Genomic DNA, 57671 nt, shown 5'->3' on the forward strand with positions numbered 1-57671 from the left:
GACTTTTCTTAAACTAAGGAAAATTAGATAAAAGAACTCCCCTATCTTGTCGGAGTTCTTTTTGCCTGTTCTTTTACCCTTCTCCCTTGCATTTTCTCTCATTTTTTGCCAAAATAGAGGGGTAGAAAGAAGGTAGCATATGTCTAAATTACAACAAATCGTAACATATCTTGAATCAGAAAAAATAGACGTCGCTGTCGTATCTGACCCCGTCACTATTAATTACCTCACTGGCTTTTACAGTGATCCCCATGAACGCCAAATGTTCCTCTTTGTTCTTGCAGATCAGGAACCTCTCCTCTTTGTCCCAGCTCTCGAAGTAGAACGTGCAAGTAGCACCGTTTCCTTCCCAGTTGTGGGCTATGTGGATTCTGAAAATCCATGGCAAAAAATCAAAAACGCTTTGCCTCAACTTGACTTCAAACGTGTGACAGTCGAGTTTGACAACCTCATCTTGACCAAATACCATGGTCTGAAAACTGTCTTTGAAACTGCTGAGTTTGAAAACCTCACTCCTCGCATCCAACGCATGCGCCTCATCAAATCAGCTGATGAAGTCCAAAAAATGATGCTTGCAGGTCTCTATGCTGATAAGGCTGTAAAAGTTGGTTTTGACAACATTTCTCTTGACAAGACTGAGACAGATATCATTGCCCAAATCGACTTTGCCATGAAACGTGAAGGCTATGAAATGAGCTTTGATACCATGGTCTTGACTGGCGATAATGCTGCAAATCCGCACGGTATCCCAGCAGCAAACAAAGTTGAAAAGGACGCCCTTCTCCTCTTTGACCTTGGTGTCATGGTTAATGGCTACGCCTCAGATATGACTCGTACGGTCGCTGTCGGTAAGCCTGACCAATTCAAGAAAGACATTTACAACTTGACCCTTGAAGCCCAACAAGCTGCCCTTGACTTTATCAAGCCAGGTGTGACTGCACATGAAGTTGACCGCGCTGCCCGTGAAGTCATTGAAAAAGCTGGTTACGGTGAGTACTTCAACCACCGTCTCGGTCACGGTATCGGTATGGATGTCCACGAATACCCTTCTATCATGGAAGGAAACGACATGGTCATCGAAGAAGGCATGTGTTTCTCTGTTGAACCTGGTATCTATATCCCGGGCAAAGTCGGTGTTCGTATCGAAGACTGCGGTGTTGTCACTAAGGATGGATTTGACCTCTTTACCAGCACCAGCAAAGATTTGCTTTATTTTGATTAAACATAGAGACAAGCAAAAAGTCAGCTCAAATAGCTGACTTTTTTATTTTATCTTCTTAACACTCTGAAAAATTACAAACCCTACAATCATTCCCAAGGTATTTTGCAGGAAGTTTGGAAGGATTTCTGGCAAGGCTGCTGACCAGCCATTCATTAGGGTAGAACCTAGGGCGTAGCCACTTACCATGACGATAGTAGCCAAGACAAGGCCTAGCCATTGCCACTTCCCTTTAAAACCTGCAAAAAATCCTTGCAAGCCATGGTTCACTAAACTAAAGAACATCCACTGTGGATAGCCTGATAAAAGGTCAATTAGGAATCCTGCTAGTCCTCCAACGACAGCTCCTTCTTTACTGCCAAAGTAAAAGGCAGTAAAGAAAATACCTGCATCCAAGAGAGTCAATATTCCTGTTGGCGTTCCAATTTTCAAGTAATAACCTAGAACCACAGAAAGGGCGGTTAGAAGGGATACAAGGGCGATTTTAGTTGTTTTTGTTTGCTTCATATTGTCTTACTCCATATTGATCTGCTTGTGCAATGGCACGGTAAACGAAAGCTTTAGAGCTCTCCACTGCTGTTAAAAGTTCATCACCTTTAACCAAGTGACTGGCAATGCTTGAGGCAAAGGTACAACCTGCCCCAGCATTCTGTCCTTGGATAACGGGATTTTCTAGGATAGTAAAAGTTTGTCCATCATAAAAGACATCCACAGCCTTGTCTTGTCTGAGACGATTGCCTCCCTTGATAATAACTGCTGGCACTCCTAAATCATGCAATTTCTGCGCTGCAGCTTTCATATCTTCCAAAGTTTTGATTTCTTGACCCGCCAACAATTCTGCTTCAGGAAGATTTGGCGTAATCACACTGACATGAGGAAAAAAGCGAATCAACTCTTGACAGAGTTGGCTGACTGCCACATCATGGGTTTCCTTGCAGACCAAGACGGGGTCCAATACCACCGGCACTCCAGGACGTTGCTTGATAAAGTCCAGTGCCTTCTCAGCCACACTGACAGTAGGGAGAAGACCAATCTTGATCCCTGCAAAGTCCACGTCACGCAAACTATCCAACTCATGTTGAAAAATAGTATCGTCCGTAGGAAAGACTTCAAACCCCTTTTCTGTCAAGGATGTCAAACAAGTTACAGCTACAAAGCCATGCAAGCCGTTCAATGTATAGGTAGCCAAATCAGCTGACAAACCACCACCACTAAAAATATCATTCCCAGAAAGAGCTAAAATACGATTATTCTTCATAACGAATCTCCTTTAAATACAAGCCATTTGGTGCTGCAGTAGGACCAGCAAGCTGCCTGTCCTTCTTCTCCAAGATGAGATCAATCTGCTCAACTGGCATGCGGTTGTTGCCGATTTTGAGAAGAGTTCCCACCATATTGCGAATCTGTTTATATAAGAATCCATTTCCTGAAAAGGTAAAGGTCAAAAACTGGCCTGTATCATCCACCCCAAGACTCGCTTCTGTGATGGTGCGAACCTTATCCTCCACACTAGTCCCAGAGGCTGTAAAACCAGTGAAATCATGGGTTCCTTCTAGCTTTTTGATTGCTATCTGCATCCGTTCCACATCGAGCGGATAAGGAAAGTGAGTAGCATAGTGACGGCGCATAGGATTTTTGGGACGCCCTCTATCCACGATAAACTCATAGGTCTTGCTATGTTTTGCATAACGGCAATGAAAATCATCCGCCACATGCTCCATCGAGATTACATCAATATCTTCAGGAGATTGGGTATCCAGGGCAAAACGAAGCTTCTCCTCATCCATCTGATAGGGAAGATCAAAATGAATGACCTGACCAAGAGCATGAACCCCACTATCCGTCCGACCAGCACCGTGGACAGTGATGGTCTGTCCTTTATTGAGTCTCGTTAAGGTTTTTTCGATTTCCTCTTGAACGCTCCGCGCATGAGGCTGGCGCTGAAAACCAGCAAAGGCATAACCGTCATAGGAAATGATTGCTTTATATCTTGTCATAACTTCTATTTTATCAGGAAATAAAAGTGTAAACAAGTTTAAAAACTAATAATTGTCTGGGTACAAAAACTCCGAAAAGAAAAACTTAGGAAATCAAGCCTAAGCTCTCTTTTGAAGTGCGTACATAACAAAGATAGAAGTGACAATCAACCAGCATCCTAGAATGGTGAAGACCAACATACCGTTTTGAGTCACAAAGCCAATCGCCCCAAGAATGAAAGGTGTCGTAAAGGCTCCAAAGCTGCATCCTAGCACTGCAAAAGATGTTGCCTGATTAAGGAGCTTGGCTGGGATTCTTTCAGAAAGAAGCTGAAAGACAGTGGTCAAGGCTACGCTGTAGGCAAAACCTGCCACAACACTTCCAACTACCATCACACCCAATGACGGAGACAAGGCAATCACAATCTGACCCAATCCAAAGGTGATACCTGACCAAAGAAGCAACCTTTCTTTAAACAGAGAGATAAAGAAAGAAAAACTCACACCTGCCAAGATACCAATCAACTGCATGATACTTAAAACCAAACTCGATAACTGGGCATCCCCTAGACCTCTTTCTACCATCAGACTAGGAATACGAATGGTGATAGCTGTGTTGGTACAGACAACGACTGCTGCTTCAACAGCCAAAAGGAAAATCAAGCCTTTCATCTGTCCTGTCAGACGAGCGCTTTCAACCTCTTTTTTCTTAGTCTCTTTCTTTTCTTTTCCATAAGGGACAAATAGCAGATAAAGGATCAACACTAAAAATCCAGCACTATAAGCTAAAAAGGTCGCTGTCCATCCAAAGGAAAGGAGTTGACCTACCATTAGAGTTAAAATCGAAGCACCAACCACCTCTGCTGATCCCCTTAGACCTAGCATCTGGATCCGTGTCTTTCCGTGATAGCGTTCACTGATAATGGAAATGGCCTTGGCATTGATCATCCCCACACCCAAACCAAATAAAATCCGCATAGCAAAGACAAAGTTATAATCCTGATACCAGAAGGGAGCTGTTCCACCGATAGAGAGGATGACAAGGCCCAGACTAATCTGAAGACGTTCAGGCAACAAACGTTCCAAAACCCCATTTAAGACTAGCATAATCATAATCCCAAAAGAAGGGAGGCTAACGAGAAGCTCGATTTGTTCTTTGGGATAGCCCTGATAGTAGTCAAACATAGCTGGTAGAGCACTTGAAATGGAAAAGGAAGTAATCAAAACGAGGGAGAGGGCTAGAATGCTAGCCCGTTCTAAATATTGTTTCATGGATTCTCTTTCTGTTTTTTTCTCTCACTATCATATCTTTTTTTAAAGGATATGGCAAGAAAAGAAGGAGCCCAACTGACATAGGGACTCCGTCCTAATTTCCCTTATAGGAAGACTATTTTCGCTTGATTTGCTTGATCAGGTAGAAGATAAATCCTGCAACCATATAGGCCACAAAGATAGTCAAACACCATTTAATAACCACGTCCCAACCCTTGGCCACATCTAAAAAGAAATAAGGGAAAGGACTAACCTTGGAATTTGGTACAGGTAGTTTCAATACTAAGCCATTAAAAAGGGCAAAAAGCATGTAAACCAAGGGCAAGATGGTCCACAATACTGGATCCCAGATCTTGTATTGACCTTGCTTATCAAATAATAAGGTATCAGCTAGAAACCAAAGAGGAACGATATAGTGACAGAGGAAATTTTCCAAACGGTAAAAATCAGTCGCTATCGGCGCTAGCATAAAATGGTAAATGACACAAGTAATCATGATACTCATGGTAACTCCGCCCTTGAGACGGAGTAGATGCCGACTTTGCCATTTTTCACCAGATTGTCTCATCACATAAAGCAGATAAGCTGTAAAAAGTGTTACCAAGAGATTGGATAGCACTGTATAGTAGAGGAGCATGCCAAAACCACCACGCTTGGTAATCTCTAGGTAAACTCCTGTGAAAGCCGCTAAGAACAAGAGCACACGGCTATAAAAGATAAATTTCAGGTTCATTTTCATGGCTAGATTTTCTTAACAAATTCTGATTTGAGTTTCATAGCTCCAAAACCATCAATCTTACAATCGATGTTGTGGTCGCCTTCTACGATACGGATATTTTTGACACGAGTTCCTTGTTTCAAATCCTTAGGTGCACCTTTTACTTTCAAGTCCTTGATGAGGGTTACAGTATCACCGTCAGCCAATTTATTTCCATTAGCATCGATAGCAACAACACCTTCTTCTACTTCTGCAACTTCAGCAGGATTCCATTCATAGGCACACTCTGGGCAAACCAAGAGACTTCCGTCTTCATAGATATATTCTGAATGACATTTTGGGCAATTTGGTAAGTTGTTCATGGGTTCTCCTTATAACGTTTCACTATTCTTTGAAAATCAAAATTTCTTGAACAGCAACTATTATACCGTAAAATCCTACATTTGACAATGATTCCTAAGGGCTAGCAAATAAAAAAGTCATGCACCTTTTTACAGTTACATGACTTTTAAAAGATGATTGGTCATGGGCACTTATCAAGCACCTCATGATAAAAGGGGTAGCAACTATATCTTACAAACCAGGAGCTTGTCCAAGTTCTGCTGTAAGCATCCAAACTGTTTTCTCAAGTTCAGCCTTAGCCCCAACAAAGATATCGTTTGTAACATCATCACCTTCTTCATCAGTTACATCCAAAGCTTTTTGGAAAAGAGTGATGAGGTAGCGATAAATTGCTAGAACACGTTCCAAGCTTTCTTCAACGTTACGGAATTCTCCTTCTTCTTCTTCGATTTCACTGTGTTGAAGGAACTCTGTCAAAGTTGAGTAAGGTTTGCCACCAAGGGTGATCAAACGTTCGCTGATTTCGTCAAGATAACCATCAAGACTGTCCATGTATTCATCCATTTTTGGATGCCATACGAGGAAACCACGACCACGCATATACCAGTGAACTTGGTGAAGGGCAACGTGAGCCACATACAAGTCCGCTACTGCTTGGTTCAATACTTCCTTTGTTTTTGCCAATGCTACTGGCGCTGTTTTAGATAATGTTGTAACGTCTTTTACTGCTTCTTTTTTCAATTCAACCATATTTCTTACCTCTTTTCATTTTTTTATAACCACTTCACAGTAGCTATAATACAAGTATACTACTACCAGAAAATGATATCAAGGAAAGTGTACTATCTGAGAAAAGTTGCAATAGACTGATAATTTAAGAAAAATATACAGTCTTTTTTTTAAAAAAAGACAGTCTTAGAAGACTGTCTGGAATAATCTAGATTATTTTACAAAGTCAAGCAATGCCAAGAAGCTTTCAGCTTCAAGTGATGCTCCACCAACAAGGGCACCGTCCACATCTGGGCAAGCCATGTATTCTGCAACGTTTTCAGGTTTAACTGAACCACCGTATTGAACACGAACTTTGTCAGCAACTTCTTGACCAAAGTCAGCAGCTACAACGTCACGAACAACTTTACACATTTTTTGTGCGTCGTCTTGTGAAGCTGATTTACCAGTACCGATAGCCCAGATTGGCTCATAAGCGATAACTGATGCAGCAACTTGTTCAGCTGTCAATCCAGCCAATGCAGCAGATACTTGAGCACCTACGAATTCAGCAGCTTTACCAGCTTCGTAAGTTTCAAGTGACTCACCACAACAGATGATTGGAAGCATACCGTTTGCAAAGATTGCTTTTGCTTTTTTGTTGATATCTTCGTCAGTTTCATGGAAGTAGTCACGACGCTCTGAGTGACCGATAACAACGTAGTCAGTACCGATTTCTTTCAAAACTTGTGGGCTAGTTTCACCAGTGAAAGCACCTGCATTTTCAAAGTAGCAGTTTTGAGCAGCAACTTTAAGGTTTGAACCTTTAGCAGCAGCAAGAACAGCTGTCAAATCAACTGCAGGAGCTGCGATACCTGCTTCAACAAGGTCTGATGAAGGAAGTTTTGATGCAACGGCTTCAACGAAAGCTTTTGCTTCTTCTGGATTTTTGTTCATTTTCCAGTTACCAGCGATAAATGGTTTACGTGACATTTCACATACCTCTTTTTTCATTTTATTCACTAATATTCTATCATATTTATAAGGAGCTTGCAAACCTTACTCTAATTTTCAAGATTTTTCAAGCGACTAATTTTGCCACAAATTCATAGCATCGAGGAAATCAGCCGAAGCCTGAACTTGTTTGGGATTGTTAGCCTCTCGCTCTGCTCGTTTGGCCTCTACCTGAGCCACAGACTGGATGCCTTCATGCCGCCAATTCCGAAGGATGGCTTGAATATATTTCCAGTTTGGTTTGCCATTGAGAACGGCTTCTCGAAGAGCTTCCTTGATCAAATCCGCCTTAACCCCGTCTTCTTTGACAGTCTTAGAAAGATCTTCGATTTCAAATGGTGTTAATAAGCGTCCCAATTCCTGCTGAAAAGTTTCAACCAGAGCCTTCAACTGATTCTGCGGATTTGGAGCAGTTGTAGCTGGAGTTTGGCTGTCTAGCAAGCTATCCAAGCGTTCAAAAGCCAAACTAGCATCAAAAATGAGCTCAATTTCCCCATTTAGTTCAATGGTCTGATATTGTAGCAAACCATTTTCAGTCAAGTTTGAAATGGATTGGTTGACATCTGCTACCTCTTTGCCAATAATTTCAGCAATCTGGCTAGGCGAAACATCTCCTAGGGCTGTGGTATTTTGTAAATAGAAAAATTGCCAGACGAGAAAATCTTCGCTGGAAGGAAAGAGTTCCTTAAAATGCAAGAGCAGGGCACTTGGCAAAACCAAGTTCCCTGATTTAAAAGCGTCAAAATATGTCATAATTCCTCTTATAAATATCCAAATGAAGCCGCATCGTCCTCTACCTTTTTCCAGTCAAAGGGAGTTTCCTGATAAACAGCATAGTTAACCCAGTTACTGAAAAAGAGGGCAGCTGATGAAGACCAACAGAGACAGGGCGTCTCATTCACATCATCATTTTTGAAGTAATTTTCCGGAATATGAGGATTAAGTCCTGCCTCATAATCACGAAAATACTCTCTTGCCAAAGTGTCACGATCATACTCCAAATGACCAAAACTATAAATCTCACGCAAATCTCGACTAGCTAGGATAGAAACCCCAACTTCAGGACCTTCTGACAGAATCTCCAGATTGGTCTTATTTAAGATTTCTTCTTTTAAAATCTCAGTATGACGAGAATGAGGAGCTACATAGCGATCATCAAACCCTCTAAAAAGAAGGTGCCCCTCTTTCAAGGTATCTTGTGGATAAATGCCTGATAGTTTCCGATCCATCTGGTGCTTTTCAACGCCATAGCGAACATAAAGACCTGCTTGTGCTCCCCAACAGATATGGAGGGTTGAAAAAACATGCGTCTTGGACCATTCGATTACCTGCTTGAATTCCTCCCAGTAATCTACCTCCTCAAAAGGCAAATGCTCCACTGGTGCTCCTGTGATAATCATTCCATCAAAAAAGTCATCCTTGACCTCTGGAAAGGTCTTATAGAAGGTTTCCATATGTTCGGCACGAGTTGTCTTGGAACGATGTGTTTCCATATATAAGAAATCAATATCTAATTGCAAAGGGGTATTAGCCAAATGCCGTAAGAGTTGCGTTTCTGTTACCATTTTTTGAGGCATGAGATTTAAAATCAAAATCTTCAAGGGGCGAATATCCTGATGAGCAGCCCGTTGGTCGTCCATAACAAAGATATTTTCTGTCCTTAAAATCTCCACAGCTGGTAATTTTTTATCAATTCGAATCGGCATAATACCCTCCTAACAGTTCTCTATTTCGGGAATGATCTTGTCTGTTTGAAAGTAAAAACCTCCAAATACTTCTTCCTTTTATTATACTGTATGAAGATATAGTTTTCAATTATAGTTTTTCTCTAACTAGCTATAGTTAATTTATATAGCAGATGAAGAGAAAACAGCCCCAAGGACTGTTTTTCATTAATAATGCATAAGTACCTTGTAATCGTAGTCTCCGATTTTTTCACGGCCTTTAAGCTCATCCAACTCAATCAAGAAAGCACAACCGGCTACAACTCCACCAAGCCTTTCAATCATCTCAATCGTTGCCTTGACAGTTCCACCTGTTGCCAAGAGATCATCTACGATGAGAACACGTTGGCCTGGCTTGATCGCATCAGCATGCATGGTCAAGGTATCAATACCGTACTCTTTCTCATAGTCAGCAGAAATGACTTCACGTGGCAATTTCCCTGGTTTACGAACAGGAGCAAAGCCAATTCCCAACTCAAAAGCAACAGGACAGCCCACGATAAAGCCGCGAGCCTCTGGGCCCACGATCATGTCGATCTTCTTATCGGTTGCATACTGAACAATTTCACGAACAGCGTAGCTATAAGCATTTCCATCTGCCATCAAAGGGCTGATATCACGGAAGGTAATACCTTCCTTAGGATAATTTTCAATCGTTGCGATATAATCTTTTAAATTCATCTTTTTCTTTCTTTCAAAGTTTTTTACTCTCTATTATAGCATATTTTTTAAGAAAGAAAAAAGGAAAAGTTAACTTCAATAATTATCTAACGATTTGACGATTTATAACTAGCCATAGCAATAAAGCCCAATTTCTGTTTATTCTTAGCAAACATTTTATACATAGTTAAAAACTGCTTTCTATTCTCCTTTTTACAAGCATTTACGCAAATTTTCAAAGTTCCTAGCCAACCTTCGTCATAAATCATACCTGATAATTTCATTAATGTCATTTCACCAGTCAATATTTTCACATCACGATAACCTGATTCTATCATCACCTGTTCCCAACCATCTTGAGTTAAAGGACCTACATTTACATGAATTGCTTGTGACAATTCCTGTCTGACAGACTCTTTAGCTTCCTTAAGAAGCACATCATGTGTCAAAAGAAGACCTTCAGGTTTTAAAACCCTTAGATACTCCATTACACATTTTTTCTTAGCTTGATCGGCTTGCATAGTCAGCATAGCTTCATTTATAACAATATCAAAACTAGCATCTTCATAAGGAAGTTTCATTGCGTTTGCTCTTTCAAATCTGATCAAATGACCAACACCTGCCGTTTCAGCAGATTTTTTAGCCACTTCTAAGGCTTGTCCATCCATATCAACAGCAGTTATCTTACAACCAAAACGCTGTGCCAACTCAATTGCTGTAGTTCCCCTATTGCACGCAACTTCTAGTATTCTCTTTTCTTTTGAAAATCCTCCTTCCGCAATTAACCAATCTGTAGCACGTTTTCCACCTGGACGTAAGCGTTTTTTTCCCAGTTTTGCTAAAAACTTATGACCTGCTTCTGACATTTGAACACCTCTATTTTTTCTTCATTATAACATAAAATTATATTATCTGACAATTCTAATCTATTATTTGATAAACTAGAATCAAAAGTATACAAACTGCCATGACTATAGCATAAATCTATTAATCACCTCTCTAGTTCGAATTCAATTGCTCACGTAGTTTACGCATATAGGTTACGACTACATATTTGTACTTTAGAGTTGCTGGCCTCCTTATCCGCTATATACGCTTTACTATCACGTGCCTATTCGTATAGCCAAGATTTCTCTATCTCTTTCTCTGCCGATTCTTGTTTCCAACGTCAGACTTAAACAGTCTATCCTAATGCCGTTCGATCAGCTACTCACAATAGTCAGGCTTGGGAATCACTTTTGGGTTTACTAGTATATGGTACCCACAGAGGACTTACACCTCAGATGAACGGAATGCCCGTTGTACCTAAAAAACGAGCACTTTTGTACTCGTTTTTTATATATTTATTGATTAAAGTGAGTTCACGTCAACCTTGATACCAACACCTTGAGTAGTTGTGATTGTCAAGCTTGTTACGTAAGTTCCTTTAGCAGTAGCTGGTTTCGCTTTTTGGATTGTTTCGTTGAATGCTTTGAAGTTTTCAACCAACTTGTCAGCTTCAAATGAAACTTTACCGATGATAGCTTGTACGATACCTGCACGGTCTGCACGGTAAGTGATTTTACCACCTTTAGACTCTTCAACTGCTTTAGCAACATCCATTGTTACAGTACCAGTTTTAGGGTTTGGCATCAAGTTACGTGGTCCAAGGACACGTCCAAGACGTCCAACAAGAGCCATCATATCAGGTGTTGCGATAACTACGTCGAAGTCCAACCAACCGTCGTTGATTTTAGCAACAAGGTCATCTTCACCAACGAAGTCTGCACCAGCAGCTTTTGCTTCTTCAGCTTTTGCACCACGTGCAAATACAAGAACGCGAGCTGTTTTACCAGTACCGTTTGGCAATACCATTGCTCCACGGATTTGTTGGTCAGCTTTTTTAACGTCAATGTTCAAGTTGTAAGCAACTTCTACAGTTGCATCAAATTTTGCAAAGTTAGTTTCTTTTGCAAGAGCTACAGCTTCTTCTACGCTGTACGCTTTTGTGCTGTCGATTTTCTCAAGAGCAGCACGAAGTTGTTTGCTTTTTTTAGCCATTTTCTATTCTCCTTGTAAGTGGTTCAATCGATTTTCATCTCCCACGTCACTTCTCGAAATGATGAAGTCTTGCGGGTTATATTGGGATGTTATTGATTAGTCAACAACGTTGAATCCCATAGAACGAGCAGTACCTTCGATCATACGCATTGCAGACTCAAGGTTTGCAGCGTTCAAATCTGGCATCTTAGTTTCTGCAATTTCTTGTACTTGCGCACGAGTAACTGAAGCAACTTTTGTTTTGTTAGGTGTACCTGATCCTTTTTCAACACCTGCAGCTTTCTTCAAAAGAACAGCAGCTGGTGGTGTCTTAGTGATGAAAGTAAATGATTTATCTTCGTATACTGAGATAACAACTGGAATAATCATTCCAGCTTGATCAGCTGTACGAGCGTTGAACTCTTTTGTGAATCCCATGATGTTGATACCAGCTTGACCAAGAGCAGGTCCAACCGGTGGAGCTGGTGTAGCTTTACCAGCAGGGATTTGCAATTTTACAAGTTTTTCGACTTTTTTAGCCATTTTTAAATCCTCCTTTGTGGTTTTGGCGGTAATGTAAGATTTTTACCTCCCACAAGTATGCTTTACACATACTTTTCCATTATACACTATTTATCTAAAAATGCAAGAGAAAACTTTCATTTTTAATCGACATAATCGCCGCCTTCAAAGCCATAGTACTCTTCCAAACTGAGACCACTTGCAGCAATTTCTTTGGCTTCTTTTCCAACGTAGCGGAGATGCCATTCTTCTGCCATGTAGCCGGTCTCCTTTTCCTTGTCTTTGAGATAGCGGACAACAAAGCCATAGTCAGCCGCATGGTCCAAGAGCCACTGGGCTGCCTTTTCTTCAGTAACTAAATCACCATCTGTCCCAATAAGATCAAAAGCAAGACCAGTCTGGTGTTCACTGTAACCTGGTCGTGCTGAGTAGCGATCCGCCGCTTCCTTCCCGTCTTGATTGACATAGTCTTGGTAGAGCTTAGCCTGAGTTTCATAACTCCTAAACCCACTGTAGTGGTCACTAATTGGATAGCCAGCTGCTTGCATTGCTGCAATGAGTTTGAGCAACTCCGCTTTAGCTGTTGGATTTTCTCCTGGATTGTAGTCTTTTGACAAAGGATAACGTTTATTAGCTAGGATAATTTCATCGTATTTCCCTTGAATACTATAGTAGTCTCCCTTATTGACAACTTCTGCCTTCTTCTGACTAGAAGCTTGGGATTTGCTCCCTACAGTTCCTTCAGGTTGTCTAGTTTGTTCTGTTTTTTGAGTATTTTCTTCAACTTTCGTTTTTTCTTGCGAACAAGCTGCAAGAGTCAATGCTAGTAAACCAGATAAAATGACATATCTTTTTTTCATTTCTTTCTTCCTCTCTCTTAGGCCAAATGCTTCTCCAATTCATGAGATAAGATTTTAATCATCTCTTCCAGCTCTGGCGATTGTACTTGGCAATCTTCTGCTGCCATTTCTTCCCAGGGTACCCACCAGACTGGGCCACGGCCATTAAGTCCGTGCCCCTTCATATCACCTGCTCTTCGCGGAAAAAGATGCCAATGAGCGTGGGCATCGCCATTTCCTAGGAGTTCAATATTCATCTTTTCAGCCTCAAATGCTTTGGCGACTGCTTCTTGGACCAAACTCATTTCCTTTAAAAAGCGAAGTTTTACAGAAGTTTCCATATGATGGAGTTCTGTGACATGTTCTTTTGCTAAAAATAAGGTATAGCCCTTAAAGTATTGGTGGTCTCCAATAACAACATAGCCTGTTTCTAGTTCTTTGACAAAGTAGGGATTTTCTCCAGCTTTGATGAGTTCGATTCTCTGACAGATTAAGCACATTCTATGATACCGCCTCGCTCTTGAGATAGGCATCTACCATACGCTCAGTCGCTACTACTGAATCGATGTGGGTACGCTCATAAGAGTGACTGGACTCGATTCCCGCACCAAGGAGGGCATGCTTGACCTCTGCTCCTGCAGACATAGCTGCTGAAGCGTCCGATCCATAAAATGGATAGATATCCAGCTTAAATGGAATATCTTGCTCTTTCGCCAAAGCTACTAAGTGTTGACGGAAGTCATAGTGATAAGGACCGGAAGCATCCTTGACACAGATAGATAATGTGTACTCATCCGTCTGTTGGTCATCGCCCATAGCTCCCATATCCACAGCTAGATATTCTACTACCTGATCAGGAATATTGGAGTTTGCACCATGACCCACTTCTTCAAACACTGAAAAAGCAAAGTGTGTCGTCATCGGCAAGTCAATTCCTTCTTCTTTATAAACTCGAAGGAGATTGAGTAAAATTGCTGCGCTGACCTTGTCATCCAAGTGGCGAGACTTGATAAAACCAGTTTCCGTCACAACTGTTCGCGGATCAAAGCTAATGAAGTCACCAACTTCAATGCCCAAGGCGCGGGTTTCTTTTTCATTGGTCACTTTTTCGTCCAAACGCACTTCCATATTGTCCTGCGTACGTTCTGCAGTTCCTGCATCTTTGTAGACATGGCAAGATGTCTGGTGGATGAGGATCGTTCCAGATACCGTTTTACCTGTACTAGCCACATGAACGGTACAGTTTTCTCCCTCAATCATGTTCCAAGGAAAACCACCGATACGGTCCAATTTGAGACGACCATCTGGCTTGACTGCACGCACAATGGCTCCAAGTGTGTCCACATGGGCAGTTACATAGCGATGTTCTTCGTCGTTTTGACCTTTGATGGTCACATTGACACCGCCCTTGGCTGTACGAACCGGCTGGTAACCAAGCTCTTCTAAAGTATGGACTAGGTAGTCTGAAATCTCACGAGTAAAGCCCGTTGGAGATGCAATAGCGGTTAATTCTTTGATATAGTTTACAGTTTGATTCATTTCTTCACCTCTTCCTACCATTATATCACTTTTCTAGCTGGATCCCTTTGGAAAAGGGTCTTATCCTTCTAGTTGATTTCACTATAGATCCATGTTATAATACAAATACTTTGATTATGAAAGGAAAGTAAAAAATATGAAATCATACTTTAAAGTATCGCTAGCCCTTGTGGCTTCACTTGTCCTCCTACTCGGATGTTCCAAACAAGCATCAACACCTACCAACCGCAGTAGCAAAGAAGACAAAACAACTCAGTCAAGTGAGAGCAAACAAAGCACTGAACAATCATCTGAAAAGAAAGAAACAACTAAAACACATACCTTTGTAAACAAAAGCAATTCTGGAATCACTTCTACCTTGGTTTATACTGTAGACGGCGACAATGTTATCAAGCAATCAGCTCATAACATTGCTGATCCTGAAATCCTTGGTGCAACTCCAGAAGATGTCAAGAGTTTTATCGAAGAAAAGTACAAAGGTTATAATGGACTCAAAGGTGTTAAACAAACGATTGAAATCAAAGATGGAAAAGTTGTTCAAGATCTCGAAGTAGACTTTTCAGTTGCAAGCATTAGCGAACTTAGAAAAGCACTTCCTGAAGAATATTCTGGTATCGGCAATCGTGTCAGCTTCTCAAACTCTAAAAAAGCACTAGAAGGAATGGGATTCACTGAAGAAAGCAACTAATCTTTCATCCTCAAAACAGACAAAAACCTGACCTTATAATGGCCACCCCATACGATAGTCACCAAGCTATCTTTGGGGTGTTTTCTTATATCACGAGGGAATCAATCAAAATGAAATCCTTGATCAAATGAAATAGAGATTAAGAGCTAGAAGCTAGCCAAGAAGGCAAATCCAAGCATATCTTTTTACTGTCAGTGGGATTGTTTACTAGCTTCTTCTGATTGCTTGCATCCTCCATTCGTGTTATAATACAAATACTTTGATTATGAAAGGAAAGCAATGGATATGAAATCTTACTTTAAAACATCTCTTGTCCTTGCGGCTGCTCTCGTCCTTCTAATGGGATGCTCTAAACAAGCATCAACTCCTACCAATAGTAGTGGCAAAGAAGACAAAACTGCTCAGTCAAGCGAAACCAAGCAGAGCAGCCAACAATCATCTGAAAAGAAAGAGGAAACGACAACTCACACCTTTGTTCACAACAGCAAGCCTGGTATTGAGTCTACCTTAGCTTATACTGTAAAAGAAGACAACATTCTAAAACAAACAGTTTATAATGTTTTTGATCCTGCTAAACTTGATAATACAGCAGAAGGCATTAAAGAAATTGTTGAGGATACTTATAAAGGTTATGAGGGTGTCAAAGGGGTAACACAAAAAATTGAAATCAAAGACGAAAAAGTTATTCTAAGCATGGAAGTTGACATGACTGTTGCAACTCTTGCTGACCTAAAAAAAGCAATGCCAAACGAATTTTCTGGCTTTGGAAACCGTATAAGTTATGCAGCTTCGAAGAAAATGCTTGAAGAATCTGGTTACACTGAAAAAACCAACTAAGATTAATAGAAAAAACTTGGCCAAGGCCAAGTTTTTTTATTCCATTTCAAAAACATCGCTTTCTTGCTTGTTAGGAAGGACCAAGGAAAGCAAGATTCCAATGATAGCAGGGACCAACCAAGGGAGGGACGCCTTAGCAAAAGGCAAAGCATTCACAAGATTTGCTAGAAACTCAATCTTAAAGGAGCTTCCAAGAACACTTGCAACAGCGATTGCTGTGACAACTCCTATTGTTAACTGCATACCCGGTTTTGATAGAGGTACAAACTTATTAACAATCACAATCATCACAATGGCAATAGTGATTGGATACAAGATAACCAGTACTGGAATTGAGTACTTGATGATTGCGTCCAGACCGAGGTTGGCAATAGCAAATCCAATCAAGGTAAAGGCAGTTGCATAGACCTTGTAGCTGATTTGTGGGAAACGTCCGTTAAAGAACTCTGCTGTCGAGACGATCAAGCCAACTGTCGTTGTGAAGCAGGTTACAGTTACCATAACAGCAAGGAAGAGTTGAGCCGTTGAACCAAAGATTTCCTGAGTTGCTTGTGACAAGATATAAACACCTGGAGTTCCACCCTTCATGACTTCTGCAGGAACTGGGAAGTGATTTCCAAGGAATCCTAGACCAATATAGAGAGCACTGAAGGCAAGAGCTACCACAATACCAACAACCCAAATAGTTGAGATGTATTCTTTCTTACTTGAAAATCCAAGTTGTTTCAAGGTTTGAACAGCGATGACACTGAAGGCCACTGAGGCTAGGGCATCCAGGGTATTATAGCCTTCTAGGAATCCTGTTCCGAAAGCAGATGCTTGATAGGTTTCTGAAGCTACTTGGGGACTTGTTCCACCATATTTAAAAGCACCAAGTACTACTAAGATAACGATAAGCAAAGCAAAGACTGGCGTCAAGATTCGTCCGATACGATCCAAAATCTTTGATGGATTGAGTGAAATCAGATAGGCTGCGGCAAAGTAAAGCACGGTAAAGATAATCAATCCTAGGCCTTTATTTGCTTCAGACAAGAGAGGGCTGATACCGACCTCGTAAGCTGTTGTTGCTGTACGTGGAATGGCAAAGAAGGGACCAATCGATAGATAGAGGACTGCAAGATAAAGAGTCGCAAACCAAGGTGAGATTTTCTTAGAAATCTCATAAATGTATCCTTTAGGATTGAGTGTTCCGATGATAAGTGTCAAGACGGCAATACCGACACCTGAAAAGACAAAACCTGCGATGGCAGGAAGAAACTGTTCTCCAGATAGGGCACCTAGAGAAGGTGGAAAAATCAAGTTTCCCGCACCAAAAAATATTCCAAACAGGAGCAAGCCTGTTAGGGCACCTTTTTTAGCCATAAAAATCTCCTTCATATTTCTAAAATACTGACCTAGTATACCATGATTAGGACTTTGAAAAAAGCATCTCTGATTAAATATTGAATGTTTTCAATATTTTTAAAAATAAGAATTATCTAAAAATAAATTTCTCCTACCTAGTCCACACCAAGTAAGAGAAATGCAAATTTTAAAGATTTTCAAAGGCCGTCATGCCACCTTGAACATTGATGGCCTTATATCCATGCTCCTCCAAGAACTGGTAAGCACAAGCTGATCTCATCCCTGATTTACAAATGACATAATGCAACTGCTCATTGTCCAACTCTTCTACTCCTCTCACATCTAATACAGAAAGGGATTCTTTCTGGTAAAGTTGGTAGAATTTGTCAAAAACAATTTCTTTCATCATTTCTTCTTTTTGATGCCTTTAACGCAAAGTTAAAAACTTATAAGTAAATCCAATCGACTCTAAAAATCGGAACAAGTCTTTGCTTTTGATAAAGATGGTCTTTTCATTAGTATTGGGATGGAAAGCCATAATATCTTCTGATACAATGTCCTTATCAAAATATACTAGAATGTCTTTTTCATCATTATTTAACAAACCAAAAGGTGATACCGTTCCTGCTGGCAGGTTCATTTTCTCAGCCAAGGAGTCCAATGAGGCCATTCGAATCCGATCGGCTCCCACTTGAACTTTAAAGTCATCCATATCCAATCGTTTCTTGTCATCCATGATGAGTAGATAGTACTGAGTTTTCTTCCTATTGGTCAAAAACATGGACTTAGTCCGGACTCCTTCCCTTCCTTCAATATAGCTATCTGCCTGCTCTGTCGTAAATACAGGTGGGTGCTCCACCACATCAAAGGTGATTCCCAACTCTTGCAACTTATTAGCTACTTGTTGATAAGCGTCCATAGTTTTTCTCCTTTATTGATGAATAATCTTTTGTACCAATGTTTGCAATTCTGGCACCACTTCTGACTCAAACCAAGGATTCTTAGCCATCCAGATTTGATTACGGGGAGAAGGGTGAACCAGAGGGAAAAATTCTGGCAAATAATCCTGATAGTGTCGAACTCTCTCTGTTACCTTACCACTGATTTTCTCATGAAGATAGTAGGCCTGAGCATATTGTCCAATCAAAAGGGTCAATTCAATATTTGGACATTCCTTGAGGAGTTGTGGGTGCCATTTTTCGGCAAAGCCTTTACGGGGTGGAAGGTCGCCTGATTTTCCATGTCCTGGGAAATAAAAGTCCATGGGAATAACTGCAAACAACCCTGAATTGTAAAAGGTGTCTTCATCAACACCTAACCAGTCCCGCAAGCGATCCCCGCTTTTATCCTTCCAGTAAAGACCTGCTTCTTGGGTTTTAAGTCCAGGTGCCTGACCGATGATATTGATACGAGCTGTCTTTGGCGCTGCAAAGAGGGGCTCTATCCCCTGATCTGTATAGCTTTTGTTTTGCGAATCTGCCATGATGGCTTGTTTGATCTTTTCGATTTGAGACATCTAGTTTCCCTCCAAAAAGAAGTCTAAGAATCAAATCTCAGACTTCTAAAGACTTATTTAATCAATTCATAGATAGCTTCGGCATAGATTGCTGCTGCTCTGAAGAGGTCGTCCAAGGCGATAAATTCATTGGCTTGGTGCATGGTGTCAATAGAGTCTGGGAACATGGCACCGTAGGCAACTCCACGTTCCAGCAAGCGACCAAAGGTACCACCACCGATGACTTGCTCGTGACCTTGGAGACCAGTTTGTTTTTCATAAACATTCAACAAGGTTTGAACGAGTGGATCTTCCATTGGTACATAGTGAGGGGTATGACCGTGTTCAGAAAGGCTAACAGAAGCAACTGGCAAGTTTTCAAGGATTGACTGGATCTGCTCTGGACTTGTTCCTTTTGGATAACGGAAGTTAAGAGCAATGGTATTATCAGCACTTGTTTCATCAAAGCGGAAGACACCGGCATTCATAGAAAGGGCACCCATCTTTTCATCTACATGAGCAACCTTGAGATTTGTACCCTCATGGTCGTTCAAAAGAATCTTACCAGCGATGTCGAGGTAGTCTTTTGCAGGTCCTGCAAAGTCAAACTGACTGAGGAAGAGGGCCAGATAGGTCGCACCATTGACACCTGAAGCAGGCATAGCACCATGGGCTGATTTACCAATTACAGTCACCTTGAACTGGCCGTTTTCTTCTTGGATTTCTCCTCTGAGTTTGTGTTCTGCAACAAAGGCATCTAGTTTCCCTTGCAAGTCAGCCAGGTCACCTGAAACAACTGCTGTTGCTGATTCAGGTACCATGTTTTCACGCAATCCACCTCTTAAGCTGTGAAGACGGGCTGCACCAGTATTTTCACCTGCAAAGTGGAGGTATTCCGTGATGTTTCCTTTTTCACCATTGATGATAGGGAATTCAGCATCTGGAGAGAAACCAAAGTCTGGTTTCGCAAGGCCTACATGTTCAAAATAGTAGTCCATGTCTGCCCAGCCTGATTCTTCATCAGTTCCCACGATAAAGCGAACTTTCTTAGAAATTGGAAGACCCAATTCTTTGATGATTTTCAAACCATAGTAACAAGCTGTTGTAGGCCCCTTGTCGTCTGAAGCTCCACGTGCATAAAGGCGACCATCTTTGATAGTTGGTGTATAAGGGTCCGTGTCCCAACCGCTACCAGCTGGCACCACGTCCATGTGAGCAAAGATTCCGAGAACTTCTTCTCCATCACCAAATTCGAAATGTCCAGCATAGTTGTCGACATTTTTAGTTGGATAGCCATCGCGGTCTGCGATTTCAAGGAATTTCTCCAAGGCTTTTACCGGACCAGGTCCAAATGGATGCTGGGCATCAGCCTTGCTATCGTCACGTTCAGAGTTAATTTCCAAAAGGCTAAACAAGTCAGCCAAGAGGCCTTCTTTGCGTTTTTCTACTTCTGCTGTAAAATCAATTGCTGTCATATTATCTTCCTTCTATCTTTTCTCGATGATTTCATCTACTGGCAAGCGGTAGCTTGGTTCCAGTTTCTCGTCCGTATAACCCACTGTAATCAAGAGTTCTGGGCGGAAACGGTCTTCGATGTCCAAAACTTCGTTGGTTTTTGATTTGTCAAAACCAAGAATAATGTTAGAACCGATTCCCTGGTCTGTCAAAGCCAGAACCAAGTTCATGGCAACCAAACCTGCATTGAGGGCTAGGTAGTCGCTGACCTGTTGTTCACTGTAACGCGCAAATTCAGCTGGAAGATTTTTCATAAAGTACTGAAGCTGTTCTTCTGAGAAGTTATTTGCTCCACCAACACGGGCAATTTTGCGAGCACGTTTAGCTAAGTCTGTATCTGTAAACAAGGCAATAGTTACAGGTGCAGAGGCTACTTGCTCAAAGTTTGAACCATATGCCAACTTTGCCAGTTCAGCATTTTTTTCACGAACAACCACAAACTTCCATGGCTGGCTGTTGTGGGCACTTGGGGCCAAGGTTGCGATTTCGATAGCCGTACGCACATCTTTGGGATCTACTGGTTTATCAATAAAATGCTTAGTCGCATGACGTTTTTTATTCAATTCAAGAAATTTCATAATCGATTTCCTTTTCTAATTCTACTGCATCCATTCTACCATAATTTGAAAGAGCTTGCAGAGATTTTTCATAGAAAGAAATTGGAACACGGATGAAGCCCTGGATTGAAACTTATCATTAAAACCAGTTTTTTCCCCATCCAGTTCCAACTAATTCTCAGTTGCTTAAAGAAACTAGTCTATCTTATATTCTGACTTTATAGCCTCCAAGAAATCTTTCACATCCTCCACATACCCATGCTTTTCAATTAAACTAGCTAAGAGTTCTAGATTGTGCCCCCGATAGTTGTCATCTCGGCGTAGTTCTTCATACATTTCGATAAAAGGAAGCCCCTTGGACTTGGCCAATTCTAACTCCGCTTCATAATCATAAGAAACTTTTCGGAATAAAATGTTTACCAATTCTCCATCTTCCACTTCTATCACGGCATACTGGGCACGGTGATTTTTTAACGCCTCCCAATCAAAATAGGGCATGCCAATCGTACCCGGATTGATGATTTGTTGCCCTTGGCTACCGTAACGAAGCAACTGCTTGTGGACATGACCATAGATTGCCACGTCCGTTTCCTCATCTAGGAGTTGGTCAAATTTCTCTGTATCATTCCCAACAGACAGATCCCCACCATAGTTTTTTTCAGGCAAATTATGAGAAAGAGAAAAGCGCAGTCCATCAACTTCTTTCTTTTCTAGCATAGGTAAACTTCGTAGCCAGGCAATCGTTGCAGGATCCATTCGCTCCATCAAATACTGTGTCATACGCAAGAGCTGAACTTCCTGTGGGTCTTCTAAGCCATATTGCCCATCTAAAGCTTCAAGGACACAATCATCCCAATTGCCTCGAACACTTGCCGTGATAGGAAGTTCCTTTAACAGAGCGACCAAGTCATTTGCACCTGGACCAGGGAGGAAAATGTCTCCCATGAGCCAATATTCACTGGCTCCTTGAGTTTTAGCATCTGCAATCACTGCTTCTAGCGCCGTCGCATTGCCATGAATATCTGATAAAATTGCGATTTTATGGTTCATGATGATTTCCTTCCGTTTGGTAATTTACTCTCTCTTCTGCTACTTGAGCCAACTCCACTTCTTCCTGAGGGTTCAACTTTCTCTGAACAGCTTCTGCGACTGCTCTTGGCACCCCAACTTCGACAATTTCATCCACACTGGCTTCCTTGATTTTAGTGAGAGATTTAAAATGCTTCATGAGATTCTGCTTACGTTTAGGTCCCAATCCTTCAATCCCATCCAGTTGTGATGAAAAGGAATTTTTTGAGCGCAGTTGCCGGTGGAAAGTGATGGCAAAGCGGTGTACCTCATATTGGATGCGTTGAAGGAGGAAAAATTCCTGAGAATTACGAGACAGCTCTACCACTTCCAGTGGATCTCCAAAGAGCAGTTCATGGGTTTGGTGCTTGTCATTCTTTTGCAGACCTGCAATTGGGATATCCAAACCTAGCTCTTCTTGGATGACTTGCTTTGCGATATTGACTTGACCTTGTCCCCCATCAATCACAATCAAATCTGGCGGGGTTAAACCATCACGTTGAACTCGGCCATAGCGTCTGCGAATGACCTCTCGCATACTGGCATAATCATCTGGACCGACAACCGTTTTTATCTTGTACTTTCGGTAGTCTTTTTTACTTGGTTTGCCATTGACAAAGACCACCATGGCTGAAACAGGACTGGTTCCCATGATATTAGAGTTATCAAAGGACTCGATACGAACCGGGGTCGGGATTTGGAGCAAGCGTCCCAGATTTTCAATAGCTCCTTGGGTCTTTTCGACAGATTTTTCTAGCAGATTGAACTTCTGCTCCAGACTAACACGGGCATTTTTTATGGCTAGATTGACCAGTTGTTTTTTCTCTCCACGTTGAGGTTTTAGAATCTTGGTATCCACCAAGGCCTTAACGGCTTCTTCATCGATATCTTGCGGAATCAGCACCTCATTGGGAACCAGGTGGGATTTTTCTTGATAGAATTGTCCCACATAGGTCAAGAAGTCCTCATCCGGATCATTGTAGTAAGGGAAGAGGTTGACGTCCCGCTCAATGAGCTTGCCTTGACGAACAAAGAAAACCTGGACACACATCCAACCCTTGTCCACATAGTAGCCAAAGACATCCCGATTTTGGAGATCCTTTGCCATAACCCGTTGCTTGGTCCGAAGTGTTCCAATAGCCTGAATCAGGTCACGGTATTCCGCTGCACGTTCAAACTCCATACTTTGTGCTGCGGATGCCATCTTGCCCTTGAGGTCATCGATGATTTTGTCATCCTGTCCTTTTAGGAAATCAGAAACCTCCTGAGCCATGGACTTGAAATAAGCCTCATCTTTCTGACAGATGGTGTGGGCCATACATTGGCCGATATGGTAGTAAAAACAAACCTTAGACGGCGGGTTGGTACATTTCCGAAAAGGAAAAATCCGATCCAGTAGTCGCTTGATTTCATTGGACGCTCCCACATCAGGATAAGGTCCAAAGTAGAGACCGCCGTCCTTCTTGACCTGACGGGTGATAATCAAGCGAGGATAGCGTTCATTGGTGATTTTGATAAAGGGATAGGACTTATCATCCTTGAGCATGATATTGTACTTGGGCTTATTTTCCTTGATGAGGTTGATTTCTAGGAGAAGTGCCTCAATATTGGACTCAGTGACGATAAATTCAAAATCTACAATCTCAGATACCAGAGCTTCCGTCTTGGTATCGTGACTCCCACGAAAATAGGACCGCACGCGATTGCGCAGATTTTTAGCCTTTCCGACATAGATAATAGTGCCATTTTTATCCTTGTGAATGTAACAACCAGGGCTGGTCGGCAAGAGCTCCAGTTTTGATTTGATCAAGTTATTCATAGTTCCATTATAGCAAAAAGGCCGTGACAGGACGAACAAAAAGCCCCACCAATCACTTGTTGGAGGAGCTTTGATTTCTTTTCTGATTACACCGACTTCATCTAGTCGCTACCGGTATAGAGTTCTTGAACAGCCTTCACATCCTGAGGCTGAATCCCATAGTAGGAGCCGGCAGGCTGCATGACAGAAGTCTCGTTGGTATGATCCAATCCGATGGCATGCCCCAGCTCGTGCTCCGCCGTGTGCACGATCCGTTCATAAGAATAACCATAGTTTGGATTGGATAGATAATAGTGATTCAGGCGAACCGTTACAGATATAAATTGATTGGTTAACAAATTGGTTTGACTCTCGGCTTGACCTGCTACAGCGGTTGATCCATCATTCATCTCGCTTGCCACAATATCTGCCTGACTAGGATCCGCAACCACCTCAAAGGTGAAGGCTCCCGTTTGATTCCAGTTTTTTATGGCTTCTGCATAGGCACCTTGGAAGGTCTCATCCATTTGAGGTTCAATATAGATGCGAGCTGAAGCCTGAGCCCACTTGCCTTCTGCATGTTGGTGACTGTCTGTCTGAGACAAGACTTCTAGCGTTCCCGTCTCCTGCCATTGATTCCAGCCACCTTGACCAATTTTACTCATTTTTTCAACCTGATTGACTGCAGAATGAAAATCACCTGTCAGATACCATAGCACTCCAAAAGCAAGGAGAACAATGATAACCAAGGTCCAGACCAGACGCCAAAAGAAACGCCAAATTCCCAAAAGAAATCGGAACAATAATCGAATAATCCAGAACATGACGCTCCACCTTTCATAAAAATAAGAATCTATCTTAAAATCAATGGTCTCCCATAATCAAGATAGATTCTCTATTTTACTCAATAAAACTGAAAGAAACCTAAAACTAAGATAAGCGCTCTTCCAAAACAAAGTCAATTGGTAGAGTAGCCAAAAAACGCTCCAATTGTTTTTCCCAGTAGTACCACTCGTGAGTGCCAGGGCTATGACTATAGGTCACTTTAAAACCAAGCTTTTTGAGGTTTTTCACCGCGAGGTTATTGGCTGAATAGAGATAGTCTTGCTCACCACACCAAGCCCAAAGTTTGGTTTTTTTATCCGATTTCGCAGCGATAGTTTCAAGCGAATGAGGGCTAGCTGTCCAGTCTTTGATTTCTCCAAAAACTCCTCGCCAGTAGGCAAGAGAGCCCAAATCCTGACTTTCAGGAGAAAATTCCTGAAAACTGAGTGCACCAGAAAAACTAGCCGCATGAGAAAAACGATTGGTTGCGAGAGCCAGCTTGAAGGAACCATAGCCTCCCATGGAGAGACCCGCAATGAAGGTCTTTTCTCGCTTGCTAGTCATATTGGGAAAGAAACGTTTCATTACCTGAGGTAACTCTTCTGCTAGAGCTGTAAAGTAGTCAAAACCATACTGGGTATCAGTGTACCAGCCATTGCTAGTATTGGGCATGATAACAATGAGATTGGTGCCTCGCAACAAGCGCTCGACATTGGTTCGCTTGAGCCAGCTATTTTGATTTCCTGACATTCCATGCAAAAGATAAAGGACAGGAATATCTTTACAATCTGGTTCAGTTACTCGACTGGCATCTGGATAAAGTACAGTAACTCCCCACTCCATATCCAAAACTTCAGAGTAATACTCGATATTCATAACTGCCATGGTTGTCTCCTTTTACTATTCTATAAGAAAAAGCCGAAACTCGACTTTTTCTGTAGGTATGCTGCTTATTATTTGGCTTCCATCACGACTGGCAAGATTGCTGGACGACGTTTGGTTTGGTCAAAGAGGTACTTGGCCAAGCCATCACGAACCTTCCCTTTGAGATCAGCCCAGTCGAAATCTTCACCTTGGAGATAGTCTTCCACGATTTGGTTAATCAATTCTGAGCTTTCACGGAGAATATCGCGGCTCTTCTTGAGATAAACAAATCCACGCGTATGAACACGAGCCTTGGCCACAATTTTCTTCTCACGACGGTTGACAGTGATTGCCACGATAAAGATTCCATCCTCTGACAAGACCTTACGGTCACGAAGGACGACATTTCCAACATCCCCGATGGCATTTCCGTCAATCAAGACATCACCTGCAGAAACTCCACCAGCAGGAACAAAGTCTCCATGTTCATAAGACATGGTCGTTCCCTTTTTAGGGATGAAAATGCGTTCTGGCAACATTCCAACTGCCATGGCAGCCTTGGCATGCGCATCCAACTCACGGTACTCCCCTTGGATAGGGAAGAGGTAGTTTGGTTGCAAAAGATTGATCATCAACTGAAGATCACGCGCATTCCCGTGTCCAGATACTCGCAAACTTTGGGTAATGAGTTTCACCACACCACCAGCTTGGTAGATCATATTTTCCACACGCGCCATGACAGCTTCTTTAGCGATAGATGGAGTCGTTACGATATAGACCAAGTCCCCATCTTTGATTTCCACATAACGGTGGCGTCCGATAGACATCTTACGAAGTCCATTGATCGGTTCACCCATACGACCAGTCTCAAGGATAATCAACTCATGATCTTCAAAACGAGACATTTCTTTTGGTTTAATCAAGAGACTTTCATTAGCTAGAGATAATTTTTTGAGACGAATCGCAGTGCGGACGATATTTTCAATATCAAATCCAGTCAAAACAACTCTGCGACCTGTATCTGCTGCAGCATCAAAAACCTGCTGGATACGAGAAAGGTTGCTGGCAACTGCGGCAACGATGATACGACCTTCCCAGTCTGCAATGGTCTGGGTAATTTCATCCCCAACTTCACTCTCGCTCGCTACTTGGATATTGCTGTCCGCATTAGCCGAATCACTGAGAAGAGCCAAGACACCCTCACGACCAATCTCGGCCAAGCGACCAAAATCAGTCGCATAGGATTCGCTAGCTGTCTGGTCAAACTTGAAGTCACCTGTGTAAACAATGCTCCCTTTTGGAGTTTTCAAGACGACTCCCAAACTTTCTGGAATGGAGTGAGTTGTACGGAAGAAGGAAACCACCGTTCCCCCAAAGTCAATCTCCGTATCTTCATCAATCACATGGAAGTCATTGAATTTCTTAACCGTATCATTTCCTTTAACAAAGAGTTTTGCTAACTCGATGGTCAACTCAGAGCCAAACACAGGCACCTTAGCCTCTGCCAAAAGGTAAGGAAGAGCTCCAATGGCATCCGCATGTCCGTGGGTCAAGAAGACCCCAGCGATACGATCACTATTTTCAAAAAGGTATTCCATATTTGGAATGACGACGTCGACCCCAAGCTGTTCATTTTCAGGGTATTTAAGCCCCGCATCCAAAACAAAAATAGAACCATCGATTTCAGCGATGTACATATTTTTCCCATTTTCTCGTACACCACCTAGTGTTGTTAAACTAATATTACTCATTTTTCCTCCGAAACTTCATTTATCTTGATTATAGGGCGAATTCACCCTCTTATTCTAAAAGTTCTAAAACTTTCAGCCGAATCTTTTCCTACCATTATACCATTTTTTTGATTATTTTCAAAACGAAGATCGGTTTTTAACTAGAGATTAGTCACTACTTTGAATCAAATCTTTTTACTTTGACTTCTCTTTTGGAGGCTTCATCGAAGATAATAGAACGATTATACCATCAAAATTATGGACCTTCTGAATCAATTTGATTTCAGATACCTTTCTCGAACTCTAAATTTCTCTTTTAGTTCAAAAAACTTGCTTTTACCTCTCGACTTGAGAACTATTTTCTACAAAGACATGATTTATCTGCATCTAAAAGCGAGAATTTCCTGTTCGCTACAGAATCTAAAAATTTCAGCAATTAGCCATTAAGATGGAGGTTAACGATAGGAAATTTCTTCAAAAAGAAAAAAGACTTAGAAATTCTAAATCTTTTTATCATCTTTAGTTTGGATAGATATAAGTGACGTTTCCTAAAAATTCATGAGGATTAAAGAAGCCACGATAATTTGCAATCTGCTTTTGACGTCTGTAGTTTGCTTCCAATACCTGGATAGAGTTTTCACTTTGAACATCTGTGACATAAGCAACGTGTCCATATTCACCACCGTCCCAAACGGCGATTGCTCCTACTACTGGAACACTTCCTGTCTTATAACCTTGAGCACTCGCATAGATTGCCCACGTGTTGGCATTTCCCCACCAGTTGCTAGCCCAAGGAGCTAATTCTTTCACACCCCATGTACACTGACCAACAGGATAAGAGTTTCCATAGTTTGTTGGAGTCTTTTCGATAACATTTTCTGTATCTGATACCACGTTCGCAGTGCTAGCTGGAGCACTGTAGGTAGAGCTAGCCTGAGCTGAACCACTCACTTGTAGAACATCTCCTGGGTGGATAGTATCAAAAATGGTTTTTCCATTCAAAGCTGCTAACTCATACGGATCCATGCCGTTTGCAGTTGCGATGGCATAGAATGAATCACCGTCTTGGACAACGTAAGAGTTCGCGTGCACAGTTTGAGCCCCAACTGTAGCCAAAATAGCGGTAGAAGTCAAACCAAGAGTCAGTTTCGTAACTGTTTTTTTCATAACTATATTCCCCTTATATTTTCTTGATAAGAAAATCATACTTGATTTACATGTCAGTTCGTTTAGAGTTATATTTAAGTCATGTTACAAAAATTTATACTTTTACTACATAATGTTTAAAAGCAGACATCGTATAAAGTGATAGAAGAGAATAAAAAATGAATCATTTTTCCCAATTTTTACATCAGTGAACCACTCAAAAGACCGTCTTATCAACCACTCCCACATCAAACATTTATCTGACAAAAAGAGACCGAGATAGGTCATCTCAGTCCCTTTCTATCTATTACTCCATTAAAAAATCATAAATTTCTTGCACCGTACCCAGCACCATCATTTCTTGATTTTTTACAGTTTGTTAGCTATCTTTTTCTACTAAGTCCGGAAAATAACTTTCAAAATATGCCTTGGTAAGGCTACATAAGGATAATTCCTTGTTCTCAAACTTCACAGACCTTTTTTGATCATTAATTCCTTCTAATTTTAAATCATAGACATACTCATTTTCTAAAATATCAATAAAAAATATTCTAATCTTTTCAATATCTTCAATTTTTGAGTCAAAATGTAACAGTAGATTGTTTGAGGTTTTCTTATCAATCATAAATCTTTCTTCAGCCTTTAATTTATGATTACCTCCCGATCCATTTTTTTCTATATATTCTATTTTATCAATTAAGGCATGACCTAACCCAATATTTCTAATTTTTATAAGAATAGCAGTCGATACTTCATTTTGAGCATCTTCTTTGTTAATCTTTATATAATTATACTGACAGATACAATATTCCTTGACTTGGTTTAAAGATATTTCCAAACAATTAGAGGTCTGTGTATCTTTACTTTCCATTTGTTCATAATTTAATCCAACATTCCATATTGGTCTCACTGAGTCACGTTTTTTTTCCCTATATTTTGTATTTTCATTCTTTAGAGTATATACGATCAAATAACTCCCAATAATTGACCCATAATAAGCTAACCAATCAAAGTCTATTGTTTTTCTCAAATTAATACCAAAATCTTCAATTCCAAAGTACGTTTTTAAAAAAATTTTTACAATAGCATACAATATAGGTAAAAAAGACACAAAAAAGAATATTACTATTACTTTATCTTTAACAATCCAGCTTGAAATTTTCTTTAAAGACATCATGCTTATCCTTTCAAAAAGTCATAAATTCCCTGCACCGTACCTAGCGCCATCATCTCTTGGTCTTTAACGGTCTGTTTGAGATTTTGGTAAATCTGACTTTCAGCAATTTCCCTTTTCGGCGCTTCTTTATTGACTGTCATGACACCATCTTTGATCGTCACAAAGCCCAGCTCTTCAAATACTTGGATCATCTTGACCAGCAAGATTTGTTGGATATTGAGATAAGCCGCCAATTCTTTCAGCTTGTAGCGAATATCAAACTCTGGGAACTGGTAAATGGTCTTGTACAATTTTGCAAACTGTTCTCTAGTCCCGTAACCTGTCAGATAGTAGGCCTTATCGATGTCATTTTTGAAATAGACAGCAGAGAAATCCTGTTCTTGAAAAACGGTCTTCAGCAGGGTAATATCTTCTGGAATATTCTTCACAACCACAGCATCACTGGTCGCTAATTCTGGTAATTCTCCAGCAAAGTCCAAGACTGGAACACCTTCTGGCAAGACTGCATTCTTCCCACGAATGTTAAAGAGTTGAACACCTTCCACACGCGCATCCACCATCATCAACTGGAGGGCAGTTTGGCCATTCCATTGATTGACAGACAGGGTGACTGCTAATTCTAAGTTTTTGGTTTGAGAAAACTCTGTCGCCCATCTACCTTGTCCAAAGGCCACCACTTCAAAACTCGCCTCACCCTTGGAAATTTTTAGTTTGAGGTGAGTATTTCCCGCCCCCATACTGCGAGCACTCTCGACATTGAAATCCCTGATGTAAAAAACAGGTTTCTGATTGTCCATTCCAAAAGGTGCCAAGCGTTCAAAGCTTTTAACCGTTTCCAAGCTAAGCGTCTCCAAGTCTAGCTCTTCATCTAGATTTAACTTGTTCTTACCACTAGCATCTGCACCTTTTTCACGGATATAGTCTTCCAAGACTTGAGATAAATCTGAAAGTTTCTCAACATCCAGTGTCATGCCCGCTGCACCAGCATGGCCTCCAAAGGCGATGAAGAGGTCCCGATGGGGATCCAAAGCTTCAAAAATATCGACCGCTTCCACGCTACGAGCGCTACCCTTGGCACGACCGTCCTCTATGTTAAGAACGATGACTGTCTGCCCTAGTTCTTCCAGCAAACGACCAGCAACGATACCCAGAACGCCAGGATTCCAGCCTTCCTTAGCCAAAACCTGGACCTTCTTCTCAGGATCTACCATGGTCTTAGCTTCTTCATAGATTGACTGAACGATTTCCTTACGCTCTTCGTTTTTCTGGTGAATCATGAGGGCAATCTCATGAGCTTCCTCGTCGTCAAACCCAGTCAGCAAATCAATGGCAGGATTGGGATCATCCAATCGCCCCAAGGCATTTAAACGAGGGGCAATCTGAAAGCCAACCGTTTCTTCTGTCACTTCATTCGCAGCAATCCCAGCCATATCCAGCATTTCTTGTAGACCAATACGCTGAGTATGCCCCAGCATCTCCAGACCATATTGGACCAAAATGCGATTCTCATCCGTCAAACTCACCATATCTGCAATGGTTCCGATGGCAACCAAATCAAGCAACTCCACTTGTACTTCTTCTAAAAGAGCGCAAGCTAGCTTGAAAGCCACTCCGCAACCAGCCAGATATTTGAATGGATAGTCAGCATCCGGATGTTCAGGGTGGACAATCGCATAGGCATCAGGTAGGGTTTCAGGCATGGAATGGTGGTCGGTCACAATGACATCCACTCCCATAGACTGGGCCAATTCAATGGCTTCGTGACCCGCAACTCCATTGTCCACTGTCACAATCAAGGAAATCCCCTCTTGCTCGATAAAGTATTTATAGACACTGGCATTGGGACCATAGCCATCTGTAAAACGATTGGGAAGGTAAACACGGCACTCGGCACCAAGTTGTTCCAAACTTTCCTTAATAATCGAAGCTGAGGTCATGCCATCCGCATCATAGTCTCCATAGATGAGGATGTTTTCCCCTTCTTCAATAGCCTGACGAATCCGCTCCACTGCCTTGTCCATATCATGGAGCAAATAGGGATCGTGCAAGTCTTCTAAAGAAGGTTCTAAGAACTTCTTTAGACTTTTCTCATCCTGAATCCCTCTTTCAAATAATAACCGAGCCACCTCAGGACCCAGTCCAGCCTTCTTGGCTATCTTTGTAAAATCCGCATCTTCAACCTGCGGGGCAAACTGCCATTCATAAGTAGGAGTTATCAAAAAAACATCCACTCTTTCTAAGAATTCTATCGTTTCATTATAACATGATTTAGGCATTTTCTCTATCCAGATTGCTTTTTTATAATATTTTAGTGAATTTTTTTCAGATACGATTTGACAAGAACATTCTTTTGTTGTAGAATCATGTTATAAAATCTAACACAAAGGAGATCTCTCATGGCTTTAGTAGAATTTAAAAACGTCGAAAAATATTACGGAGACTACCACGCACTCCGCGACATCAATCTCCGTTTTGAAAAAGGACAAGTTGTTGTCCTGCTTGGACCTTCCGGTTCTGGGAAGTCCACTCTTATCCGAACGATTAATGGTTTAGAGGCTGTTGACAAAGGAAGTCTCCTAGTCAATGGACATCAAGTAGCAGGTGCCAGTCAGAAAGATCTAGTTCCTCTCCGTAAGGAAGTGGGCATGGTTTTTCAACATTTTAACCTTTATCCACACAAAACAGTGTTAGAAAATGTAACACTTGCACCCATTAAAGTTCTAGGAATTGATAAAAAAGAAGCTGAAAAAACAGCCCAAAAATATCTGGAATTTGTAAATATGTGGGACAAGAAAGATTCTTATCCGGCCATGCTATCTGGTGGACAAAAACAACGGATTGCCATCGCACGCGGACTCGCTATGCATCCCGAACTCCTCCTCTTTGATGAGCCAACATCTGCTCTTGACCCTGAGACTATCGGAGATGTTCTAGCAGTTATGCAAAAACTGGCACATGACGGAATGAACATGATCATCGTTACCCACGAAATGGGCTTTGCCCGTGAAGTTGCTGACCGTATCATCTTTATGGCCGACGGAGAAGTTTTGGTGGATACGACAGATGTCGATGACTTTTTCGACAATCCAAGCGAACCTCGTGCCCAGCAATTCCTCAGCAAAATTATCAACCACGAAAGTGACAAAGTCAAATAAGGAGGCGCCTATGAAAAAGAAATTCTTTTTATCAGCATTATTGATCAGTCTTTTCAGTCTTGCTGCTGCCAAACCAGTTCAGGCTGATACCAGCGTCGCAGACATTCAAAAAAGAGGCGAACTGGTTGTCGGTGTCAAACAAGACGTTCCCAATTTTGGTTACAAAGATCCCAAGACAGGGACTTATTCTGGTATCGAAACCGACTTAGCCAAGATGATTGCAGACGAACTCAAGGTCAAGGTTCGCTACGTTCCTGTTACTGCACAAACTCGCGGACCACTCCTAGACAATGAACAAGTCGACATGGATATCGCTACCTTCACTATCACAGATGAACGTAAAAAACTCTACAACTTCACCAGTCCCTACTATACGGACGCTTCTGGTTTTTTGGTCAATAAATCTGCCAATATCAAAAGCATTGAAGACCTAAATGGCAAAACCATCGGGGTTGCCCAAGGCTCCATCACTCAACGCTTGATTACTGAACTGGGCAAAAAGAAAGGTCTAACCTTTAAATTCGTCGAACTTGGTTCCTACCCAGAATTGATTACTTCCCTTCACGCTCACCGTATTGATGCCTTTTCTGTAGACCGTTCTATCCTATCTGGCTACATTAGTAAGCGGACAGAACTACTAGAAGATAGTTTCAAGCCATCTGACTACGGTATCGTCACCAAGAAATCAAATACCGAGCTCAACGACTATCTTGATAGCTTGGTCACTAAATGGACCAAGGACGGTAGTTTGCAGAAGCTTTATGACCGTTACAAGCTTAAACCATCTAGCCATACTGCAGATTAAGGAGGACACCCCATGACAGATTTATCATCTTGGACAGCCTATTTTCAGGATTTTGGACAATTTTTCAATGGTTTCCTCTTCACCCTTGCCCTAGCGATTGGCTCCTTTATCCTAGCTATGGTCTTAGGAATCATCTTTGGAGTCCTATCAACTAGCAAACATCAAATTCTAAGGATTTTGGCTCGTATCTTTGTCGAATTTTACCAAAATACTCCCCTCTTAGTGCAGTTTGTTATCGTCTTTTATGGTCTACCTCTTATCAGTGAACACACCATCATGATTCCAATTTATTGGACAGCTGTTCTCTGCGTCGGGCTCTATCACGGAGCTTATATCGCTGAGGTGATTCGTTCAGGGATTCAGTCTATCCCTAATGGTCAGATGGAGGCCGCCTTGTCGCAAGGTTTCACCTATATCAGTGCCATGCGCTTGATTATCTTGCCTCAGGCCTTTCGTATCATTCTCCCTCCTTTGACCAACCAAATCGTTAACCTTATCAAGAACACCTCTACAGTTGCCATCATCTCTGGAGTGGACTTAATGTTTGTGACTAAGTCTTGGTCGGCTCTCAACGGAAACTATATCCCAGCCTTTCTAGGTGCTGCCCTACTCTACTTTGCCCTTTGCTTCCCTGTCGCCCAATTTGGTCGCAAGATGGAGCAAGCCAACAAAAAAGCCTATTCACTTTAGGAGGTTACTATGGAATCTATTTTAGAAGTTTTGACCCCAGATAACCTAGTCTTTATCTTTAAAGGATTTGGCTTGACCCTCTATATTTCTCTGATTGCCATTGTCCTCTCGACCCTGATCGGGACAGTACTTGCGGTTATGCGAAATGGGAAAAATCCGGTCTTGCGAATCATCTCCAGCATTTATATCGAATTTGTGCGTAACGTTCCCAACCTCCTCTGGATTTTCACCATCTTTTTAGTGTTTAAGATGAAGTCCACACCAGCAGGTATTACGGCCTTTACCCTTTTTACCTCAGCAGCCCTAGCTGAGATTATCCGAGGCGGTCTCAATGCTGTGGACAAAGGGCAGTATGAAGCAGGAATGTCGCAAGGATTCACTTCAGCCCAAATCCTCTACTACATCATTCTCCCACAAGCAATCCGCAAAATGCTGCCAGCCATCATTTCTCAGTTTGTAACCGTGATTAAGGATACCAGCCTTCTCTACTCTGTTATCGCCCTACAAGAGCTCTTTGGCGCTAGCCAAATTCTCATGGGACGTTATTTCGAACCTGAGCAGGTCTTCAGTCTTTATATCCTGATTGCCCTCGTATACTTCAGCTTTAACCTAGCAATTTCAAGCCTGTCCCGCATGCTAGCCAAACGCTGGCAACAAGCTGCAGAATAAAAAAGAAATGTGAACTCAAAACAAGGGTTCACATTTTTTGCTATAAATGAAAAAGAGCAACTCTATGCTATGCAAACGTTTTACTTTTTGGTAAAATGACTTTAAAACCATAATGTAAGGAGAAAAACAATGATCCAAGAACTTTACAAAGAATTTTCTCAATTGGAACAAGTAGAAGCCATCGCTCTAGGTGGTTCACGTGCAGGACAAGACTATGATCAAAATTCTGACTATGACGTTTACATCTATCTCAACTCTCCTATTGATGAGGCAACTCGCCTAAAAATTTTGAGTAAGTACTGCTCCTATATGGAGATTGGAAACCAGTTTTGGGAATTAGAGGATGACTGCGTGCTAAATAACGGTATCGAAATCGAGTTGATTTATCGTTCACTGGAGTCGTTTGAACAAGAACTAAACTCAACTGTTTTTCAGCATCAAGCCCAAAACTCTTATACAACCTGTATGTGGCACAATCTACTCCACAGTAAAATCCTATACGACTCGAATGGGCGCTATACTTCTCTCCAAAAAGCCTACCAGATTTCCTACCCACAGGAACTCAAAAAGCATATCATTGAAAGGCAACTCCTTTTACTAGAACAATCCATGCCTGCCTTCTCTCACCAAATAGAAAAAGCTATCAAACGCCAAGATCTTCTCAGTATGAATCATCGCTCAAGTGAATTTTTTGCTTCCTACTTTGACTTGTTGTTTGCACTCAATGAGCAAACCCATCCTGGTGAAAAACGAATGCTTGACTATGCTAAGACCAATTGCGCTCTCCTACCTAAGCAATTTGAAGGAACTATTCGCGACTATTTCCTACTACTCTACCAACCGCAGCAAGGAAAGCAAGCGGTCCTAACCTTACAAACCATCTTAAAACAACTAAAGGATATTTTGCCATAAGTAAAAAATGAAGTGTGAACCTGAAACCAAGGCTCACATTTTTTTACTTAACTGTAAAGCATCTAGTACACTTGAACACAGTTCTTCTTGCCCAACTTCATAAAAAATCGGCAATGAAAAAAGAGGACTCTAGCCCTCTTACTTGATCATTTTATCCTGAGTCTCAGCCACAACCTGAGCCAGACTCGTCTGACGAAGTTGGTTTTCCATCGCTAGTTGGATATCCAGCAATTTTTGATCCAAGACTTCATGAATATTTGCTCCTACTGGACACTTAGGGTTGGGATTGTCATGGAAACTAAAGAGTTTACCAGATTTTCCTAAACATTCAACAGCTTGATAAATATCAAAAAGGCTGATATCTCGGAGGTCTTTGATAATCTCAGTACCGCCCGTCCCACGCGCAACTGATATCAGTTCAGCTTTTTTGAGTTGGGACAAGGTTTTGCGAATAATGACTGGATTGACTCCAACACTGGCTGCGAGAAAATCACTAGTTACCTTACTTTCTTGACTCTTTATGGCAATGATGATTAACATATGAGTAGCAATCGTAAATCGACTTGAAATTTGCATCTTCTTCTCCTTTTACATCCTATCTGATACCCATTATACCCTTTTATGTTGTAATGTCAATTATTACTACAAAGAGTGTCCACTAAAAAAGCCTTGTATTCCCTAATAAGTCCAATGACATAGAGAATACAAAAGCTTATCCTTTATCCAATTTTACGAGCAGTTCCCTTTGTTTTGTGACTTGACCAGACTGAACTGATAGAAATCCCCGCACCAACCAAGGTAAAAACAGCTAACATCCCTAGATTAAAGAAATAATTATCTGGATATTCTCCGCTTGCAATTAGTTCATTGACCACTCGGAAAGCATAGGCAAACTCAACCCCTAGTTGAGCTACGACTTCCATTGCCAAATCGATTTGATTCACTAAAAAGACTGTGACTACCATCAAAACAACAGAAATCAGAATACCTTTTCGTGATAACTTTCTTGCAAACATTTCATATCCTTTAATGGTACAAATTCCAAGAACAAGCCCCGCTGCGACAGCTACATAACCAAGACGTGCGATGAAAAGAGCAACCGCCCCACCAATCAAGGCTCCAAGTAAGGCACCAATGGTACCAAGAAGAACATTTTCCTTCTGACTGTGATAAGAATCCATTTCAATTTGAAGATTACTCTTCAAAAATTGATAGCTTTCTTCATTGATAATGAAAACCGACTCTCCTAATTGATAAAGACTAACTGGCCCCTCTTGACCACTGTAGCCACAAACTTGAACGAAGTGATGGGATTCAAGGAAATCTACAAAGTCTCTTATAAGTGTCTGTAACTTTTCAATTGTCTTTGATTTGCGCATCGCACCCTTGACAACAATAGATACAGTGTACTGATTAATAGATAAAGTTGACAAGTTTGGAAGTGATTCGCTCTTAAAGTCATCCCACACCAACTCGTTTTCTTCTGAATCCGCAGGATTGCCATTCAAGCTCACACTGACACTAAGTCGAAACTGATTTTTTACATCTGCTTCATGTAGCAATAGCAAGTAGCCTGATTGCACGCCATAAATGCTTCCAGACTCCTCATCAAACTGTAGGCCTAGTCCCGACGCAATTGCCTGTAATTCTTCTGGCTTCATAAATTATCTCCCTATTATTTTGAACATCAATTAGTATGGTGTTCAAATTATATATTTTTCCACATTCTAGCATAAATTTTATAAGTAGTCAATTCGTTTCCTTTTTGACTTCCCAAGAAACAGCTGTCATCAGACTATCCTATTTCTGGTCAAAATTCATTTTAAAACCAATCTTTCTTTTCTCTGTCCATCCAGAGTTCAACATCTTGATCATAACCTTCTTGCTCGCTAATCTTCCCCAACAATTCATGGTTATGAGTGTGGTGAATTCCATTTACCAAACTTTCATAGTAGACCTGGAAATAGGGGAGCTTTAAATCCTTAGCCAGCAGCAATTCGGCTTCTACATCATAATCCACTCGACGAAAATCAACATCAGACAAACCAGATTCATCAAACTCTAAGATCATATACTGAGCCCGCAAGTCCTTACGCAACTTCGCATCTAAAAAGAAGGGTTGCCCAATCGAACCCGGATTAAGAATCAACTGTCCGTCACTTCCATAACGAAGCAACTGTTGGTGAATATGACCATATACTGCGATAGAGGCGTGTGGGTTCGTCGCTAATCTATCAAAATCTTCTTGTTTTCCCGTATGAATCAACTCTCTACCCCAGTTTTTATCAGGGAGATGGTGAGTGATTCCCACCGTTAAATCACCAAACTGACGATGAACTTGCATGGGTTGATTGTGGAGGTCTTCGATTTCTTTAGGGCTAATTTCTTCTAAGATGTACTGACTTTGGCGCAGGAGATAACGATGACTCACTTTTGTAGGATCTAACTTACGATGTAGGCCTAGCCAGAGACTATTCTCCCAATTCCCCAGTACTCTTGCAGTGATGGGCAAGCTAGCTAAGAGATCCAATATCCTTCTACGTCCCGTTCCAGGCATAAGAATATCCCCCAAAAGCCAGTACTCATCTACCTTTGCCTTTTTAGCATCAGCCAGTACAGCTTCCAGGGCCGTCGTATTCCCATGTATGTCTGAAAGAATTGCTATTTTCGTCATCCTTTCTCCTCATTTCCTCTTACTTCTTTTGTTAGTATTATAGCAAAAAACACTCAAAAAGAGCACTATCACTACTCACTGAATTAACTTGTAAAGGCTTCCAAATCGTGCTATAATATAGGTAGAGAGTTCCCCTTCATTTAGGATCATGTGGTCTTCAACATCTCTCTATTTTTGCAGATTGGAGGACTATTGCCATGCGGAAATATCTTAAGTATATCCCATACTGCCTTGTCATTTTCTTCTTTTACTGGCCCCTCTATGAGTTGCTTTTGCTGCTGATATCTGATCCTTATACGCTGAAAGGGCTTTACATTTACAACATCATCCTCTTTTCACCTTTGGCAACCTTTATCGTATCCCTTCTTTATAGCTACCGTTTCCAATTCTCACTGTGGTGGTTGCTTGGTATTGCTCTTCTCTATTGCTTTACCATCATTACTTTCAATGAATTCATTCTCGTTTATTTCCTAGCTTATGAACTCTTTGCCCTACTTGGTATGGCTTCTGGTAGAGGTCTTAGTCATCTTATAAACAAGCAGAAAAGTAAAAAAATAGGATAAAAGCCTTGAAAAATCTCGCAATCATGCTATAATAATGCATAGAGACAAGTCACTTAGCCCCTTTCTACTAGAGAGTGCGTGGTTGCTGGAAACGCATAGAAAGCCTAAACTGATACTACTCTACTGACTTTTATGAAAACATAAAACGGTGGCTACGTTAAAGCCAATCAGAGGTGTCAACAGTTTTTGTTGTGCATAAATGAAGGTGGAACCACGTTGCGACGTCCTTTTAGGATGTCGTTTTTTGTTTTGTCAGAAGGAGGAAGAACGATGCTTTATATGATTGGCGGATCGCCTTGTAGTGGAAAGTCAACAATTGCCTCACTTCTTGCTAGACAGTATCAACTACTTCATATCAAACTGGATGATTTGGTAGAAGAGATGATGAGTCAAGCAAGTGCAGACTCACAGCCAATTTGCCTTCTTAGGAAGGATAGAAATCCAGAACAAATCTGGATGAGAAATCCAGAAGAGATGGCAGATGAAGAATGGCGTTTTTATGAAGAGATTTTTCCTTATGTAAAATCTTACTTGATAAAAAATCAAAACAGACCTCTCTTGGTGGAGGGGGCAGGACTTTTGCCTCACTTGGTAAAGGAGCTTGAATATCTAGCGTCTTCCTATCTATGCTTAACTCCGACAGCTGATTTTCAAAAAAAGCATTATATACAGAGAGAATGGGTTCCTTATGTCTTAGAGGGTACAACCAACCCTGAGCAAGCTTTTGAAAACTGGATGCAACGAGACATTCTTTTTGCTCAAATGGTTCGTAAGGAAGCGGTGAGATTAGGTTATCCTAGCCTCATAACAGATGGCAGTCAATCAGAAAATCAGACTGCGGAAGAAGTTGCTCGGCTCTTAAAATTGTCCAACAAAAATAGAATAAATATTTAAGGAGAAAACCATGATTAAGATTACTTTCCCAGATGGCGCTGTGCGTGAATTCGAATCTGGCGTTACTACTTTTGAAATTGCCCAATCTATCAGCAATTCCCTAGCTAAAAAAGCCTTGGCTGGTAAATTCAACGGCAAACTCATCGATACGACTCGTGCTATCACTGAGGACGGAAGCATCGAAATTGTGACACCTGATCACGAAGATGCCCTTCCAATCTTGCGCCACTCTGCTGCCCACTTGTTTGCCCAAGCAGCTCGTCGCCTTTTCCCAGACATTCACTTGGGAGTCGGTCCTGCTATCGAAGATGGCTTCTACTACGATACCGACAATACTGCTGGTCAAATCTCTAACGAAGACCTGCCTCGTATCGAAGAAGAAATGCAAAAAATCGTCAAAGAAAACTTCCCATCTATCCGTGAGGAAGTATCGAAAGATGAGGCACGTGAAATCTTCAAAAACGACCCTTATAAATTGGAATTGATCGAAGAACACTCTGAGGACGAGGGTGGTTTGACCATCTACCGTCAGGGTGAATACGTGGACCTCTGCCGTGGACCTCACGTCCCATCAACAGGCCGCATCCAAATCTTCCACCTTCTCCATGTAGCTGGAGCTTACTGGCGTGGAAATAGCGACAATGCTATGATGCAACGGATCTATGGTACAGCCTGGTTCGACAAGAAAGACTTGAAGAACTACCTTCAAATGCGTGAAGAAGCCAAAGAACGTGATCACCGTAAACTTGGTAAAGAGCTTGACCTCTTCATGATTTCTCAAGAGGTTGGTCAAGGGCTTCCATTCTGGTTGCCAAATGGTGCGACTATCCGTCGTGAGTTGGAACGCTACATCGTAGACAAAGAGCTAGCTTCTGGCTACCAACACGTCTACACTCCACCACTTGCTTCTGTTGAGCTTTACAAGACTTCTGGTCACTGGGATCATTACCAAGAGGACATGTTCCCAACTATGGACATGGGGGACGGTGAAGAGTTTGTCCTTCGTCCAATGAACTGCCCACACCACATCCAAGTTTTCAAACACCATGTTCACTCCTACCGTGAGTTGCCAATCCGTATCGCTGAAATCGGGATGATGCACCGTTACGAAAAATCTGGTGCCCTCACTGGTCTTCAACGTGTACGCGAAATGTCTCTTAACGACGGTCACCTCTTTGTGACTCCAGAACAAATCCAAGAAGAATTCCAACGTGCCCTTCAGTTGATTATCGATGTGTATGAAGACTTCAACTTGACTGAATACCGCTTCCGTCTCTCTCTTCGTGACCCTCAAGATACTCACAAGTACTTTGATAACGATGAAATGTGGGAAAATGCCCAAACCATGCTTCGTGCTGCCCTTGATGAGATGGGTGTTGACTACTTTGAAGCTGAAGGCGAAGCAGCCTTCTACGGACCAAAATTGGATATCCAGGTTAAGACTGCCCTTGGTAAAGAAGAAACACTTTCTACTATCCAGCTTGACTTCTTGCTTCCAGAACGCTTCGACCTCAAATACATCGGAGCTGATGGTGAAGAACACCGTCCAGTTATGATTCACCGTGGAGTTATCTCAACTATGGAACGCTTCACAGCTATCTTGATTGAGAACTACAAGGGTGCCTTCCCAACATGGCTTGCACCACACCAAGTAACCCTCATCCCAGTATCTAACGAAAAACACGTGGACTACGCATGGGAAGTGGCTAAGAAACTCCGTGACCGCGGTGTCCGTGCAGATGTCGATGAGCGCAATGAAAAAATGCAGTTCAAGATCCGTGCTTCTCAAACCAGCAAGATTCCTTACCAATTAATCGTCGGAGACAAGGAAATGGAAGACGGAACAGTCAATGTTCGTCGCTATGGCCAAAAAGAAACACAAACTGTCCCCGTAGATGAGTTTGTAGCAGTTATCCTTGCTGATATCGCCAACAAATCACGCGTTGAGAAATAAGAGATAAAACCTGGGATAAGAATTCCAGCTACCTAAAAAAGAGGTTGGGACAAACGATCCCGACCTCACTTTTTATTAGCAATTAAACTTTGACGCGGTAGCTGATTGAACTTTTTGTTCGTCTTTTAGACTCCAAAAAGCTCCTAATCATCCTCGCGGGGCTGGGACAGAAATCGAGACTTTGTCTATCGATTTCTGTCCCACCGCCTTTTTATATTTTGTTTTACCTGAGCTAGTAGTGATTGGTTAAACCACCACAAATGGTATCCTCATAAACAATCCTTTCTATCCACTAACTGTTGGATATAGGATATCCTCCCAAAATTTGCTTCCATGAGTTAGAAAAGTTGACTATCCTCAATCCTTGTCTGCCTCATTTTCTTTTACGAGATCTTTTTGTGAATCTTTTTCAGAGAGTTTTTGATCGATATACTTGTTAATGTTTTCATAAAATTCCTTGGTCATCTCACTATCTAATTTTGTCGAATTATGGACTTGATTGACTTTTAATTGAACAGATTGAATACCGTAAGAGGCTTGTTTTTGATGTATCATTTCTAATTCTTCGTCTGAAATCGGATCTCCAACAACCGTCAAGACCAATTCATTGTTCCTTGACTTGTAGACTTGATTAATGACCGTGTGATTGGCGAACTCTTTTGCTACAAACTGTTTGATTCCTTCTTTTCGCGCTTGATCTATCGTCAGAGTGACTGCTGAATAACTGGCTGGAAGAACCAATAATACAATCAAGGATGTCAAGCCAATTTTCATTTTAATGTTTAGCTCTTTAAATGAACTTAAGGGAGATTTTCTCATCAAAATTCTTGTTCCAACAATGTTGGCTAGCATGATAAAGACACAGTTGATCAAGAAAAGATAGAGAGCCCCAAATAAAAATCGTACATTTCCATTAGCTAAACCATAGCCTGCAGTACAGATAGGTGGCATCAGAGCTGTTGCAATGGCTACTCCTGGCACGATATTGTTTGCTTCTTTTTTCCTTGACCCAATGACACCTGCTATCCCACCAGCAATAGCAATGAGAACGTCCCAAATGGTCGGAGAGGTTCGTGCAATCAACTCGCTACTTGCATAAGATAAGGGAGAAATCCAGAAATACAGAGTCGAGACAAGCAAACTGACCAATACTTGAGTAAATAAAACCTCTAGAGATTGTTTGATTAAACGGGTATCAAAAATAGCTAAACCAAACCCCAGTCCAACAATCGGTGTCATAAGAGGGGAAATCAGCATGGCTCCAATAATGACAGCTGTTGAATTCATATTTAGACCTATAGAGGCAATAAAAATCGCACACATCAAAATCACTATATCTCTTAATCGAACATGAAGATCATCATATAATTTCTCACGGTATTCACGTGTTGAATAATTTCCGGTCATTGGTTACTCCTTATATTTCATATACTCTTGTTTCTGCTTGGATGATGGTAGAGAGACTTCTGTTCAATCTTACATATTTTTCTTCTCACCTGTTATTTTTTTGAAAATTATCCTTTAAGCATCCGTCAGTCTATCCTTAACATTATATCAAAAATTTTACTGTCTTTCTCTGAAGAAATCTATCAATTGAACAGATAGAGAAGGAAGAAATTTTTGTTTTCTTATACGAAAAAGAAAAAAACGGTATCTCCTCTGAAAGAAGATGCCGTTTAATGATTAAACATGATTGGTTTGTTCGACAATCCATTGCTTCATTTTTATTTTCAATCAGAAGCCATAGATCCCAAACGTGATGATGGTTAGAAGAAACCCCTTGATCCAGTTACCGAACAGTTGTGCTCCAGTCCCGTCAAAGTATAGACGTTGCCCATCCACTACCGTGTGTTTGATTTTCAATTTTGCATCATGCAAATCGCCCAAGGTGTTGCAATCCCCAAGGTAAGCCCGAAAATTATGGCTACTAAAATAGAGTATCCACTATAATCTAGGATTCCTCCGTCAAAATAACTTTCTTTCATTTTTGCCTCTTTTATTTTTTGACTATATTCTAGTCGTTTCCTAGTGTAACATCTTTTACATCTGGACAATCTTACGGTAACTTCTAGACGTTATCACGAAAATAGAGATATCGACTAGAACAAAAATTCCACAGATGGATAAGGTTGTCATCAACTATGCTTACTCAATCATCAGATTCCTATTGGAAAACTTGATGCGTACGGTTGTTCCTATCCCAACCTCAGACTCGATACGAATCTGGTGGCCCAGTTCTTCAGAAATTTTCTTAGATAGATAGAGGCCAAGTCCAGATGATTGCTGGGTCAAACGGCCATTGTAGCCTGAAAAACCACGTTCAAAGACTCGGAGCACATCACTGTTTTTAATCCCAATCCCCGTATCCTTGATGCAGAGCTCCTGACCATCCATATAAATCTCGAGCCCACCTTCCTTGGTGTACTTGAGGCTGTTTGAAAGGATTTGTTCAATGACGACCAACAGCCACTTCTTATCGGTCACGATAATTTTGTCAAGGTCATGGAGATTGACCGTCAGTCCCTTTTGGATAAAGAAAAGTGCGTACTTACGAACCATATCCTTGACCAAGTCCTCCACTTGAACCTGTTCAAAGACCAAATCATCGTGAAAACTCTCTAAACGTAAGTACTGCAAAACCAGATTGGTATAGGAGTCAATCTTGAAAATTTCCTGTTCCAGTTGCTGCTTGACCTCCCGATCAGAGACTTCTGCTACTAAAAGGCGACTAGCCGCAATGGGCGTCTTGATCTGGTGAACCCACAAGGTGTAGTAATCAAGCAAATCCGTCAGCTTGCTCTGCGCTTCAGACTTTTTTTGGTACAATTCGGACTCAAGCTCTTCGAGTTTTTCTGCTAGGGCACATTCCAGAGGAGACTTGGGATCTCTCTCAGCATAGAGAACTTCCTGTCGGTAAACCTGAGCTTCTGCAAATATATCCCAAGCCAAAAATAAGAAGGTCAAAAAACTACTGAGCAGAAAGAAATAAAGAAAATAAGTTCCTAGACTAGCAAATAAAAACTGAAAGAGAAGGACGAGAAAGCCTAATGAAAAAATATAGACAAAGATGCGACTGCGAGAACGCAGATAGGCTAGAAAAAATGATTTCCAATCAAGCATGTTTCAGTCCATACCCTATCCCTTTCTTGGTTTCAATAAAACCAATCAAACCTTCTTCCTCCAGTTTCTTGCGCAAGCGAGCGACATTAACAGATAAGGTATTGTCGTCAATAAAAAAGTCACTGTTCCAGAGTTCCCGCATCAAATCATCACGCGCTACGATATTTTCTGCATGCTCAAATAAAACTCGTAAAATCTGAAATTCATTTTTGGTTAGGCTGATAGCTTTGCCATTGACATGCACATCCATAGACTTGGTATTGAGGATAACTCCTGCATATTCTAAAAGACTCTCATCCCTTCCAAATTCATAGGAACGACGCAATAATCCTTGTACCTTGGCTAAAAGGACCTGCTGGTCAAAAGGCTTGGTCACAAAATCGTCTGCTCCCATGTTGATAGCCATCACGATGTCCATAGCCTGGTCTCTTGAAGACAGAAACATAATAGGAACTTTGGAAATCTTGCGAATCTCCTGGCACCAGTGATAGCCATTAAAGAGAGGCAAGCCGATATCCATGAGAACCAGATGAGGCTCAGACTGAACAAATAAGCTCAGCACTTCCATAAAGTCTTCTACCAAAACGACTTGAAATCCCCACTCAGAGAGCAGTTTTCCCAATTGTTGTCGAATAACTTGGTCATCTTCTACTAGTAAAATCTTGTGCATGCGCTCCTCCTTTGCTCTTGTTCAAACTATAAAAAACCTTAATAAAAAATCTATGAATTAGTAACTCAACTATTTGGCTATTTATCTTTCAAATCCAGATTCGGAAACGAAAGCTAAATAGAGAATAATCCCATTGATATCATACCTTATTTTTAACTATAGTTCCAGCCTTATCCTATATTTTCCTTTCTGTGCTCATTTAGTTAGCGTTTCTTTAACTTATTTAATAGATCTAGCCTTCTTATTGACAAGCTAGCCATGATTTGTTAGAATATGAATGAACAAAGAAATTTATTCATTCATGAAAAATAAGGAGGTTAAATCAGATTGGACAAAAAACAAGCTCTAAAAACAGTGGCTTATGACGTTTTTTCTAAAAAAGGTTACAAGGCAACAGGAATTTCAGAAATTGCAAGACAAGCTGGTGTTGCAGTAGGCTCTTTCTATAACTATTACGAGAGTAAAGAAGCCATTTTTCTAGACATCTATATAGATGAAAACAACCGTGTTCGCCAAGCTATGATCGACGAACTGGATTGGGAAATTGACATGGTCGACCTCATTGGTCAACTATTTTCTCATTCCAGAACTCTTGTTTCTTCCAATAAAATCCTTGCAGAATGGTACAATCCTGCCATCGCAGATGACTTGCACAGCTACTATTCCTCGGAAGAAGGCAAAGTCGCAAATCCTTTTCACCAGTTTCTAGTTAAAACTTTTACAAATCGTATGCAGACTGAAGGGTACTCGCCAGAAAAGATTCAAGATATTTTACAGGTTTATAATCTGTTTTACTATATGGATATGCATATCACGGAAAAAGATTTTCCAGATATTGGCAAAACTGTCGAAATACTTGCAACCAACTTCATTAAAGGAGTTCTAAAATAAAGAATGGATTTCTTTATTTTTTGGAAAGATATGAATGAATTATTTTATAGTTCATTCATAAAATTAAGAACAGGAGTCATAAAAAATGAAAAGAGGTAAAAAAATGCTTATTATCATTCTATCAACACTTGGAGCGCTATGTATTATAACTTGGGGCGCCATCGCTTATCTTGGACGAAGCCAGACATTATCGATAAAATCCATCGAAAACCCAAGCGGAGATCTATATTTAATTCATATCACAAAACCGAGTCATCAAATCTGGAAAGCTGGGGCTTATGCTAAGTTTACGCTCCCCGATACGTCGTCCGCTGCTAGGAAAAACGAAGCCAAGGGAGAGCAGACCAGTCGATGGCTAACCATTGCCTCTACACCTGATGAAGATGAAATCCTCATTTTAACGCATAATAGTGGTAGCCACTTTAAGGAAACCTTGACACATTTACCGGCTGGAAGTGAGATTGAGATGAGTTGGCTGGATTCCTCTTTGACTGTTAAAGATACGAATCAGCCACTAGTTTGCTTTGCATCTGATGTTGGTATTTCTTCTCTACGCCCCCTTATCAAAGAATGGGCTGGTAAATGTCCGATTATTCTCAACCATTTTGACAAAGGAGTTACTATTTTCGATAATGAGATGAAGGAACTGGCTCAAAAAACACCGAATTTTACTTATAAAACTAGCGATGAACTTTCTCAAAGTCAAGAATTTTTAAAACGTGCTATTGATGAATACGGCAATCAAGCCAGCTATCTCATCACAGGTCAGCCTGATGATGTAAATGAGATGAAGAATTTTTTAAAGGAAAATGGGATTGATAGCAAAAACATACAAGTAAGCTCGTTTAGAGGTTTGAAATAGGAGCAATCTATCTTCTATGTATTTCAATCAAACCATACTAGGTCATTCGAACAAGCCTACTAGCTAATTCTAGGTAAATGTGATAGGATAAACATAGAGAAAGGAGCTTTTATGGCCAATATTTTTGACTATCTTAAGGATGTAGTCTTCGATTCCTTTTATGACCTCCCCGTGAATGAGTTAGATGTTCTTGCCTTGACCGAATTAACCTACCTTGCTTTTGATGGTGTAGTCACCCAAAAAACCCAGCGCCTCATAGATCTAGCACCTCAAATCCCTAGAGAAACGACGATGTTGACCAATAAGAACCGCCTCCAGTTGTTGGATCAACTCTCTCAACACAAACGCTTTAAAAATTGCAAGCTCTCAGACTTTATCAACGATATCGATCCTGAATTGCAAAAACAGTTTGCGGCTATGACTTATCGTATCACTCTCGATACTTATTTGCTTGTTTTTCGTGGGACGGATGATAGCATCATCGGTTGGAAAGAAGATTTCCATATGACCTATATGAAGGAAATTCCAGCTCAAAAACACGCCCTTCAGTATTTACAGGACTTTTTTGCTCAACATCCTAACCAAAAGGTTGTCATAGCTGGACACTCAAAAGGGGGCAATCTAGCCTTCTATGCTGCTAGTCAGCTCGATCCAGTCTTACAAAAAAACATTGTCGCTGTCTATACTTTTGATGCTCCTGGACTTCACAAGGAACTAACCGAAACAGCTGGCTATCAAAACATGATGGAAAGAACGAAAGTATTTGTCCCACAAGGGTCTATCATCGGAATGATGTTGGAAATTCCGGACAAAAAAATCGTCGTTCGAAGCACCGCTCTAGGTGGCCTTGCTCAGCACGATACCTTTAGTTGGCAGGTTGAAGACAAACACTTTGTCCAACTGGACGAGACCAATAGTGACAGCCAGCAAGTCGATACTACCTTCAAGGAATGGGTTGAGACGGTCCCTGATACTGAACTGCAGCTCTACTTTGATCTCTTTTTTGGAATCATTCTCGATGCAGGCATCTCTTCTATCAACGACCTCTCTTCCTTCAAGGTCATTGAACACGTTCACCATCTCTTTGTCCAAGCTCAATCCCTCACTCCCGAAGAAAGAGAAACCATGGGACGACTAACCCAACTCTTGATTGACACCCGCTACCAAGCTTGGAAAAATCGAGAATAGACAAAAAACCAACTAATCATTAGATTAGTTGGTTTTTTGTTTAAGAAACTAATGGATACTACTTAGAATCTCGAGTATAGAATTAGTCTTCTTTTTTCTTACGAGACACAAGTCCAAATCCGCTCATCAAACCAAGTACTCCTAGAGCTGCCAAAGCTACATGATCTTCCGTACCAGTATTAGGTAATTCTTTGGTTGCTTTAGTCGTTGGAGATTGCTCAGTCGGTTTTTGTTGAGGGGCAGTAACAACCTTCTCATAAATGTGCTCTGTGTCGCCGTTTGGAAGTTTCTTAGTCTCTACGAAGCGGTAGCCTGGGATATCTTTCTTAGGTTGTTCACCGTCTTCGGTTGGATAACCTGGAATTTCATTACCTTCCTTATCCTTATGACTGGTCTTAACCTTCTCATAAACGTGTTCTGTGTCACCGTTTGGAAGCTTCTTAGTCTCTACGAAGCGGTAGCCTGGGATATCCTTCTTAGGTTGTTCACCGTCTTCGCTTGGATAACCTGGAATTTCATTCCCTTCCTTATCCTTATGACTAGTCTTCACTTTTTCGTAGACATGTTCTGTGTCGCCGTTTGGAAGTTTCTTAGTCTCTACGAAGCGGTAGCCTGGGATATCTTTCTTAGGTTGTTCACCATCTTCGCTTGGATAACCTGGAATTTCATTGCCTTCCTTATCCTTGTGACTGGTCTTAACCTTCTCATAAACGTGTTCTGTGTCACCGTTTGGAAGTTTCTTAGTCTCTACGAAGCGGTAGCCTGGGATATCTTTCTTAGGTTGTTCACCATCTTCGCTTGGATAACCTGGAATTTCATTGCCTTCCTTATCCTTATGACTAGTCTTAATCTTCTCATAAACGTGCTCTGTGTCGCCGTTTGGAAGTTTCTTAGTCTCTACGAAGCGGTAACCTGGAATATCTTTCTTAGGTTGTTCACCGTCTTCGCTTGGATAACCTGGAATTTCATTGCCTTCCTTATCCTTATGACTAGTCTTCACTTTTTCGTAGACATGTTCTGTGTCGCCGTTTGGAAGTTTCTTAGTCTCTACGAAGCGGTAGCCTGGGATATCCTTCTTAGGTTGTTCACCGTCTTCTGTTGGATAACCTGGAATTTCATTGCCTTCCTTATCCTTATGACTGGTCTTAACCTTCTCATAAACGTGCTCTGTGTCGCCGTTTGGAAGTTTCTTAGTCTCTACGAAGCGGTAGCCTGGAATATCTTTCTTAGGTTGTTCACCGTCTTCTGTTGGATAACCTGGAATTTCATTCCCTTCCTTATCCTTATGGCTTGTCTTAACCTTCTCATAAACGTGTTCTGTGTCGCCGTTTGGAAGTTTCTTAGTCTCTACGAAGCGGTAGCCTGGAATATCCTTCTTAGGTTGTTCACCGTCTTCGCTTGGATAACCTGGAATTTCATTCCCTTCCTTATCCTTATGACTAGTCTTCACTTTTTCGTAGACATGTTCTGTGTCGCCGTTTGGAAGTTTCTTAGTCTCTACGAAGCGGTAGCCTGGGATATCTTTCTTAGGTTGTTCACCATCTTCGCTTGGATATCCTGGAATTTCATTCCCTTCCTTATCCTTGTGACTGGTCTTAACCTTCTCATAAACGTGTTCTGTGTCGCCGTTTGGAAGTTTCTTAGTCTCTACGAAGCGGTAGCCTGGAATATCCTTCTTAGGTTGTTCACCGTCTTCGCTTGGATAACCTGGAATTTCATTCCCTTCCTTATCCTTATGACTAGTCTTAACCTTCTCATAAACGTGTTCTGTGTCGCCGTTTGGAAGTTTCTTGGTCTCTACGAAGCGGTAACCTGGAATATCTTTCTTAGGTTGTTCGCCGTCTTCGCTTGGATAACCTGGAATTTCATTCCCTTCCTTATCCTTGTGACTGGTCTTAACCTTCTCATAAACGTGTTCTGTGTCGCCGTTTGGAAGTTTCTTAGTCTCTACGAAGCGGTAGCCTGGAATATCCTTCTTAGGTTGTTCACCGTCTTCGCTTGGATAACCTGGAATTTCATTCCCTTCCTTATCCTTATGACTAGTCTTAACCTTCTCATAAACGTGTTCTGTGTCGCCGTTTGGAAGTTTCTTGGTCTCTACGAAGCGGTAACCTGGAATTTCCTTCTTAGGTTGTTCACCGTCTTCTGTTGGATAACCTGGAATTTCATTCCCTTCCTTATCCTTATGACTAGTCTTAACCTTCTCATAAACGTGTTCTGTATCACCGTTTGGAAGTTTCTTAGTCTCTACGAAGCGGTAACCTGGAATATCTTTCTTCGGTTGTTCACCGTCTTCTGTTGGATAACCTGGAATTTCATTCCCTTCCTTATCCTTATGACTAGTCTTAACCTTCTCATAAACGTGTTCTGTATCACCGTTTGGAAGTTTCTTAGTCTCTACGAAGCGGTAACCTGGAATATCTTTCTTCGGTTGTTCACCGTCTTCGCTTGGATAACCTGGAATTTCATTGCCTTCCTTATCCTTATGACTAGTCTTAACCTTCTCATAAACGTGTTCTGTGTCACCGTTTGGAAGTTTCTTAGTCTCTACGAAGCGGTAGCCTGGAATATCCTTCTTAGGTTGTTCACCATCTTCGCTTGGAATTAATGTATTCCCCTTAGTATCTACAAATGAAGTAATTGGACGGACAGTCGGAGTGTATTTTGCAGTTATTTCTGTTCCGTTCTTATCAACTCGTTTGACTGTAACTCCTGAAGCCTTCCCAACAAAGTCTTTTTCTGGTGTGAAAGTTACCACACCATTTTCATCAATGGTATAAGTTCCTTCTCCCGGAACAACTTTCTTAGTTGTCCCATCATCAAATGTTGGTTTAACATTTTCATCAATTTCAACAGTCTTCTCCACACCATTTACTGTAACTTTACCACCAGTAAAAGTTGGTGTACCGTGTTGTTTTTGCCCTTTTGGACCTTCGGATTCATCATCTGTAGAAGTTGGTTTAACAGGTATTACAGTTGGAGTATACGTTGCTGTAGCAGTTGCTGTAATATCAGTATCATTAGCATCTTTTCCTAATTTTGCAGTAAGTGAAACTGTGACAGGTGTAGCTGTACCGGTAAATGTCTTCAATGGAACAAAGGTTACTTCGCCTGTTTCATTATTAATTGAGTAGGTACCCTGACCATCAATTGTTAGAGTATCAACAAATCCACTTGTTTTTGGATCTACTAACTTAGCAGGAGAAGAAGCACTTGGTTTTACTGGTGATCCATCTCCAACAGATGTAAAGGTTGGAGTTTCTTTTTGAGTAGCACCTTGAATATCAGTCGAAGTCACATTATGTCCTTCAATCGTATCAGTTACTGTAATATGGTAGGTTGTTGTAGCAGTTGATGAATCAACCCCATGATCAACTCCCGACTCAGTTCCACCGATTGTTGCTTCAGTAGTGTAATTTCCATTACTATCAATAACATCAATCTTAACAGTATATACCCCTACTTCATTTAAGCTATATCCACTAGCAATATTGTAGTTGTTTGCATCTTGTTTAGTATCAAATACTTTTTGAACTCCTGAAGGCGATGTTACTGTGATTCGAGTGATATAGGTTGTTTTACCATATTTAGTATCCTCAGAGTCTGAGATGCTTACTGCAGCTTTTGCTTCATTACGAAGGTCAACCGCAGTACCTTTTGTTGAAGTATAATCTTGTGAAGTTGCTGTTGGTTTTGTATTTACTACAGTTGCCACATCAGTATTTGTTGCAATCGTTCCTCTAATAATACCACCAAATCCTGACTTAGTATGAACTTCCCAAGAGTCATTTCCAAGCTTAGCAGCAGTCACTTCAGTTCCATCAGATGACGCCCAGGTATTTGAATGTTTATCGTAAGTGACAGTTACTGACATTCCATCTCCTACCTGATTAGTATTCCTAGAAACATAAATCGTTTCTGGACGAGTTGGCGTTTCTACACTTGTCACTTTCCCAGTGCTATCAAGCTGTCGAATGTACTCATAGATATAAAATTTCATACCACCGTCTTGCTGAGCTTCTGTGTACACTTGACGTTTAGTCCATCTTGTCGTACCATCACCATTCAGTGTTTTACTTTCAGCATAGTCGCTAGGTAACTCCCAGTGTCCGGTAGCCTTATTAAAAGTAGCAGTATGTTTTTGCCCATCCGTTCCATTTAACTCAACTTGTTCACGTAAGAAAGTTCCCTTAACATTTTCAGCAGATGCTTCTACTTTGATATTATCAACACCAACTTTGGCAGTTGCCTCTGATGTCACAGGAATATTAAAGACTGTATCGGAATCAACAGTACCTAATTCTTGATTTTCAGAAACAGCTGTGTTGGTTGAACCACTGTCTACGAGCCATTTGCCATTAACTGCTTTTAGATTGGTTACAGTACCATCAGGCATTGTTACCTTAGCACTTGATGCACCTTTAGAAATTTTAACTGGTACAACTGTTGAGTAAGTTTCAACGTTTTGAACCTCAACCTTTGGTTTCACGACTAATGTTACAGTAGCATGTGCTTCTTGTCCAGATTGGTTCCAGACATTATTATTAGCCAATTTATCATAATCTTTTGCAAATACGGAGACTGTGTAAATTCCTGCTTCAGTTAATTTTCCAGAAATGATTCCTCTCCCCATATTCGTTTGATCAGCAGCTTGCTCATCAGAAGTACTGTTTGCAACACTATAGCTAGTACCTGGAATTAGGACTTTAGAATCATCTAATTGTTCACCAATGGTGTTATATCCTGAAACTCCTGTCACTGCTCTAGAAAATCTTTGAGGCACTCTTACAACTTTTCCTTCAACCGTCGTGTAGTTATAAGTTCCTCGACTATTTGCTGGTGTTGCACTAGCACCTGATTCGTCATAGAATTGAATGTTTACATTAGCATCATCACCTACTTTACGATCATAACGCTCAGAGTCTGACTTTATTTTAGGAGGTGTGCTATCTTGCCACCCGACCCAACCAGCACGAAGATTCTGAATTTGGAAAGTTACTGTTCGACCATCTGTATTGGTCGCAGTAATATTAAATCGTAAATCATAAACTCCATTTTCAATATCCGCTATAACTTTTCCTTGAATTGTGTCTGTTTCTGAATCGTATGTCAATCCCGGCACAAGGTTAGTTGGGGTTACAGAGGTAAGACTCCAACCAGCTTGCTTAGCATTTTCAGAAACAGCGATACGATCTTTCAAACCTTTAATATAAACTCTGTCAACTCCGTGTTCATACCCATAGCCATAAATTTCTGTAGCTAGGTATTCATAACCACCGTTAGCAGAGTATATTGACGTCGCAGCGTTTGAAATTCTTGACCCATCCGCACGGAGTTTATTTCTCCAAAGTGGTGCTTCTTCAGCTAACTTTTTAGCAGCATCAGGGGTTAATGGATAGTCTACACGTCCTTTGTTGTTATGACCAGTTTTTCCACCTTGTTCTGTATGCATCCCATTTCCAGCATTTGTATCATTACCAACCCGCTGATTAGAATAGACTTCAATCTCTAGACCTGTAGCATCAGTACCCGTAATTAATTTAATTTCTTGTACTGGAATTGTATAGGTATCTTTACCAGTATGATTTGCAGCGTTTGTTTCCGATGCATGAGTTGTATTAGAACCCTCTTCGGCATAGAAATCTTGAGCAGCCAAAGCGACTCCAAAGTTTCCATCTTTTCCGATTCCTGCTTTTTTTAGCTCATTATATACTGCAAGAATTGACTCGTTCAAACGTGACAATTGTTCATTGCCTTGTTTAGCTGTAACGCTATCCGTAGCTAACACTTTTTTAGCTTCCGCAATAACTTCCTTATTGTGTACTACCGCTGCTTCGATAGCCTCTTTGTAGTCGTCTTCAAGTTTATGTTTACGAATCGCTTCATCTGCAAGAACATTTGTCACTTCCGCTTCTGACGTGACCTGTTCCAAAACCTTTTTAGATTCTTCTACAGCTTTTTCTGTAGCAGTGGTCGCCACTGGTTTGACTGCTATAGTTGCTGGTGTTTCCTCAACTTGTTTCCCAGCTTCGTCTGACTCAACTACAACTGTAATCAAAGCTTCAATTTTAGCATGCTCTGCATCGATATCAGCCTGTTTTGCAGTTTCGTTTGCAAGAACTGCCTTTGCCGCAGTCAATACTTCATTTGCAGTAGCTATCGCTGTTGCATCAGCTTTCTTTGCAGATGCAATCTTCGCTTCTAACTCAACTACTTTTTTAGTCAGAGCAGTCTTATCAACTTTTTTAGTCTCTACTACTTTTTCTGACGCCTTAGCTTCAGATTTCTCCGCCGTTATAGTCGGCTCCGACTCCTTTATTGCTACTGGTGTTGTCGTTGCCACTGTTGCATCTGCACCTTGTACTTCCGCTGCCGATACCGCACCATTACCTAGGAACATCATCAAACCGGCCGCAATTGCCACCGACGCTGCCCCAAAGCTGTACTTCCGAATGCCATAACGAATGTACTTCTCCGTTCTAAAATCCTGTTGCTTACTCTTCATAAGATACACAACCTTCCTATTTTTATTATGTTGATATTGAAATATAGAAAAACAAAATTTCTTTCTCTCCTTAAAAAGGCTTTTAAATTTTGATATTTCAAAAGGATTATGTCCTCATATTCAATATGCATATTCATACTAACACTTTCCCTATCTTTTTCAAAGATTTATATAATTTTTTTTAAAATAAAATTAATAACATCCAAATCACTTGATTGGCAAAAACAAGCACAATCCTTCTATTTACAGTATGTAAACCTTATATTTTTGTTGAAAAAAAATTCAATAAAATACTATTTAATGTATTAAATCATTATATTTATATTTGGATACACTTCGCAAATATTATTTTTTAACATATTTTATTTATAATTATAACTATAAAGTCCAAATGCGTCCTCAATAAAAGAAACTGTATTTTTATCAGTTATTTCTTATTTGTTCTATGTTCTTATTACCATTCAACTAAAAATATAACAAGTCTTCTCACAGCAATTTCCTTCTTTTTTTAATATAAATCAACCAACCTTGAATACAAAAGTGGGACTTTCTTTTCACTTTATTTCCCTCTTCTGTGCTATACTTAGTTTAGTACATTCTTTGAGATTGGAGCCAGTATGAAAATCCATAAAACCGTGAATCCCGTTGCTTATGAAAACACTTATTATCTGGAAGGAGACCAACACCTGATTGTGGTTGACCCAGGTAGCCATTGGGAAGCCATTCGCAAGACTATTGAGAAAATCAACAAACCAGTCTGCGCGATTCTCCTGACCCACACCCACTACGACCATATTATGAGTCTGGACTTAGTTCGTGAAGCTTTTGGAAATCCCCCCGTTTATGTAGCAGAAAGTGAAGCCAGCTGGCTCTATACTCCTGTTGACAATCTCTCTGGCCTACCTCGTCATGATGATATGGCAGATGTGGTCGCAAAACCAGCAGAGCACACCTTTGTCTTTCATGAGGAATACCAGATCGAAGAGTTTCGTTTTACGGTATTACCAACACCTGGCCATTCTATCGGAGGTGTTTCTCTGGTTTTTCCTGATGCCCATCTAGTCTTAACCGGAGATGTTCTATTCCGCGAAACCATCGGACGGACAGACCTTCCTACAGGTAGCATGGAACAACTCCTTCATAGCATTCAGACGCAACTCTTCACCCTCCCTAACTACGATGTCTACCCTGGGCATGGTCCAGCTACGACTATCGCTCACGAAAAGACCTTTAATCCCTTTTTCTAACAAGCAAAAAACCAAGGATAATTTCCTTGGTTTTTGTCTTACCAAATAATCACACGGTCCTCTGGTGAACGCCACATGCCGTCGCCTTCTTTGACATCGTATGTTGTAAAGAAGTCATCGAAGTTTGGTACTTGAACGTTGACACGGAGTTTAGCAGGCGCGTGCACGTCGACACTGGCCATGAGTTTCATCAACTCAGGACGGCCTTTCATACGCCAGATACGAGCAAAGTTGTGGAAGAATTCTTCAGCTGAGAAGTCTGGTTCTCTCTTAGCAGCTTCAAGGGCTGCAGCAATTCCTCCAAGGTCAGCAACGTTTTCGGATACGGTTAATTTGCCGTTTATCCTTGCGCCGTAGGATTCTTGACCATCAAACTGGTCGATGACCTTCTGCGTTTTTTCTTTAAAGGCTGCATAGTCGCTTTCTGTCCACCAGTCTTTGAGACTACCATTTTCATCAAAGGAAGCACCATTTGTATCAAAGGCATGAGAGATCTCATGGGCAATAACTGCACCAATCCCACCGTAGTTGGCTGAAGACGACTGATGCAAGTCATAGAATGGAGCCTGTAAAATAGCCGCTGGGAAAACAATCAAGTTCTTCTGAGGATTGTAGTAGGCATTAACCATGTGAGCAGGCATACCCCACTCCTTGTAGTCAACCGGTTGGTTCCACTTGCTCCAGCTGTGCTTGATTTCCACACGCGCGAAGGCAAGAGCATTCTCAAAGAGGCTGGCAGTTTCATCCACTACCTTGTCCTTGTAGCGTTCTGGCAATTCCTCTGGATAACCAATATAAGGCTTGATGACATTGAGTTTGACAATGGCCTTATCACGCGTTTCAGGAGTGAGCCAGTCATTCTTAGCCAAACGTTCCTTATAAACATCGATCATCGTCGCCACTTTTTTCTCTACGTCTGCCTTAGCTTCAGGAGAGAATTTTTCATGCGCATACCAGAGACCCAGAGCTTGCTTGAAAGGACCTTGGGCCAAGTGATAAGCTGCCTTGACCTTGTCCTGAGCTTCTGGCACACCTGAAAGGGCACGTCCATAGGCACCTGACAAAACACGAATCTCGTCTGTGAGATAGCCGGTTGAAAGATTGACTACGCCCAAAATCAAGGTTGCTTTAAGTAGAGGCCACGCTTCTTCACTATAGAATTGCTCTGCTGCTTGCCAGAAACGTTCCTCATCTACGATAACCTTGTCTGGAGTCTGTCCAATCACTGCTTGGAAGAAGTCATCCAAAGGGAGGGCAGGTGCGAATTTCTTGAAAT

General features: G+C 41.1%; 55 protein-coding genes and 2 pseudogenes (2 of these 57 running past the window's edge). 16 read left to right on the plus strand and 41 right to left on the minus strand.

Going from position 1 to position 57671, the window contains the following annotated elements:
* Together gatD and SNAG_RS07235 are read left to right on the plus strand one after the other, a co-directional pair.
* On the plus strand, positions 1-12 hold the final stretch of the coding sequence (gene gatD / locus SNAG_RS07230) for a lipid II isoglutaminyl synthase subunit GatD (RefSeq protein ID WP_096407950.1). It extends 771 nt beyond the left edge of the window; 12 of the gene's 783 nt are visible here — the last part of the coding sequence; its start codon lies off the left edge, out of view; it ends in the stop codon at positions 10-12.
* Between the two features lie 127 nt (positions 13-139).
* Entirely contained in the window at positions 140-1222 is a 1083-nt protein-coding gene (locus SNAG_RS07235; protein WP_096407952.1) for a M24 family metallopeptidase, read from the plus strand.
* Between the two features lie 42 nt (positions 1223-1264).
* Here the strand turns inward: SNAG_RS07235 and SNAG_RS07240 are convergent, their stop codons facing one another.
* From SNAG_RS07240 to SNAG_RS07320, 17 genes are all read right to left on the minus strand, one after another.
* The gene (locus SNAG_RS07240) at positions 1265-1726 is read right to left on the minus strand and encodes an ECF transporter S component (protein WP_096407954.1); all 462 of its coding nucleotides are present in this window, start codon (positions 1724-1726) and stop codon (positions 1265-1267) included.
* A complete protein-coding gene (locus SNAG_RS07245; protein ID WP_096407956.1) occupies positions 1704-2477 on the minus strand; it encodes a bifunctional hydroxymethylpyrimidine kinase/phosphomethylpyrimidine kinase in 774 nt (257 codons plus the stop codon). Before SNAG_RS07245 ends, SNAG_RS07240 begins: the two co-directional genes overlap by 23 nt.
* Positions 2467-3216: a tRNA pseudouridine(38-40) synthase TruA gene (gene truA / locus SNAG_RS07250; protein ID WP_096407959.1), complete on the minus strand. Its 750-nt coding sequence runs from the start codon at positions 3214-3216 to the stop codon at positions 2467-2469. The genes SNAG_RS07245 and truA overlap by 11 nt, the downstream gene beginning before the upstream one ends.
* A 99-nt stretch (positions 3217-3315) precedes the next feature.
* The gene (locus tag SNAG_RS07255) at positions 3316-4467 is read right to left on the minus strand and encodes an MFS transporter (protein WP_096407962.1); all 1152 of its coding nucleotides are present in this window, start codon (positions 4465-4467) and stop codon (positions 3316-3318) included.
* Between the two features lie 115 nt (positions 4468-4582).
* The gene (locus tag SNAG_RS07260; protein ID WP_096407964.1) at positions 4583-5206 is read right to left on the minus strand and encodes a Pr6Pr family membrane protein; all 624 of its coding nucleotides are present in this window, start codon (positions 5204-5206) and stop codon (positions 4583-4585) included.
* A 2-nt stretch (positions 5207-5208) separates the two neighbouring features.
* Positions 5209-5547 (minus strand): zinc ribbon domain-containing protein YjdM, encoded by a 339-nt coding sequence (locus tag SNAG_RS07265; RefSeq protein WP_096407966.1) that lies wholly within the window; start codon positions 5545-5547, stop codon positions 5209-5211.
* A gap of 211 nt (positions 5548-5758) precedes the next feature.
* Positions 5759-6277 (minus strand): Dps family protein, encoded by a 519-nt coding sequence (locus SNAG_RS07270; protein WP_096407969.1) that lies wholly within the window; start codon positions 6275-6277, stop codon positions 5759-5761.
* A 192-nt stretch (positions 6278-6469) separates the two neighbouring features.
* A complete protein-coding gene (gene tpiA / locus SNAG_RS07275) occupies positions 6470-7228 on the minus strand; it encodes a triose-phosphate isomerase (protein WP_096407972.1) in 759 nt (252 codons plus the stop codon).
* Between the two features lie 96 nt (positions 7229-7324).
* Positions 7325-8002 carry a DnaD domain-containing protein gene (locus tag SNAG_RS07280; protein ID WP_096407974.1) on the minus strand — a complete coding sequence of 226 codons (678 nt, stop codon included), beginning with the start codon at positions 8000-8002 and terminating at the stop codon, positions 7325-7327.
* Positions 8003-8010: 8 nt separating this feature from the next.
* Positions 8011-8955, minus strand: coding sequence for a homoserine O-acetyltransferase MetA (gene metA / locus SNAG_RS07285; RefSeq protein WP_096407977.1), 945 nt, complete (start codon positions 8953-8955; stop codon positions 8011-8013).
* 186 nt (positions 8956-9141) lie between these two features.
* Complete coding sequence (locus SNAG_RS07290) at positions 9142-9654, minus strand: adenine phosphoribosyltransferase (protein WP_001049316.1); 513 nt, start codon at positions 9652-9654, stop codon at positions 9142-9144.
* Between the two features lie 86 nt (positions 9655-9740).
* Complete coding sequence (locus SNAG_RS07295) at positions 9741-10499, minus strand: class I SAM-dependent methyltransferase (RefSeq protein ID WP_001287236.1); 759 nt, start codon at positions 10497-10499, stop codon at positions 9741-9743.
* Positions 10500-10983: 484 nt separating this feature from the next.
* Positions 10984-11673: a 50S ribosomal protein L1 gene (gene rplA / locus SNAG_RS07300; protein WP_001085672.1), complete on the minus strand. Its 690-nt coding sequence runs from the start codon at positions 11671-11673 to the stop codon at positions 10984-10986.
* Between the two features lie 96 nt (positions 11674-11769).
* Entirely contained in the window at positions 11770-12195 is a 426-nt protein-coding gene (rplK, locus tag SNAG_RS07305) for a 50S ribosomal protein L11 (RefSeq protein WP_001085804.1), read from the minus strand.
* 122 nt (positions 12196-12317) lie between these two features.
* Entirely contained in the window at positions 12318-13034 is a 717-nt protein-coding gene (ldcB, locus tag SNAG_RS07310; RefSeq protein WP_096407979.1) for an LD-carboxypeptidase LdcB/DacB, read from the minus strand.
* A gap of 17 nt (positions 13035-13051) precedes the next feature.
* Positions 13052-13513, minus strand: a complete 462-nt coding sequence (locus SNAG_RS07315) for an HIT family protein (protein WP_096407982.1) — start codon at positions 13511-13513, stop codon at positions 13052-13054.
* A 1-nt stretch (position 13514) separates the two neighbouring features.
* Positions 13515-14552: a M42 family metallopeptidase gene (locus SNAG_RS07320; protein ID WP_096408874.1), complete on the minus strand. Its 1038-nt coding sequence runs from the start codon at positions 14550-14552 to the stop codon at positions 13515-13517.
* Between the two features lie 136 nt (positions 14553-14688).
* Here SNAG_RS07320 and SNAG_RS07325 point away from each other — a divergent pair, with 136 nt between their 5' ends.
* Both SNAG_RS07325 and SNAG_RS07330 read left to right on the plus strand, forming a co-directional pair.
* Positions 14689-15240: a DUF1307 domain-containing protein gene (locus SNAG_RS07325; RefSeq protein WP_096407984.1), complete on the plus strand. Its 552-nt coding sequence runs from the start codon at positions 14689-14691 to the stop codon at positions 15238-15240.
* A gap of 285 nt (positions 15241-15525) precedes the next feature.
* Positions 15526-16077 (plus strand): DUF1307 domain-containing protein, encoded by a 552-nt coding sequence (locus SNAG_RS07330; RefSeq protein ID WP_096408877.1) that lies wholly within the window; start codon positions 15526-15528, stop codon positions 16075-16077.
* A gap of 36 nt (positions 16078-16113) precedes the next feature.
* Here the strand turns inward: SNAG_RS07330 and brnQ are convergent, their stop codons facing one another.
* From brnQ to recJ, 14 genes are all read right to left on the minus strand, one after another.
* Positions 16114-17439: a branched-chain amino acid transport system II carrier protein gene (brnQ, locus tag SNAG_RS07335; protein WP_172842401.1), complete on the minus strand. Its 1326-nt coding sequence runs from the start codon at positions 17437-17439 to the stop codon at positions 16114-16116.
* 169 nt (positions 17440-17608) lie between these two features.
* Complete coding sequence (locus SNAG_RS07340; RefSeq protein ID WP_096407990.1) at positions 17609-17827, minus strand: rhodanese-like domain-containing protein; 219 nt, start codon at positions 17825-17827, stop codon at positions 17609-17611.
* A 21-nt stretch (positions 17828-17848) separates the two neighbouring features.
* Entirely contained in the window at positions 17849-18340 is a 492-nt protein-coding gene (locus tag SNAG_RS07345; RefSeq protein ID WP_096407992.1) for a prolyl-tRNA synthetase associated domain-containing protein, read from the minus strand.
* Positions 18341-18352: 12 nt separating this feature from the next.
* Positions 18353-18937 (minus strand): uracil-DNA glycosylase family protein, encoded by a 585-nt coding sequence (locus tag SNAG_RS07350; protein ID WP_096407995.1) that lies wholly within the window; start codon positions 18935-18937, stop codon positions 18353-18355.
* Positions 18938-18990: 53 nt separating this feature from the next.
* The gene (gene pepV, locus SNAG_RS07355; protein WP_096407997.1) at positions 18991-20391 is read right to left on the minus strand and encodes a dipeptidase PepV; all 1401 of its coding nucleotides are present in this window, start codon (positions 20389-20391) and stop codon (positions 18991-18993) included.
* A gap of 12 nt (positions 20392-20403) precedes the next feature.
* Positions 20404-21009, minus strand: coding sequence for a nitroreductase family protein (locus SNAG_RS07360; protein ID WP_096408000.1), 606 nt, complete (start codon positions 21007-21009; stop codon positions 20404-20406).
* Positions 21010-21183: 174 nt separating this feature from the next.
* Complete coding sequence (locus SNAG_RS07365; RefSeq protein ID WP_096408002.1) at positions 21184-22038, minus strand: metallophosphoesterase family protein; 855 nt, start codon at positions 22036-22038, stop codon at positions 21184-21186.
* Positions 22028-23875 (minus strand): excinuclease ABC subunit UvrC, encoded by a 1848-nt coding sequence (gene uvrC / locus SNAG_RS07370; protein ID WP_096408005.1) that lies wholly within the window; start codon positions 23873-23875, stop codon positions 22028-22030. The genes SNAG_RS07365 and uvrC overlap by 11 nt, the downstream gene beginning before the upstream one ends.
* A gap of 101 nt (positions 23876-23976) precedes the next feature.
* Entirely contained in the window at positions 23977-24678 is a 702-nt protein-coding gene (locus tag SNAG_RS07375) for a M57 family metalloprotease (RefSeq protein WP_096408008.1), read from the minus strand.
* Between the two features lie 106 nt (positions 24679-24784).
* Positions 24785-25564, minus strand: a complete 780-nt coding sequence (locus SNAG_RS07380) for an alpha/beta hydrolase (RefSeq protein WP_096408010.1) — start codon at positions 25562-25564, stop codon at positions 24785-24787.
* A 68-nt stretch (positions 25565-25632) separates the two neighbouring features.
* Positions 25633-27294 carry a ribonuclease J gene (locus tag SNAG_RS07385; protein WP_096408013.1) on the minus strand — a complete coding sequence of 554 codons (1662 nt, stop codon included), beginning with the start codon at positions 27292-27294 and terminating at the stop codon, positions 25633-25635.
* Positions 27295-27792: 498 nt separating this feature from the next.
* On the minus strand, positions 27793-28440 hold the full coding sequence (locus tag SNAG_RS07390) for a COG3942 and LysM peptidoglycan-binding domain-containing protein (RefSeq protein ID WP_096408015.1): 648 nt from the start codon (positions 28438-28440) through the stop codon (positions 27793-27795).
* Between the two features lie 358 nt (positions 28441-28798).
* Positions 28799-29593 (minus strand): hypothetical protein, encoded by a 795-nt coding sequence (locus SNAG_RS07395; RefSeq protein WP_231906663.1) that lies wholly within the window; start codon positions 29591-29593, stop codon positions 28799-28801.
* 5 nt (positions 29594-29598) lie between these two features.
* Positions 29599-31815: a single-stranded-DNA-specific exonuclease RecJ gene (gene recJ / locus SNAG_RS07400; RefSeq protein WP_331712110.1), complete on the minus strand. Its 2217-nt coding sequence runs from the start codon at positions 31813-31815 to the stop codon at positions 29599-29601.
* A gap of 177 nt (positions 31816-31992) precedes the next feature.
* Between recJ and SNAG_RS07405 the strand changes: the two genes are divergently transcribed.
* From SNAG_RS07405 to SNAG_RS07425, 5 genes are all read left to right on the plus strand, one after another.
* Positions 31993-32751: an amino acid ABC transporter ATP-binding protein gene (locus SNAG_RS07405; RefSeq protein ID WP_001229587.1), complete on the plus strand. Its 759-nt coding sequence runs from the start codon at positions 31993-31995 to the stop codon at positions 32749-32751.
* Positions 32752-32761: 10 nt separating this feature from the next.
* On the plus strand, positions 32762-33556 hold the full coding sequence (locus SNAG_RS07410; RefSeq protein ID WP_096408020.1) for a transporter substrate-binding domain-containing protein: 795 nt from the start codon (positions 32762-32764) through the stop codon (positions 33554-33556).
* A 12-nt stretch (positions 33557-33568) separates the two neighbouring features.
* Positions 33569-34246 carry an amino acid ABC transporter permease gene (locus SNAG_RS07415; protein ID WP_096408023.1) on the plus strand — a complete coding sequence of 226 codons (678 nt, stop codon included), beginning with the start codon at positions 33569-33571 and terminating at the stop codon, positions 34244-34246.
* A gap of 9 nt (positions 34247-34255) precedes the next feature.
* Positions 34256-34915, plus strand: a complete 660-nt coding sequence (locus SNAG_RS07420) for an amino acid ABC transporter permease (RefSeq protein WP_096408026.1) — start codon at positions 34256-34258, stop codon at positions 34913-34915.
* Positions 34916-35044: 129 nt separating this feature from the next.
* Positions 35045-35827 (plus strand): nucleotidyltransferase domain-containing protein, encoded by a 783-nt coding sequence (locus SNAG_RS07425; RefSeq protein WP_096408030.1) that lies wholly within the window; start codon positions 35045-35047, stop codon positions 35825-35827.
* Positions 35828-35965: 138 nt separating this feature from the next.
* Here SNAG_RS07425 and SNAG_RS07430 read toward each other — a convergent pair whose 3' ends face one another.
* The 3 genes from SNAG_RS07430 to SNAG_RS07440 all read right to left on the minus strand — a co-directional run bounded on the left by SNAG_RS07430 (position 35966) and on the right by SNAG_RS07440 (position 38501).
* Positions 35966-36403: an Rrf2 family transcriptional regulator gene (locus SNAG_RS07430; RefSeq protein ID WP_096408032.1), complete on the minus strand. Its 438-nt coding sequence runs from the start codon at positions 36401-36403 to the stop codon at positions 35966-35968.
* Between the two features lie 143 nt (positions 36404-36546).
* Positions 36547-37488, minus strand: coding sequence for a hypothetical protein (locus tag SNAG_RS07435; RefSeq protein ID WP_096408035.1), 942 nt, complete (start codon positions 37486-37488; stop codon positions 36547-36549).
* A gap of 161 nt (positions 37489-37649) precedes the next feature.
* A complete protein-coding gene (locus SNAG_RS07440; RefSeq protein ID WP_096408037.1) occupies positions 37650-38501 on the minus strand; it encodes a metallophosphoesterase family protein in 852 nt (283 codons plus the stop codon).
* A 197-nt stretch (positions 38502-38698) separates the two neighbouring features.
* On the opposite strand from SNAG_RS07440, the gene SNAG_RS07445 reads away from it, so the two are divergent.
* The 3 genes from SNAG_RS07445 (at position 38699) to thrS (ending at position 41912) form a co-directional block, all read left to right on the plus strand.
* Positions 38699-39064, plus strand: a complete 366-nt coding sequence (locus SNAG_RS07445; protein ID WP_096408040.1) for a hypothetical protein — start codon at positions 38699-38701, stop codon at positions 39062-39064.
* A gap of 270 nt (positions 39065-39334) precedes the next feature.
* On the plus strand, positions 39335-39958 hold the full coding sequence (locus SNAG_RS07450; RefSeq protein ID WP_096408042.1) for an AAA family ATPase: 624 nt from the start codon (positions 39335-39337) through the stop codon (positions 39956-39958).
* A 10-nt stretch (positions 39959-39968) separates the two neighbouring features.
* Entirely contained in the window at positions 39969-41912 is a 1944-nt protein-coding gene (gene thrS, locus SNAG_RS07455; protein ID WP_096408045.1) for a threonine--tRNA ligase, read from the plus strand.
* Between the two features lie 357 nt (positions 41913-42269).
* Here the strand turns inward: thrS and SNAG_RS07460 are convergent, their stop codons facing one another.
* The 5 genes and pseudogenes from SNAG_RS07460 to SNAG_RS07470 all read right to left on the minus strand — a co-directional run bounded on the left by SNAG_RS07460 (position 42270) and on the right by SNAG_RS07470 (position 45702).
* Positions 42270-43319: a DUF389 domain-containing protein gene (locus SNAG_RS07460; RefSeq protein ID WP_096408047.1), complete on the minus strand. Its 1050-nt coding sequence runs from the start codon at positions 43317-43319 to the stop codon at positions 42270-42272.
* A gap of 327 nt (positions 43320-43646) precedes the next feature.
* Positions 43647-43897: pseudogene (locus SNAG_RS09780) on the minus strand (hypothetical protein).
* Between the two features lie 55 nt (positions 43898-43952).
* Positions 43953-44051 (minus strand): annotated as a pseudogene (locus SNAG_RS10045) (peptide ABC transporter); the annotation flags it as partial.
* Between the two features lie 6 nt (positions 44052-44057).
* Positions 44058-45032 carry a sensor histidine kinase gene (locus tag SNAG_RS07465; protein WP_096408050.1) on the minus strand — a complete coding sequence of 325 codons (975 nt, stop codon included), beginning with the start codon at positions 45030-45032 and terminating at the stop codon, positions 44058-44060.
* A complete protein-coding gene (locus SNAG_RS07470) occupies positions 45025-45702 on the minus strand; it encodes a response regulator transcription factor (RefSeq protein ID WP_096408052.1) in 678 nt (225 codons plus the stop codon). The genes SNAG_RS07465 and SNAG_RS07470 overlap by 8 nt, the downstream gene beginning before the upstream one ends.
* A 321-nt stretch (positions 45703-46023) precedes the next feature.
* Here SNAG_RS07470 and SNAG_RS07475 point away from each other — a divergent pair, with 321 nt between their 5' ends.
* The 3 genes from SNAG_RS07475 (at position 46024) to SNAG_RS07485 (ending at position 48643) form a co-directional block, all read left to right on the plus strand.
* Positions 46024-46593, plus strand: coding sequence for a TetR/AcrR family transcriptional regulator (locus SNAG_RS07475; RefSeq protein WP_096408055.1), 570 nt, complete (start codon positions 46024-46026; stop codon positions 46591-46593).
* 85 nt (positions 46594-46678) lie between these two features.
* Positions 46679-47455 (plus strand): ferredoxin reductase, encoded by a 777-nt coding sequence (locus SNAG_RS07480; protein WP_096408058.1) that lies wholly within the window; start codon positions 46679-46681, stop codon positions 47453-47455.
* 111 nt (positions 47456-47566) lie between these two features.
* Positions 47567-48643 (plus strand): DUF2974 domain-containing protein, encoded by a 1077-nt coding sequence (locus tag SNAG_RS07485; protein WP_096408060.1) that lies wholly within the window; start codon positions 47567-47569, stop codon positions 48641-48643.
* 82 nt (positions 48644-48725) lie between these two features.
* Here the strand turns inward: SNAG_RS07485 and SNAG_RS07490 are convergent, their stop codons facing one another.
* Positions 48726-55148, minus strand: a complete 6423-nt coding sequence (locus tag SNAG_RS07490) for a YSIRK-type signal peptide-containing protein (protein WP_096408063.1) — start codon at positions 55146-55148, stop codon at positions 48726-48728.
* Between the two features lie 617 nt (positions 55149-55765).
* Between SNAG_RS07490 and SNAG_RS07495 the strand changes: the two genes are divergently transcribed.
* Positions 55766-56395 (plus strand): MBL fold metallo-hydrolase, encoded by a 630-nt coding sequence (locus SNAG_RS07495; protein ID WP_096408065.1) that lies wholly within the window; start codon positions 55766-55768, stop codon positions 56393-56395.
* A 38-nt stretch (positions 56396-56433) separates the two neighbouring features.
* Here SNAG_RS07495 and SNAG_RS07500 read toward each other — a convergent pair whose 3' ends face one another.
* Positions 56434-57671, minus strand: the 3' portion of a protein-coding gene (locus SNAG_RS07500) for a M13 family metallopeptidase (protein WP_096408068.1). Its footprint extends 655 nt past the window's final position; only the last 1238 of its 1893 coding nucleotides appear in the window; its start codon lies off the right edge, out of view; its stop codon occupies positions 56434-56436.

The organism is Streptococcus sp. NPS 308 (assembly GCF_002355895.1).
Classification (GTDB): domain Bacteria; phylum Bacillota; class Bacilli; order Lactobacillales; family Streptococcaceae; genus Streptococcus.

Excerpts from the sequence above, each read along its gene's own strand:
- SNAG_RS07235 (WP_096407952.1), top strand. The coding sequence starts at position 140 with ATGTCTAAATTACAACAAATCGTAACATATCTTGAATCAGAAAAAATA.
- SNAG_RS07240 (WP_096407954.1), bottom strand. The coding sequence starts at position 1,726 with ATGAAGCAAACAAAAACAACTAAAATCGCCCTTGTATCCCTTCTAACC.
- SNAG_RS07245 (WP_096407956.1), bottom strand. The coding sequence starts at position 2,477 with ATGAAGAATAATCGTATTTTAGCTCTTTCTGGGAATGATATTTTTAGT.
- truA (WP_096407959.1), bottom strand. The coding sequence starts at position 3,216 with ATGACAAGATATAAAGCAATCATTTCCTATGACGGTTATGCCTTTGCT.
- SNAG_RS07255 (WP_096407962.1), bottom strand. The coding sequence starts at position 4,467 with ATGAAACAATATTTAGAACGGGCTAGCATTCTAGCCCTCTCCCTCGTT.
- SNAG_RS07260 (WP_096407964.1), bottom strand. The coding sequence starts at position 5,206 with ATGAAAATGAACCTGAAATTTATCTTTTATAGCCGTGTGCTCTTGTTC.
- SNAG_RS07265 (WP_096407966.1), bottom strand. The coding sequence starts at position 5,547 with ATGAACAACTTACCAAATTGCCCAAAATGTCATTCAGAATATATCTAT.
- SNAG_RS07270 (WP_096407969.1), bottom strand. The coding sequence starts at position 6,277 with ATGGTTGAATTGAAAAAAGAAGCAGTAAAAGACGTTACAACATTATCT.
- tpiA (WP_096407972.1), bottom strand. The coding sequence starts at position 7,228 with ATGTCACGTAAACCATTTATCGCTGGTAACTGGAAAATGAACAAAAAT.
- SNAG_RS07280 (WP_096407974.1), bottom strand. The coding sequence starts at position 8,002 with ATGACATATTTTGACGCTTTTAAATCAGGGAACTTGGTTTTGCCAAGT.
- metA (WP_096407977.1), bottom strand. The coding sequence starts at position 8,955 with ATGCCGATTCGAATTGATAAAAAATTACCAGCTGTGGAGATTTTAAGG.
- SNAG_RS07290 (WP_001049316.1), bottom strand. The coding sequence starts at position 9,654 with ATGAATTTAAAAGATTATATCGCAACGATTGAAAATTATCCTAAGGAA.
- SNAG_RS07295 (WP_001287236.1), bottom strand. The coding sequence starts at position 10,499 with ATGTCAGAAGCAGGTCATAAGTTTTTAGCAAAACTGGGAAAAAAACGC.
- rplA (WP_001085672.1), bottom strand. The coding sequence starts at position 11,673 with ATGGCTAAAAAAAGCAAACAACTTCGTGCTGCTCTTGAGAAAATCGAC.
- rplK (WP_001085804.1), bottom strand. The coding sequence starts at position 12,195 with ATGGCTAAAAAAGTCGAAAAACTTGTAAAATTGCAAATCCCTGCTGGT.
- ldcB (WP_096407979.1), bottom strand. The coding sequence starts at position 13,034 with ATGAAAAAAAGATATGTCATTTTATCTGGTTTACTAGCATTGACTCTT.
- SNAG_RS07315 (WP_096407982.1), bottom strand. The coding sequence starts at position 13,513 with ATGTGCTTAATCTGTCAGAGAATCGAACTCATCAAAGCTGGAGAAAAT.
- SNAG_RS07320 (WP_096408874.1), bottom strand. The coding sequence starts at position 14,552 with ATGAATCAAACTGTAAACTATATCAAAGAATTAACCGCTATTGCATCT.
- SNAG_RS07325 (WP_096407984.1), top strand. The coding sequence starts at position 14,689 with ATGAAATCATACTTTAAAGTATCGCTAGCCCTTGTGGCTTCACTTGTC.
- SNAG_RS07330 (WP_096408877.1), top strand. The coding sequence starts at position 15,526 with ATGAAATCTTACTTTAAAACATCTCTTGTCCTTGCGGCTGCTCTCGTC.
- brnQ (WP_172842401.1), bottom strand. The coding sequence starts at position 17,439 with ATGGCTAAAAAAGGTGCCCTAACAGGCTTGCTCCTGTTTGGAATATTT.
- SNAG_RS07340 (WP_096407990.1), bottom strand. The coding sequence starts at position 17,827 with ATGAAAGAAATTGTTTTTGACAAATTCTACCAACTTTACCAGAAAGAA.
- SNAG_RS07345 (WP_096407992.1), bottom strand. The coding sequence starts at position 18,340 with ATGGACGCTTATCAACAAGTAGCTAATAAGTTGCAAGAGTTGGGAATC.
- SNAG_RS07350 (WP_096407995.1), bottom strand. The coding sequence starts at position 18,937 with ATGTCTCAAATCGAAAAGATCAAACAAGCCATCATGGCAGATTCGCAA.
- pepV (WP_096407997.1), bottom strand. The coding sequence starts at position 20,391 with ATGACAGCAATTGATTTTACAGCAGAAGTAGAAAAACGCAAAGAAGGC.
- SNAG_RS07360 (WP_096408000.1), bottom strand. The coding sequence starts at position 21,009 with ATGAAATTTCTTGAATTGAATAAAAAACGTCATGCGACTAAGCATTTT.
- SNAG_RS07365 (WP_096408002.1), bottom strand. The coding sequence starts at position 22,038 with ATGAACCATAAAATCGCAATTTTATCAGATATTCATGGCAATGCGACG.
- uvrC (WP_096408005.1), bottom strand. The coding sequence starts at position 23,875 with ATGAATAACTTGATCAAATCAAAACTGGAGCTCTTGCCGACCAGCCCT.
- SNAG_RS07375 (WP_096408008.1), bottom strand. The coding sequence starts at position 24,678 with ATGTTCTGGATTATTCGATTATTGTTCCGATTTCTTTTGGGAATTTGG.
- SNAG_RS07380 (WP_096408010.1), bottom strand. The coding sequence starts at position 25,564 with ATGGCAGTTATGAATATCGAGTATTACTCTGAAGTTTTGGATATGGAG.
- SNAG_RS07385 (WP_096408013.1), bottom strand. The coding sequence starts at position 27,294 with ATGAGTAATATTAGTTTAACAACACTAGGTGGTGTACGAGAAAATGGG.
- SNAG_RS07390 (WP_096408015.1), bottom strand. The coding sequence starts at position 28,440 with ATGAAAAAAACAGTTACGAAACTGACTCTTGGTTTGACTTCTACCGCT.
- SNAG_RS07395 (WP_231906663.1), bottom strand. The coding sequence starts at position 29,593 with ATGTCTTTAAAGAAAATTTCAAGCTGGATTGTTAAAGATAAAGTAATA.
- SNAG_RS07405 (WP_001229587.1), top strand. The coding sequence starts at position 31,993 with ATGGCTTTAGTAGAATTTAAAAACGTCGAAAAATATTACGGAGACTAC.
- SNAG_RS07410 (WP_096408020.1), top strand. The coding sequence starts at position 32,762 with ATGAAAAAGAAATTCTTTTTATCAGCATTATTGATCAGTCTTTTCAGT.
- SNAG_RS07415 (WP_096408023.1), top strand. The coding sequence starts at position 33,569 with ATGACAGATTTATCATCTTGGACAGCCTATTTTCAGGATTTTGGACAA.
- SNAG_RS07420 (WP_096408026.1), top strand. The coding sequence starts at position 34,256 with ATGGAATCTATTTTAGAAGTTTTGACCCCAGATAACCTAGTCTTTATC.
- SNAG_RS07425 (WP_096408030.1), top strand. The coding sequence starts at position 35,045 with ATGATCCAAGAACTTTACAAAGAATTTTCTCAATTGGAACAAGTAGAA.
- SNAG_RS07430 (WP_096408032.1), bottom strand. The coding sequence starts at position 36,403 with ATGCAAATTTCAAGTCGATTTACGATTGCTACTCATATGTTAATCATC.
- SNAG_RS07435 (WP_096408035.1), bottom strand. The coding sequence starts at position 37,488 with ATGAAGCCAGAAGAATTACAGGCAATTGCGTCGGGACTAGGCCTACAG.
- SNAG_RS07440 (WP_096408037.1), bottom strand. The coding sequence starts at position 38,501 with ATGACGAAAATAGCAATTCTTTCAGACATACATGGGAATACGACGGCC.
- SNAG_RS07445 (WP_096408040.1), top strand. The coding sequence starts at position 38,699 with ATGCGGAAATATCTTAAGTATATCCCATACTGCCTTGTCATTTTCTTC.
- SNAG_RS07450 (WP_096408042.1), top strand. The coding sequence starts at position 39,335 with ATGCTTTATATGATTGGCGGATCGCCTTGTAGTGGAAAGTCAACAATT.
- thrS (WP_096408045.1), top strand. The coding sequence starts at position 39,969 with ATGATTAAGATTACTTTCCCAGATGGCGCTGTGCGTGAATTCGAATCT.
- SNAG_RS07460 (WP_096408047.1), bottom strand. The coding sequence starts at position 43,319 with ATGACCGGAAATTATTCAACACGTGAATACCGTGAGAAATTATATGAT.
- SNAG_RS07465 (WP_096408050.1), bottom strand. The coding sequence starts at position 45,032 with ATGCTTGATTGGAAATCATTTTTTCTAGCCTATCTGCGTTCTCGCAGT.
- SNAG_RS07470 (WP_096408052.1), bottom strand. The coding sequence starts at position 45,702 with ATGCACAAGATTTTACTAGTAGAAGATGACCAAGTTATTCGACAACAA.
- SNAG_RS07480 (WP_096408058.1), top strand. The coding sequence starts at position 46,679 with ATGAAAAGAGGTAAAAAAATGCTTATTATCATTCTATCAACACTTGGA.
- SNAG_RS07485 (WP_096408060.1), top strand. The coding sequence starts at position 47,567 with ATGGCCAATATTTTTGACTATCTTAAGGATGTAGTCTTCGATTCCTTT.
- SNAG_RS07490 (WP_096408063.1), bottom strand. The coding sequence starts at position 55,148 with ATGAAGAGTAAGCAACAGGATTTTAGAACGGAGAAGTACATTCGTTAT.
- SNAG_RS07495 (WP_096408065.1), top strand. The coding sequence starts at position 55,766 with ATGAAAATCCATAAAACCGTGAATCCCGTTGCTTATGAAAACACTTAT.